This is a genomic window from Streptosporangium sandarakinum, assembly GCF_050942225.1.
Lineage (GTDB): Bacteria > Actinomycetota > Actinomycetes > Streptosporangiales > Streptosporangiaceae > Streptosporangium > Streptosporangium nondiastaticum.
Map to the genome: position 1 here is coordinate 6181851 of NZ_CP192034.1, position 56868 is coordinate 6238718.

The 56868-nt window shown below is 72.0% G+C and carries 49 protein-coding genes and 1 tRNA gene (1 of these 50 cut by a window edge); 18 read left to right on the forward strand and 32 right to left on the reverse strand.

Annotation, left to right across the window (positions count from 1 at the left end; translation table 11 throughout):
- Positions 1–277: 277 nt before the first annotated feature.
- Positions 278–652, forward strand: coding sequence for an FKBP-type peptidyl-prolyl cis-trans isomerase (locus ACQP10_RS28490; protein WP_179826583.1), 375 nt, complete (start codon positions 278–280; stop codon positions 650–652).
- Positions 653–847: 195 nt separating this feature from the next.
- Positions 848–2380 carry an ATP-dependent DNA ligase gene (locus ACQP10_RS28495; protein ID WP_433540052.1) on the forward strand — a complete coding sequence of 511 codons (1533 nt, stop codon included), beginning with the start codon at positions 848–850 and terminating at the stop codon, positions 2378–2380.
- Between the two features lie 626 nt (positions 2381–3006).
- On the opposite strand, the gene ACQP10_RS28500 is transcribed toward ACQP10_RS28495, so the two are convergent.
- Positions 3007–3450, reverse strand: a complete 444-nt coding sequence (locus tag ACQP10_RS28500) for a hypothetical protein (RefSeq protein ID WP_433540053.1) — start codon at positions 3448–3450, stop codon at positions 3007–3009.
- On the opposite strand from ACQP10_RS28500, the gene ACQP10_RS28505 reads away from it, so the two are divergent.
- The gene (locus tag ACQP10_RS28505; RefSeq protein ID WP_346023191.1) at positions 3434–3724 is read left to right on the forward strand and encodes a septal ring lytic transglycosylase RlpA family protein; all 291 of its coding nucleotides are present in this window, start codon (positions 3434–3436) and stop codon (positions 3722–3724) included. The genes ACQP10_RS28500 and ACQP10_RS28505 overlap by 17 nt on opposite strands.
- Positions 3725–3893: 169 nt before the next feature.
- Here the strand turns inward: ACQP10_RS28505 and ACQP10_RS28510 are convergent, their stop codons facing one another.
- Entirely contained in the window at positions 3894–4523 is a 630-nt protein-coding gene (locus tag ACQP10_RS28510; protein ID WP_390004638.1) for a DUF1707 and DUF4870 domain-containing protein, read from the reverse strand.
- 144 nt (positions 4524–4667) lie between these two features.
- On the opposite strand from ACQP10_RS28510, the gene ACQP10_RS28515 reads away from it, so the two are divergent.
- The gene (locus ACQP10_RS28515; RefSeq protein WP_179826577.1) at positions 4668–5006 is read left to right on the forward strand and encodes a hypothetical protein; all 339 of its coding nucleotides are present in this window, start codon (positions 4668–4670) and stop codon (positions 5004–5006) included.
- A gap of 24 nt (positions 5007–5030) precedes the next feature.
- Here ACQP10_RS28515 and ACQP10_RS28520 read toward each other — a convergent pair whose 3' ends face one another.
- The 5 genes from ACQP10_RS28520 to ACQP10_RS28540 form a co-directional block, all read right to left on the reverse strand.
- A complete protein-coding gene (locus tag ACQP10_RS28520; RefSeq protein ID WP_390004640.1) occupies positions 5031–6167 on the reverse strand; it encodes a DUF4192 domain-containing protein in 1137 nt (378 codons plus the stop codon).
- A 109-nt stretch (positions 6168–6276) separates the two neighbouring features.
- Positions 6277–7047 (reverse strand): EI24 domain-containing protein, encoded by a 771-nt coding sequence (locus tag ACQP10_RS28525; protein WP_390004643.1) that lies wholly within the window; start codon positions 7045–7047, stop codon positions 6277–6279.
- 75 nt (positions 7048–7122) lie between these two features.
- Positions 7123–7716 (reverse strand): Maf family protein, encoded by a 594-nt coding sequence (locus ACQP10_RS28530; RefSeq protein ID WP_346023195.1) that lies wholly within the window; start codon positions 7714–7716, stop codon positions 7123–7125.
- 126 nt (positions 7717–7842) lie between these two features.
- Positions 7843–8784 carry a hypothetical protein gene (locus ACQP10_RS28535; RefSeq protein WP_390004647.1) on the reverse strand — a complete coding sequence of 314 codons (942 nt, stop codon included), beginning with the start codon at positions 8782–8784 and terminating at the stop codon, positions 7843–7845.
- 223 nt (positions 8785–9007) lie between these two features.
- Positions 9008–9835, reverse strand: coding sequence for a peptidyl-tRNA hydrolase (locus tag ACQP10_RS28540; protein WP_433540054.1), 828 nt, complete (start codon positions 9833–9835; stop codon positions 9008–9010).
- Between the two features lie 801 nt (positions 9836–10636).
- Here ACQP10_RS28540 and ACQP10_RS28545 point away from each other — a divergent pair.
- The 5 genes from ACQP10_RS28545 (at position 10637) to ACQP10_RS28565 (ending at position 17180) form a co-directional block, all read left to right on the forward strand.
- Positions 10637–12349, forward strand: coding sequence for an ABC transporter family substrate-binding protein (locus tag ACQP10_RS28545; protein ID WP_312873557.1), 1713 nt, complete (start codon positions 10637–10639; stop codon positions 12347–12349).
- A 155-nt stretch (positions 12350–12504) separates the two neighbouring features.
- Entirely contained in the window at positions 12505–14013 is a 1509-nt protein-coding gene (locus ACQP10_RS28550; RefSeq protein ID WP_179826565.1) for an ABC transporter permease, read from the forward strand.
- 19 nt (positions 14014–14032) lie between these two features.
- Positions 14033–14992: an ABC transporter permease gene (locus tag ACQP10_RS28555; RefSeq protein ID WP_179826563.1), complete on the forward strand. Its 960-nt coding sequence runs from the start codon at positions 14033–14035 to the stop codon at positions 14990–14992.
- Positions 14992–16149: an ABC transporter ATP-binding protein gene (locus ACQP10_RS28560; RefSeq protein ID WP_433540055.1), complete on the forward strand. Its 1158-nt coding sequence runs from the start codon at positions 14992–14994 to the stop codon at positions 16147–16149. The genes ACQP10_RS28555 and ACQP10_RS28560 overlap by 1 nt, the downstream gene beginning before the upstream one ends.
- Positions 16146–17180: an ABC transporter ATP-binding protein gene (locus ACQP10_RS28565; protein ID WP_218912650.1), complete on the forward strand. Its 1035-nt coding sequence runs from the start codon at positions 16146–16148 to the stop codon at positions 17178–17180. The genes ACQP10_RS28560 and ACQP10_RS28565 overlap by 4 nt, the downstream gene beginning before the upstream one ends.
- Before the next feature lie 182 nt (positions 17181–17362).
- Here the strand turns inward: ACQP10_RS28565 and ACQP10_RS28570 are convergent, their stop codons facing one another.
- Positions 17363–17749 (reverse strand): HEPN domain-containing protein, encoded by a 387-nt coding sequence (locus ACQP10_RS28570; RefSeq protein WP_433541951.1) that lies wholly within the window; start codon positions 17747–17749, stop codon positions 17363–17365.
- Between the two features lie 62 nt (positions 17750–17811).
- Entirely contained in the window at positions 17812–18405 is a 594-nt protein-coding gene (locus tag ACQP10_RS28575) for a hypothetical protein (protein ID WP_433540056.1), read from the reverse strand.
- 319 nt (positions 18406–18724) lie between these two features.
- On the opposite strand from ACQP10_RS28575, the gene ACQP10_RS28580 reads away from it, so the two are divergent.
- A complete protein-coding gene (locus ACQP10_RS28580; RefSeq protein WP_390004660.1) occupies positions 18725–19114 on the forward strand; it encodes a DUF3224 domain-containing protein in 390 nt (129 codons plus the stop codon).
- A 96-nt stretch (positions 19115–19210) separates the two neighbouring features.
- Here the strand turns inward: ACQP10_RS28580 and ACQP10_RS28585 are convergent, their stop codons facing one another.
- From ACQP10_RS28585 to ACQP10_RS28610, 6 genes are all read right to left on the reverse strand, one after another.
- Complete coding sequence (locus ACQP10_RS28585; protein WP_433540057.1) at positions 19211–22114, reverse strand: DUF5682 family protein; 2904 nt, start codon at positions 22112–22114, stop codon at positions 19211–19213.
- On the reverse strand, positions 22111–23226 hold the full coding sequence (locus ACQP10_RS28590) for an ATP-binding protein (protein WP_179826557.1): 1116 nt from the start codon (positions 23224–23226) through the stop codon (positions 22111–22113). The genes ACQP10_RS28585 and ACQP10_RS28590 overlap by 4 nt, the downstream gene beginning before the upstream one ends.
- A gap of 29 nt (positions 23227–23255) precedes the next feature.
- Complete coding sequence (locus ACQP10_RS28595) at positions 23256–24728, reverse strand: vWA domain-containing protein (protein WP_346023201.1); 1473 nt, start codon at positions 24726–24728, stop codon at positions 23256–23258.
- Entirely contained in the window at positions 24725–26125 is a 1401-nt protein-coding gene (locus ACQP10_RS28600) for a hypothetical protein (protein WP_390004663.1), read from the reverse strand. The genes ACQP10_RS28595 and ACQP10_RS28600 overlap by 4 nt, the downstream gene beginning before the upstream one ends.
- The gene (locus tag ACQP10_RS28605) at positions 26125–26628 is read right to left on the reverse strand and encodes a hypothetical protein (RefSeq protein WP_390004666.1); all 504 of its coding nucleotides are present in this window, start codon (positions 26626–26628) and stop codon (positions 26125–26127) included. Before ACQP10_RS28605 ends, ACQP10_RS28600 begins: the two co-directional genes overlap by 1 nt.
- A 118-nt stretch (positions 26629–26746) precedes the next feature.
- A complete protein-coding gene (locus tag ACQP10_RS28610) occupies positions 26747–27505 on the reverse strand; it encodes a TetR/AcrR family transcriptional regulator (RefSeq protein WP_433540058.1) in 759 nt (252 codons plus the stop codon).
- Positions 27506–27593: 88 nt separating this feature from the next.
- Between ACQP10_RS28610 and ACQP10_RS28615 the strand changes: the two genes are divergently transcribed.
- Together ACQP10_RS28615 and ACQP10_RS28620 are read left to right on the forward strand one after the other, a co-directional pair.
- Entirely contained in the window at positions 27594–29222 is a 1629-nt protein-coding gene (locus tag ACQP10_RS28615) for an ATP-binding cassette domain-containing protein (RefSeq protein ID WP_390004673.1), read from the forward strand.
- A 190-nt stretch (positions 29223–29412) separates the two neighbouring features.
- A complete protein-coding gene (locus ACQP10_RS28620) occupies positions 29413–29850 on the forward strand; it encodes a winged helix-turn-helix transcriptional regulator (protein ID WP_390004675.1) in 438 nt (145 codons plus the stop codon).
- 33 nt (positions 29851–29883) lie between these two features.
- On the opposite strand, the gene ACQP10_RS28625 is transcribed toward ACQP10_RS28620, so the two are convergent.
- The 3 genes from ACQP10_RS28625 to ACQP10_RS28635 form a co-directional block, all read right to left on the reverse strand.
- Complete coding sequence (locus tag ACQP10_RS28625) at positions 29884–30756, reverse strand: aldo/keto reductase family oxidoreductase (RefSeq protein WP_433540059.1); 873 nt, start codon at positions 30754–30756, stop codon at positions 29884–29886.
- 538 nt (positions 30757–31294) lie between these two features.
- Positions 31295–31367, reverse strand: a tRNA-Ala gene (locus tag ACQP10_RS28630).
- A gap of 248 nt (positions 31368–31615) precedes the next feature.
- A complete protein-coding gene (locus ACQP10_RS28635; RefSeq protein WP_346019664.1) occupies positions 31616–33082 on the reverse strand; it encodes a vWA domain-containing protein in 1467 nt (488 codons plus the stop codon).
- Positions 33083–33270: 188 nt separating this feature from the next.
- Here ACQP10_RS28635 and ACQP10_RS28640 point away from each other — a divergent pair, with 188 nt between their 5' ends.
- The 3 genes from ACQP10_RS28640 to ACQP10_RS28650 all read left to right on the forward strand — a co-directional run bounded on the left by ACQP10_RS28640 (position 33271) and on the right by ACQP10_RS28650 (position 37280).
- A complete protein-coding gene (locus ACQP10_RS28640) occupies positions 33271–35043 on the forward strand; it encodes an asparagine synthase-related protein (protein WP_346019663.1) in 1773 nt (590 codons plus the stop codon).
- Between the two features lie 148 nt (positions 35044–35191).
- On the forward strand, positions 35192–36577 hold the full coding sequence (locus tag ACQP10_RS28645; protein ID WP_433540060.1) for a selenium-binding protein SBP56-related protein: 1386 nt from the start codon (positions 35192–35194) through the stop codon (positions 36575–36577).
- A gap of 103 nt (positions 36578–36680) precedes the next feature.
- The gene (locus ACQP10_RS28650) at positions 36681–37280 is read left to right on the forward strand and encodes a hypothetical protein (RefSeq protein WP_346019661.1); all 600 of its coding nucleotides are present in this window, start codon (positions 36681–36683) and stop codon (positions 37278–37280) included.
- Between the two features lie 70 nt (positions 37281–37350).
- On the opposite strand, the gene ACQP10_RS28655 is transcribed toward ACQP10_RS28650, so the two are convergent.
- Positions 37351–38316, reverse strand: coding sequence for a diacylglycerol/lipid kinase family protein (locus tag ACQP10_RS28655; protein WP_346019660.1), 966 nt, complete (start codon positions 38314–38316; stop codon positions 37351–37353).
- A 130-nt stretch (positions 38317–38446) separates the two neighbouring features.
- Positions 38447–38887 (reverse strand): winged helix-turn-helix transcriptional regulator, encoded by a 441-nt coding sequence (locus tag ACQP10_RS28660; protein WP_346019659.1) that lies wholly within the window; start codon positions 38885–38887, stop codon positions 38447–38449.
- A 76-nt stretch (positions 38888–38963) separates the two neighbouring features.
- Here ACQP10_RS28660 and ACQP10_RS28665 point away from each other — a divergent pair, with 76 nt between their 5' ends.
- Both ACQP10_RS28665 and ACQP10_RS28670 read left to right on the forward strand, forming a co-directional pair.
- Positions 38964–40349 (forward strand): MFS transporter, encoded by a 1386-nt coding sequence (locus ACQP10_RS28665; RefSeq protein ID WP_346019658.1) that lies wholly within the window; start codon positions 38964–38966, stop codon positions 40347–40349.
- A complete protein-coding gene (locus tag ACQP10_RS28670) occupies positions 40346–40825 on the forward strand; it encodes a pyridoxamine 5'-phosphate oxidase family protein (protein WP_346019657.1) in 480 nt (159 codons plus the stop codon). The genes ACQP10_RS28665 and ACQP10_RS28670 overlap by 4 nt, the downstream gene beginning before the upstream one ends.
- An 83-nt stretch (positions 40826–40908) precedes the next feature.
- Here ACQP10_RS28670 and ACQP10_RS28675 read toward each other — a convergent pair whose 3' ends face one another.
- The 6 genes from ACQP10_RS28675 to ACQP10_RS28700 all read right to left on the reverse strand — a co-directional run bounded on the left by ACQP10_RS28675 (position 40909) and on the right by ACQP10_RS28700 (position 47185).
- Positions 40909–41757: a formylglycine-generating enzyme family protein gene (locus ACQP10_RS28675; protein ID WP_433540061.1), complete on the reverse strand. Its 849-nt coding sequence runs from the start codon at positions 41755–41757 to the stop codon at positions 40909–40911.
- Positions 41758–41876: 119 nt separating this feature from the next.
- A complete protein-coding gene (locus ACQP10_RS28680; protein WP_399499502.1) occupies positions 41877–42866 on the reverse strand; it encodes an aliphatic sulfonate ABC transporter substrate-binding protein in 990 nt (329 codons plus the stop codon).
- Positions 42866–43648, reverse strand: a complete 783-nt coding sequence (locus tag ACQP10_RS28685; protein ID WP_386149436.1) for an ABC transporter ATP-binding protein — start codon at positions 43646–43648, stop codon at positions 42866–42868. Before ACQP10_RS28685 ends, ACQP10_RS28680 begins: the two co-directional genes overlap by 1 nt.
- Positions 43649–43653: 5 nt before the next feature.
- Positions 43654–44424: an ABC transporter permease gene (locus ACQP10_RS28690; RefSeq protein WP_346019653.1), complete on the reverse strand. Its 771-nt coding sequence runs from the start codon at positions 44422–44424 to the stop codon at positions 43654–43656.
- Positions 44421–45911, reverse strand: a complete 1491-nt coding sequence (locus ACQP10_RS28695) for a sulfatase-like hydrolase/transferase (protein WP_433540062.1) — start codon at positions 45909–45911, stop codon at positions 44421–44423. The genes ACQP10_RS28690 and ACQP10_RS28695 overlap by 4 nt, the downstream gene beginning before the upstream one ends.
- An 86-nt stretch (positions 45912–45997) precedes the next feature.
- Positions 45998–47185 (reverse strand): ROK family transcriptional regulator, encoded by a 1188-nt coding sequence (locus ACQP10_RS28700; protein WP_433540063.1) that lies wholly within the window; start codon positions 47183–47185, stop codon positions 45998–46000.
- A 172-nt stretch (positions 47186–47357) separates the two neighbouring features.
- Here ACQP10_RS28700 and ACQP10_RS28705 point away from each other — a divergent pair, with 172 nt between their 5' ends.
- Positions 47358–49742, forward strand: a complete 2385-nt coding sequence (locus ACQP10_RS28705) for a family 20 glycosylhydrolase (protein ID WP_433540064.1) — start codon at positions 47358–47360, stop codon at positions 49740–49742.
- A gap of 77 nt (positions 49743–49819) precedes the next feature.
- Here the strand turns inward: ACQP10_RS28705 and ACQP10_RS28710 are convergent, their stop codons facing one another.
- From ACQP10_RS28710 to ACQP10_RS28735, 6 genes are all read right to left on the reverse strand, one after another.
- The gene (locus tag ACQP10_RS28710) at positions 49820–50947 is read right to left on the reverse strand and encodes an alcohol dehydrogenase catalytic domain-containing protein (RefSeq protein ID WP_433540065.1); all 1128 of its coding nucleotides are present in this window, start codon (positions 50945–50947) and stop codon (positions 49820–49822) included.
- Positions 50947–51903, reverse strand: a complete 957-nt coding sequence (locus ACQP10_RS28715; RefSeq protein WP_433540066.1) for a DMT family transporter — start codon at positions 51901–51903, stop codon at positions 50947–50949. Before ACQP10_RS28715 ends, ACQP10_RS28710 begins: the two co-directional genes overlap by 1 nt.
- Positions 51904–52171: 268 nt before the next feature.
- On the reverse strand, positions 52172–52783 hold the full coding sequence (locus tag ACQP10_RS28720; RefSeq protein WP_346019647.1) for a glycerol-3-phosphate responsive antiterminator: 612 nt from the start codon (positions 52781–52783) through the stop codon (positions 52172–52174).
- Positions 52784–52799: 16 nt separating this feature from the next.
- Positions 52800–54362: an FAD-binding oxidoreductase gene (locus ACQP10_RS28725; RefSeq protein WP_346019646.1), complete on the reverse strand. Its 1563-nt coding sequence runs from the start codon at positions 54360–54362 to the stop codon at positions 52800–52802.
- Positions 54359–56032: a glycerol-3-phosphate dehydrogenase/oxidase gene (locus ACQP10_RS28730; protein ID WP_346019645.1), complete on the reverse strand. Its 1674-nt coding sequence runs from the start codon at positions 56030–56032 to the stop codon at positions 54359–54361. Before ACQP10_RS28730 ends, ACQP10_RS28725 begins: the two co-directional genes overlap by 4 nt.
- Positions 56029–56868 carry the 3' portion of an FGGY family carbohydrate kinase gene (locus ACQP10_RS28735; protein WP_433540067.1) on the reverse strand. Its footprint extends 714 nt past the window's final position, so only the last 840 of its 1554 coding nucleotides appear in the window; its start codon lies off the right edge, out of view; it ends in the stop codon at positions 56029–56031. Before ACQP10_RS28735 ends, ACQP10_RS28730 begins: the two co-directional genes overlap by 4 nt.

Below are 56868 nucleotides of genomic sequence, written 5' to 3' on the forward strand. Positions count from 1 at the left end.
CCATTCCGAAGAGATCTCCAAAGGCTTGTGGGAGCGCTCCCCCCGAGACGTCCGCACACACCGGAATCTTGTTCTGTCTCCGGCCCGGAAACCGGAGGAAGCCCGGCCGGGCCCCGATGGGAAATCGCTCTCTCACGTTCATCGGGCGATCCGCCCGCCCGCGGCGCCACGCCCGGACCCGGAGGGGGTGCCTCCGTCCCTCGCGTGCCCGCCGGACCCCGTAGAGTCGTCCGGTCGGCCGGAAACCGGCCGGCGCGCAACCGATAAGGAGAACCACGTGGCACTGGAGAAGCCGGAGATCGACTTCCCCGAGGGTGCGGCCCCCTCGGAGCTGCAGATCACCGACATCGTCGAGGGAAGCGGCCAGGAGGCCAAGCCGGGTGACATGGTCACCGTGCACTACGTCGGCGTCGCCTTCTCCACCGGCGAGGAGTTCGACGCCTCGTGGAACCGCGGCGACACCTTCCAGTTCCCGCTGGGGGCCGGCCGGGTGATCGCGGGATGGGACCAGGGCGTCGCGGGCATGAAGATCGGCGGCCGCCGCCGGCTCGTCATCCCGCCCCACCTCGGCTACGGCAACCGCGGCGCGGGGCCCCTCATCAAGCCGGGTGAGACGCTCATCTTCGTCGTCGACCTGCTCGGCGTGAACTGACGTCACCGCGGGCGGCCGTCCGTCCCCGGGCGGCCGGCCCCGATCGGTCACCCGCTTCCGGACGGCCGCCCGTTCCTGGACCGCCACGCGTTCCCGGGCAGGGCCTCGTTCCCGGGCAGGCTCCCGTTCCCGGGCAGGGTCCCCGGAAAAGCGGCGGCCCTCGTCGCCGGAACACCGGCCGCGACTCGTAGGGTGATGGCTGTGTTGCTGATCGAGCTCGCACGCACCTCGGCCGCCGTGGCGGCCACCCCGGCACGCCTGGCGAAGATCGCCCAGCTCGCGGAGCTGCTCGGCAGGACCGAGCCCGGCGAGGCCGAGATCGCCATCTCCTACCTCTCCGGAGAGCTGCCCCAGCGCAACGTCGGCGTGGGCTGGGCCGCACTGCAGGACCCGCCCGAGCCCCGCCTGGTCGCGACCGCCACCCTGCGCGAGGTGAACGGCCTCCTCGACCGCATCAAGGCCCAGGCCGGCCCCGGCTCCCAGCTCGCACGCAAGGCCCTGCTCGACGAGCTGTTCGGCGCGGTCACCCGCCAGGAGCAGGTCTTCCTGTCCCGGCTGCTCCGCAGCGAGCTGCGCCAGGGCGCGCTGCACGGGGTGATGACGGAGGCCGTCGCCAAGGCCGCGGGGGTCCCGGTGGCGGAGGTCCGGCGGGCGCTGACCCTGCGCGGCTGGCTTCCCGCCGTGGGCGCCGCCGCGCTGGCGGGCGGGGTCGAGGCCCTGCGCGCCTTCCACCTGGAGGTCGGCCATCCGGTCGCCCCGATGCTCGCCCAGAGCTCCGCCTCGATGGCCGCCGCGCTGGACAAGCTGAGCGGGCCGGTCGCGCTCGAATGGAAGCTCGACGGCGTCCGGGTGCAGGCGCACCGCTCCGGCGACGAGGTGACCGTCTTCACCCGCACGCTCGACGACATCACCGCCCAGGTGCCCGAGCTGGTCGAGGCGGTCCGCGCGCTGCCCGCCGCGGACCTGGTCCTGGACGGCGAGGTCATCGCTCTGCGTCCCGACGGCCGCCCCCAGCCCTTCCAGGTCACCTCCGGCCGCGTGTCGAGCCGCCTCGACGTGCCTGGGATGCGCGCGAAGACCCCGCTGAGCGTGTTCTTCTTCGATGCGCTGCGGGTGGACGGCGCCGACCTGCTCGACCTGCCCGGCGAGGCCCGCCACGCCGCCCTCGCGGCGGCCGTCCCCGCGGAGCTGGTGACCCCCCGGCTGGTGACCGACGACCTCGCGAGCGCCGAGGCGTTCTTCAAGGACGTGCTCCGGAGCGGCCACGAGGGCGTGGTGGTCAAGTCCCTGCGAGCGCCCTACGCCGCCGGGAGGCGCGGCGCCGGATGGGTCAAGGTGAAGCCCCGGCACACCCTCGACCTGGTCGTCCTCGCCGCCGAATGGGGTCACGGCCGGCGTCAGGGCAGGCTCTCCAACCTTCACCTGGGGGCGCTCGATCCGCGCACCGGCGGTTTCGTCATGCTCGGCAAGACCTTCAAGGGGCTGACCGACGAGCTGCTGGCGTGGCAGACCGGCCGCCTGCTGGAGATCGCCGATGGTCCCACCGACGGCTGGGCGGTCGCCGTCCATCCCGAGCTCGTGGTCGAGATCGCGTTCGACGGGGTCCAGCAGTCGAGCCGCTACCCCGGTGGCATGGCGCTGCGTTTCGCCAGGGTGATCCGCTATCGCCCCGACAAGAGCGCCGACGAGGCCGACACCGTCGAGACGGTGCGCTCCCTCATGCTCTGACCGCCGCCAGAGCCCCGAACCGGGGAAACGATCCGGAGGCATGAGCGGCCACAGCGCCTCCCCGGGGGTTCGCCGCCCCACCCCGGCACGCCGCCGGACGGATCATCGCGTTCGACGCGTGCGGCAGGCCACCTGCGCGCCAGACGGGAATCCGCATTTCGCCGGTATTTCCAAGATTCACCGCGTACGCTCGCAACCCTGCGGGCCAATCCGGAGATCGCGGATCCGGACGTCGGCATGATCCCTCGTGACCTGCGCACGATCATTTCTTGGCGCATTCATCAAGATTCATTGGCACAGTGAGATGAATCACTTGTAGCGCTTTAAGTTTCCTTTGCCAGTTCTTTGTCGCATATGTTCGACCACATTACGTGGGCGACATTCCGTCTCCCCGCCTACGAGAACGGCCTGCATCCCCCTGGTCCCCCGTGCCCCATGGCCGTCTCGCGTCCTGTCCCCGATCTTGGACCGTGGTTACCCTTGGGCCTGCATTCCGCTCCCCCGTCCGACAAGACACTCCCCTTCCGGAAGCCGGAGGCGAACCGGCGCCGCCTGGCGGTCATGGCCGCCGGCGCCGCCGCGGTGGTCGCGGTGTCGAGCACCGCCTGGGCGCTCTCGGCCGACGATCACGCCTCCCGGGCGTCCGCTTCGGCCGTCTTCACTCCCCGGCAGGCCGGCGGCCCCGACGACGCCGCGCCGGGCGTCCTCGCCTCCCCCTCGGCGTCTCCCTCGGAGAAGTCCTCCTCGGGGACGCCCCGTCCGAACGCCTCCGCGGCCGCCGACGAGGTGAGCCCCCGTGTCTCCCCCTCACCCGCGGCCTCCCCTGGGACCCCCGCCACGACGGGAACGTCCTCCGTAACGCGCCCCATCGCCAAGGCCGCCCCGCGTCCGCGGTCCGGGGGTGGGCGGGACACCGCCTCCACGTCGAAGGACACCGGGAGGACCGCCAGGCACACGACCGAGAGCACCGCGCGGAACACGCCGAAGGGCGAGGCGGCGAGCAGATCGAAGACGCGGCGGTCCGGCACCCGCGACACGTCGCGCGCGGGACGCGTGATCTCCAGCGGCACCTGCGGCGCCTCCTACTACGACGAGCCGCAGATGACCGCCAGCGGCGAGCGCTTCGACCCGGACGCGATGACCGCCGCCCACAGGACCCTCCCCCTGGGCAGCAAGGTCCGCGTGACCAACCCGGCCAACGGCGAGTCGGTGACGGTCCGGATCAACGACCGCGGCCCCTACACGGGCGGACGCTGCCTGGACCTGTCCAGGGCGGCCTTCTCCGCCATCGGCGACACCGGCGCGGGCGTCATGCGGGTCGAGTACGAGGTCCTCGCCACCTGACCGGTCCCCCGACCTGCCGGTGAACTCCCCGCGACCGCCCGCCCCCCACCGCCCGTCGGTGGTGCCTGCCGGTGAGATCCCGCCCCCGGCCCCCTCCCGCCCGCCCGGGTCCCTCCCGTGCGGTGAAGCCCTCATGTCCGGCCGGCCCCCTCCCGGCCGGCGGGGAGGTTCACTTCACCGGGCGCATCGTCAGCGGGTACCGGAAGTCGTCGTCGGCCAGCGCCCTGACTCCGCCGACCACCGACAGCACCACGGCGCCGATCCAGGCCACCGGGATCAGCACGGCGCCCACGACGGTGATGGCCAGGAGGACGGTCGCCCCCAGCAGCGTCAACTGGAAGTTGAGCGCCTCGACCGCGTGCCTGCGGATGTAGGGCGAGGTCCTGCCGGCGGCGAGCAACATGATCAGCGGGCCGATCGCGAGCAGGCCGGTCAGCGGCAGCAGGTGCGCCGCCGCCGCGCCCACGCGGTCGCCCCCGTCCTTCGCCCGCGCGGCGGGATGTGGGAGGGACCGCCCGCCCACCGGCGGGTGGAACGCGGGTACGGCGGGGCGGGAGCCGTACAGCTCGTACATGATCGGCATGAGGTCACCGTGGACGCGGGCCGTCATGGCCCGCTCCAGCCGGTCGTCGAACTCGAACTTGTCGAGCCGTCCCTCGGCATAGGCGGCCTTGACGTGCTCGACGACCTGCTCCCGGTCCTGGTTGCTGACCCGCAGACCGGCGTAGCCCGGCCCCGGAGCGGGGGACACCCCGGTTTCGCGCCACGGGTTCGCCCCCGGTGTCGCTGTGCGTTGCATGAGACCGACATACCTTTCGTCGCTGGCTTACCTCCATGATTGTGGCGAGCTTTCGGTCGGTCCATCCGGATAAACCCTTGGATATCCCCTAGAGATCACCCTGGCATCACACCGCCGGACCCCTGGGAGATGTATATAAGAGGCATGAGATGGCGGGATCGCTACGGATTGAGGCGGCGAGGCGGCCCTAAGATCGCCAAGTTCGATCGTGAGGCCACCGACGCCGACATCGAGGCGCTCATCGCCTTCGCCAAGTCACGCCGGGGTGTCGAGTTCTACGTCGAGCCGGAGACCTTCGCGACGGACACCACGGCGATGGCCATCGCGGACGACGGTGAGTGGACGAGGCGCCGGGTCGGCTCCCCCGCGGTGATCCGCAAGGTGGCCCGTGACCTGTCGCTTCCGGTCTACGACGTGCAGCTGACCGGTTACCCGCCGCGGATGCGGGCCTACAACGAGCGCCGCAAGCTCGCCGAAGACTGACGGTGGTGACGCCGGACCGGCCGGTCATCCGGCCGGCGTCCCGGTTTCCTCCAGCAGAGAGATCATGGGCAGCAGCCACGCGGCCCGGGGGCTGCCCATCTCCTGGTCCAGCTCCTCGGGGCTGGGCATCCTGTCCTTCAGCGCCTGCGGCGGGACCAGGTGCCGCAGCGCGTGCATGAGCAGGTTGGCCATGGAGTAGCCGGGGTCGGCCTCGTGCGCGCGGGTCAGGGCGATCCCGGCCAGCGCGGAGTCGCCCTCCCGCCAGGCGACCACACCGAGCAGGGAGGCGGCCGGCGGGACGAACCGTGGCTCCAGCCGCAGGGTGAGATCCTGCCAGAGCCGGCGGTGGACGTCGCAGGAGTCGTCGGTGACGAGCGCCCACGCCTCGTCGCGGACGCGGACCACCGCCAGGTCGAGCCCCAGTCTGGCCACCTGCTCGTCGTCGAGCCGTCCGCCCGCGGCGTAGGCGCCGATGGCCGCGCGGACCCGGGCCACGCCGTCGGCCACGAACTCCGCCGCGAACCCGTCGACGTCGCCGCAGACGGCGAGCCTTTCCCCGATCTCCCTCGTGACCCGGGCCGTGGCCTGCCGCATGGCCTCCCGCGCGGCGCCGCCGACGGGGTCGAGCGACCTGGCCAGGGACTCGCGATCGGGGAAGGCGACCAGCCCCCGCACGGTCGCCCGGGCCGCGATCTCCCCGGCCCGGGGATCGTACGGCGTGCCGTCCGGAGGGCAGCATCCGGACCGGGAGCAGAGGTAGGACCAGTAGCGGCCGTCCTCCACCCGCAGGGCGTCGACGACGACGAGGCCGCCCCGGCGGAAGGCCGCGACGGCCTCGTCCATGGAGGGGGTCACCAGGGGGCCGGTGCCGTATCCGGCCAGGATGACCTGGGTGACCCCCTCCCGGCGGAACACCGCGGCGACCTGGGCGGCGTCCGGGTCGACCGGCGGCAGGTCCCAGCGGACGGTGAGATGCAGCCGTCCCCGAGGAGGACGGCCCCGCAGGCCGATCACCACGAGGCTGTCGGCGGGGTGGAACCCCAGGAGGTACGGCACGGCGCCGAGGATGTCCTCGGTGGACCTGAGCAGGAGGCCGGGCCGGTCGGCGAGGGAGACGGGCTGGACGGACGGGGCGGGCGAGGCCGGGAGGTCGGTTGTCATGGCCCAGAGCCTCGCGCGTTCCGGGTCTCCCCCGTCGGGTCGAATCCCGTTCTGTGGACGGCTGGCCGGGATCGGGCCGGCCTGTGGAGAACCCTCCGCCGCCCCGGCGTCAGTCCTGCCGGTGGAGAGGCTCCGCGGGCACCAGGCGCTTCCGCACCATGACCGTCGCTCCCGCCACGGCGGCCGGCATCGCGACCACCGCTGCCAGCGGGATCAGGAAGATGAGGAAGAGCAGCACCCCGAACCCGAACACGGCCGCCTTGTCCGATCTGAGCAGGGCGAAGCGTGTCCCGCGCCGCATGCCCCTGCGTTCCATGGCCAGCGTGGTGAGCTCGGCGGTGAGGAAGAAGCCGGAGACGAGCGCGCCCAGGACCGGCACCACCGTCTGACCGACCACCGGCACGAAACCGAGGAAGAACAGCGGGATCGTGAACAGCAGCGTGTAGCCCAGGATGACCAGACTGTCCCTGATGGAGCGGGGGATCGACTTCCAGAGCGGGACGTCGGGCCCTTCCGGCAGCTCCCCGTCGCTCTCCTCGACCTTCTCGGAGAGCTTCTCGTAGAAGGGCCCGCCCAGGATCAGGGTCACCGCGGTGAAGGTCACCACGGCCAGGACCACTCCGGCGCCGAAGAGGACCACGCCGAGCAGGGTGTACAGCGCGGTGCGCGCCGCCTCCCCCCATCCGGCGGCGAACGGCGTCATCCATTCGGCGATGTCCCGCGCGTTGGATCCGAGGAAGTAGAGCGCGACGGCGTAGAGCACGAACGCGATCAGCGCCGGCACCAGACCGAACAGCCACCACCGGGGGTTGCGCGCGACCCAGCGCAGTCCCTGGAGGAAGAAACCGGCGCCCTTCGCGAAGGAGCGGAAATGACCCATGGCCGGAAGATTAGCGGGAGCGGCCGATCACCGTACGACGCCGTCGTCTCCGGCCGGAGCATCCCCGGCCGAAGGTCAGGCCTGCCGCCACAGGCCCGGCACGGAGACCCCCAGCGTGGTGAGGAGGCGGCGCAGGAGGGGCAGGGAGATGCCCAGGACGTTGCCGTGGTCGCCCTCGATGCCCTCGACGAACCAGCCGCCGGGGCCGTCCAGGGTGAAGGCGCCCGCGACCCGGCAGGGCTCGCCGGTGGCGACGTAGGCGGTGATCTCCTCGTCGGAGGGCGCTCCGAAGCGCACCACCGTGGCCCCCACCTCCGACACCTGCGCGCCGCTCGTGGTGTCGATCACGCAGTGGCCGGTGAGCAGGCGGCCCTCGCGACCGCGCATGGACCGCCAGCGGGCGACGGCCTCCTCGGGCGAGGACGGCTTGCCGTAGGCCCGGCCGTCGAGTTCCAGCATCGAGTCGCAGCCGATGACCAGGCCGTCGGTCACGTCACGCGCCACGGCCGCCGCCTTGGCGCGCGCCAGGGTGAGGCAGAGCTCGCCCGGGGTGTCGGCGGTGACGGCCTCCTCGTCGACGCCGCTGACGATGACTTCGGGGTCGAGCCCCGCGCTGCGCAGGAGGGCGAGACGGGCGGGTGAGGCTGAGGCGAGAACGATCCTGGTCACGTCTGCCGAGCCTAGCGTCCGCCGTGACGGGCGAGGGACGGTCCCTCCCGCGGGCGGGCACGGCGCCGGCGGAAGGCGCCGGATCCGGAGCGGACGGCCGCTCCCGCGCGGACGACGCGGCCGGTCCTACTCCGGCTTGAGCGTGGAGATCGAGGAGATCGCGGTGTTGATGTCGCGCCAGCGGGAGCGCTGGGCGTCGGGGATGGTCACGAAGACGAGGGCCGGCTTGGCGGCGCCGGGGATCTCCTTCACCGCGACCGCGGCCATGGAACGGCGGGACTTGCCCTTGACCTTGTATCTCACCTGGTAGGCCAGCATCCAGCCGTCCTTGATCGGCTGGGATGCCGTCCAGGTGATCTTCCCGCCGCGGGGGTGGTGGTTGAGCGTCCAGCGTGCGGCCAGCAGCGCGGTGTCCTTGACGGTCTCCTGCACGTTGATCGGCACCGGGCAGCTCACGAGCATCGCGCGGGTGGCCGCGCCCCTGGCCTTCGGCAGGACCTGCTTGGTGGCGAACGGCGCGGTGCCGTAGCCCTTCCACGGCTTGCCGAAGCGGACCAGCGACACCCCGGAGCGGGTGTCCCGGATCCGGCGCTTGGTGGCGTGCGGCTTGCCGGGCAGCCGGCCGAGCCGTTTGTCGTCCGGCAGCTCGGGGACGCGGGGGTCGGCCAGGGCGGCGAGCACCGCGGCGCTCCGGGGCGGCGTGGCGGGGGTCGCGCTCGCGGTCGGCGCGGCGGACGGGGAGGCCGACGCCGAGGAGGACGCCGACGGCGGCTCGGGCGATGAACTGGGACCGGGCGGGGGCGTCGCGGCAGATGGCGCGGCGATCGGCCCCGGCGCCTCTCCGCCCGGTCGGTCTGAGGAGCCGGACGACATGAAGCCGATCACCGCCGCCACGGCGGCCACGACCACGGCGACGGTCACGGCCAGGAACCGGTAGATCACCCGCATCGGCAGGTCGCCGATGCGGGACCGCTTCACCGGTGAGACCGGAGGGTGCTTGGGCCCGGGCTCGACGACGATCTTCGGCAACTCGGAGGTCTCCGCCTCGGCCACCACGTATGTCGGCACGGAACCCGTCCCACGGGTCCCTCCGGTCCCACCCACCCCATCGAGCACGATCGGGAGCGTACGACAAATCGGCTTATCCCGTGCGGGATACCCATCACACTTAGAAAACGAGTGGTTTTTTCACGTTTGGTACGGCACCTGCCCAAAGGCGGGCCACCGCACGGACCCGCTCCGGGCCCCCGCTCCGCCTCCCGGTTCCCGGGATCTCCGGGCGGGTCGCACATCAGGACCGTCCGGACGGCCTCGCACCCGCGGGGTACGGCTCGCCTCGGCGCAGCCACGGGACGTCCGCGACGACCGTGCGGGAGCCGGGCTCGATCTCGGTGAACCCGGCGTCCCTGACCACGGGCAGGCCGGAACCGGCCAGTGCCTCCCAGGCGCCGGGCGCGGCGGTCCGCACGGCCACCGCCAGGCCGCGCTCCCGCCAGGCGTGGCGCGCGGCCTCGTCGCCGGCCCACCAGGCGAGCTGGGCGGCGTGCCCGGCCTGGGCCATCGCCTTGCCCGCCGACATCGAAAGGCCCGGGTTCACCCACAGGACCGGCTCCCCCGGCTCGGGCGGTGCCGGTTCGGCGGAGTCGGACAGGTCGGTGCCGGAGACCTGGAGACGCGACAGGTCCCTGGGCCAGGCGTCGAGCGGGACCGGCGGGTGGACCCGGACCTCGGCGGTGCCGTGGGTGGCGGTGAGGCCGGGCAGGGCGAGCACCCGGCGCCACTCGGCTCCGCGTGCCCGCCGTACGACCTTCCTGATCCGGCCGTCCTCCCAGGCGCGGACCGCCTCGGCCCACTCGCCGCCGGGGGCCGCCTGCGGGGCGTCGAGCAGCGTCAGCACGGCCAGGGCGGCCGCCTCCAGGGCGTCGGTGCGCTCGGGCGGGGTCGCCCGTTCGATCCGGACCACGAGCGGGAGCACCCGCTGCCCGGCCGCGTCCTCGTCCCGCCGTGGCCGCCCGGCCGCCGCGGCCGTCTCCCCGCCGTCCGCGGCCCCCGTGGTCCCCGCGACCTCGATGTCCTCCGCGGCGCCGTACCCGCCCCGCTGTCCGTTCGACTCGTTCACGCCTTCCAGGGTGCCCGCCCGGCGAGGGTGCCGGGACCGGGGGTCCGCCCGGCACGGCGGGATGCCCGGGCGCCGGACCGCGAAATCCGGACGAAAGAGTCATAAGACACAAAGGATATTAACGGCGCTTAATAGCAGAAAGGGCCGAAGGAAAGCGGCGATCACGGATCAGGCGCGGACCGGAAAGAAGAAATCCTTCCACAGACCGGTTCGACCGCTTGTCATCCCCCGAAAAGGTCGGACGGAAGGAAATCCTGCACCTTCCGGCCGCGCGCGCCGGACTCCACCCGGAAGCCCTCCCCCCACCACACCCGAACTCCACCGACGACCCCTCCCGCGCCCGAAGCGAGTCCTTCCGCGCGTTCCGCCGGGGATCACCCCGACCCCGTCGGGTCCACACCGGCGGAACGGAGACCCGACACCCGCCCGGTCACGGAAAGTGAGCGAGATCGACCTCACCGACACCCCGACAGACCGTCCACCTGGGACTCCTCCACCACCACCCTCCCGCCGCACCACAGTCGAACACCATGCGTTAGGGGATATAACGGACTTTTCAGACAAAGGGAACTTTCCGCCCTATTTTCGCAATTGTGTAGTTTCCCGATTACCGGCCTGCTTTGTTACAAGATGGGACGTCGCCGGTATCAGGTCTGCAACACCCAAGTCGCCCCACTTGTCCAGGGGAGACTCCCGGTGCTCAGCTTTGTTCGACCATTGCTGGCGGCTGACCCCAGACCGGACAATTAAAGGAGTGCTGCCGTGTTCCATGCGCGGACATCTGGCAAGTTTCTAGTAGCAGTGGCAGGAGGTGCACTCCTGCTGAGCGCCTGCGCGGGCACCGACTCGGCGAGCAAGCCCACCACGTCGGGCTCGGCCGCAGCCTCGTCGTCCTCCGGCGCGGGGAAGACGATCACCTTCGCCTTCGACCAGGAGTTCAGCTCCTACAACGGCAACACCGGCGCGGAGAACTCCTCCCGCAACAACCTGCCGCTGCAGCGCGTGCTGACCGGCTTCTGGTACTACGGCGGCGACGGCACGGTCACCCCGGACAAGGACTTCGGCACCTTCGAGAAGATCTCCGACGACCCGCTGAAGGTCAAGTACACGATCAACCCCGCGGCCGTCTGGTCCGACGGCACGCCGATCGACTGCGACGACCTGATGCTGGCCTGGGCCGCCAACTCCGGCAAGATCAAGGGCTTCTCCACCGCCGGCACCACCGGCTACGAGCTCACCGACGTGCCGAACTGTGAAAAGGGCGGCAAGGAGATCACCCACACCTACTCCGAGCCGTTCGGTGACTGGGCCGGCGCGCTGTACTCCGTGGGCCAGATCATGCCGGCCCAGGTGGTGGAGAAGAAGGGCGGTCTGTCGGAGGACGAGTTCATCGAGGCCGTCAAGAAGAAGGACGCCAAGAAGCTCGCCGACGCGATCAAGTTCTACAACGACGGCTGGGTCATGAAGGGCCAGCTGCTCAGCGAGGACCTGATCCCCTCCTCCGGCCCGTACAAGCTCTCCAAGTTCGACGCCGGCCAGTCGCTGACCTTCGTGGCCAACGACAAGTACTGGGGCCCCAAGCCGCAGGTGCAGACCGTCGTCGAGCGTTTCATCGCGCTCGACCAGCAGGCCCAGGCGCTGCAGAACGGCGAGGTCAACATCGCCGTGCCGCAGCCCGGCCCGGACGTGCTCAACCAGCTGAACGCCCTTGAGGGCGTCACCGTCAAGACCGGTCCGCAGTACTTCTACGACCACCTTGACTTCAACATGGACTCCAGCCCGTTCAAGGACCGCACCCTGCGTGAGGCCTTCGCCAAGTGCGTCCCGCGGCAGCTGATCGTCGACAACCTGATCAAGCCGCTGAACCCGAACGCCGCCATCCTCCAGACCCGCCTGGTCGCCAGCGTCCAGCCGAACTACGCCGACGTCGTCAACGGCATCGGCGGCGAGGACAAGAAGTACGACCAGGTCGACATCGAGGGCGCCAAGGCCCTGCTGAAGAAGGCCGGCAAGGAGGGCCTCGAGGTCAAGATCGGTTACCAGTCGCCGAACCCCCGCCGCACCTCGGTCGCCCAGCTGATCAGTGACTCCTGCAACAAGGCCGGTTTCAAGATCAAGGACAACGGCGACGAGAACTTCTTCGGTAACGGCCTGACCAACAACACCTACGACGTGGCCCTGTTCGGCTGGATCGGCTCCGACCTGATCAGCGGCAGCACCTCGACGTACACCTCGCCCAGCAAGTGCGACAGCGAGCACAAGGGCAACAACAACGGCTGCTACTCGAACAAGAAGGTCGACGAGCTGCTGAAGAAGGTCAACGCGACCACCGACAAGGCCGCGCAGACCCCGCTCGTCGCCGAGGCCGAGAAGATCATGTGGCAGGACCTCGCCACGATCCCGCTGTACGAGAACCCGAACCTGACCGCGTGGTCCGAGGGCGTCAACAACGTCGTCCCGAACCCGACCCAGGCCGGCATCAGCTGGAACATGGACAAGTGGACGATCGAGTAGTTCCACCCGCTCTGACCGCGGGCCACGGCCACGGCCACGACCGCGGTTGACGGAAAACAGCAGTCCCCACGGGGCCGGGACCGGGAAGGCCACAAGCCCTCCCGGTCCCGGCCCTGATCCACGCAGTCCCTCTTCCATGAACGGGAGGTGACGAAGTGATCGTCTTCATCGCGCGGAGACTGGTCATCTCGTTCTTCGTCCTCCTGGCGGCGACCTTCATCATCTACGTCCTCACCGCGTTCGCGGGCGACCCCCTTGAGGACCTCCGCCAGGACAACAGCCCCCAGAAGCTCACCAAGATCGCCGAGCGGTCCGAGCGGATGCAGCTCGACGTCCCCGTCGTGCTCCGCTACCTGGGCTGGCTGGGCCGGATCGTCCGCGGCGACCTCGGCGTGAACCGCGACGGCCAGGCCCTCGCCCCCATCCTGAGCGACGCGCTCTCGGCGACCCTGCAGCTCGTGCTCGCCGCGACCGTGCTGGCCATCACGGTCGGCATCGTCATCGGCATCATCTCCGCGCTCCGGCAGTACAGCGGTTTCGACTACACCGTCACCTTCGCCGCCTTCATCTGCTTCTCCCTGCCGCTCTTCTGGGTGGCGGTCATGCTCAAGCAGTACGTCGCCATCGAGTTCAACAACTGGCTGAAGGACCCGGTCATCCCGCCCGTGGTGATCGGCGCCCTCGCCCTCCTCGGCGGCCTGATCTTCGGCGCGCTCACCGTCGGTGACCGCAGGCGCCGGCTCGTCGCCTTCGCCGTCGGCCTCGTGGTCAGCGGCGCGCTGTTCACCATCCTGTCGGTGACCCGCTGGTTCGCCGATCCCGGTCTGGGCACCCCGCTGATCCTGGCCTTCGGCCTGGCCACCGCGGTCGGCTTCACCGCCCTGGCCGCCGGCCTGCAGTACCGCGGCCCGCTGTACGCCGCCCTCGCCGCCGCCGTGATCGGCGCGATCTGCTCGCAGGTCCTCGGCCCCGTACTGGCCGACCCGACCTGGCTGGAGATCGGCGGCCTGCTGCTGCTGACCATCGCCGTCTGCCTCGGCCTCGGCTACGCCCTCGGCGGCCTGCAGCGCCGCCAGGCGATGACCGCCGCCACGCTGACCGGCGTGTTCACCGGCGCCATGGTCTTCCTTGACCGGATGCTCCAGGCGTTCGCCGGCTTCAGCGCCTCCGTGCGTCACCGCCCCGTCTCGACGATCGGCGCCCGCACCCCCAACTACCAGGGCGACTTCTGGCAGACCGGCCTCGACAGCGCCGGCCACCTGCTGCTGCCCACCCTGGCCCTCATCCTGATCTCGCTGGCCACCTACACCCGGTTCAGCCGGGCCAGCATGCTGGAGGTCATGAACCAGGACTACGTGCGCACCGCCCGGGCCAAGGGCCTCCCCGAGCGCACCGTCGTCCTCAAGCACGCCTTCCGCAACGGCCTGATCCCGGTCACCACCATGATGGCCTTCGACCTCGCCGGCGTGATCGGCGGCGCGGTGGTCACCGAGAACGTCTTCGGCTGGCGCGGCATGGGCTTCATGTTCACCAAGGGCCTCCAGGAGGTGGACCCGGGGCCGGTCATGGCGTTCTTCATCGTCACCGGGACCGCGGTGGTCGTGTTCAACATGATCGCCGACATCCTCTACGCCTACCTCGACCCGCGCATCCGGCTGTCGTGAAAGCATCGGAGACCCACTCATGACACTCAGCGCAGACACGCAGGCACCGGACGGCGCCGTCGAGCAGGGCATGACGATCGTCGCCCGCACCCAGGCCCAGATGGTGCGCCGGCGGTTCTTCCGGCACCGGGCCGCGCTGGCCGGAATGATCGTCTTCGGCCTGGTCCTCGTGCTGGCGTTCAGCTCCATCGGCTTCGCCGGCATCCCCGGCTGGTGGGACCAGAGCTACATCACCACAGGGGCGCTGGTGAACCAGGGCAAGCCGACGCTCAGCCTGTCCCCGTTCAGCATCGGCGACCACCCCTTCGGCCAGGACGACATCGGCGTCGACTACTTCGCCAAGACCATGCGCGGCGTCCAGCAGTCGATCATCGTGGCCTTCCTGGTCGGCATCGTGGCCACCCTGGTCGGCGCCATCGTCGGCGCGGTGGCCGGCTACTACCGCGGGCGCGTCGAGGCCGTCCTGATGCGCGTCACCGACGTGATGATCACCATTCCGGTCCTGGTCATCGCCGCCGTCCTCGGCCGCAGGTTCGGTGACGCCGGCGTGGTGCCGCTCGGCATCGTCCTCGGCCTGACGATCTGGCCCACCATGGCCCGTCTGCTGCGCGGCGAGTTCCTCTCGCTGCGGGAGAAGGAGTTCGTGGAGGCGGCCCGCGCCGTCGGCACCCCGGCCCGCCGGATCATCTTCCGGCACATCCTGCCCAACACCATCGGCGTGATCGTGGTCAGCGCGACGCTGGCCACCGCGAACGCGGTGCTGCTGGAGTCGGCGCTGTCGTTCCTCGGCCTGGGCGTGCAGGCCCCCGACACCTCTCTCGGCCAGCTGATCAACGAGTACCGCACCGCGTTCAGCACCCGCCCGTGGCTGTTCTGGTGGCCGGGCATCTTCATCATCGCGATCGCGCTGTCGATCAACTTCATCGGCGACGGCCTGCGCGACGCCTTCGATCCACGACAGACCCGGGTGCGTGCCTGATGACGACTCCTCCCAACGTGCCGATCGAACCCCGCAAGGGCGACGTTCACACCTACGACATCCCCAGCACCATCCTCGACTCCGCGGGCGACGTGCACGTCGGCCTGCAGCGGGACGCCGTACGGCCCCCGTCGGAGGACGAGATCCTCCGGGTGCAGGACCTGACCGTGGAGTTCCCCACCGAGGACGGCGTCGTGCACGCGGTCCGCGGCGTCTCCTACAGCCTGCGCGAGCGCGAGGTGCTGGGCATCGTCGGCGAGTCGGGCTCCGGCAAGTCGGTCTCCTCCATGGCGGTCATGGGCCTGCTGCCCAAGAGCGCCCGGATCAAGGGCCAGATCCTGTTCCGCGGCGACGACATGCTCAAGATGTCGCCCCGCAAGCAGCGGAGCCTGCGCGGCCGCAAGATCGCGATGATCTTCCAGGACCCGATGACCGCGCTCAACCCGGTGCACACGGTCGGCGACCAGCTCGCCGAGGCGGTGCTCGCGCACGAGCTGATGTCGCGCAAGACGGCGCTGGCCCGTGCCAAGGAGATGCTCGACCTCGTCGGCATCCCGCAGGCCGAGGCGCGGCTGCGCAGCTACCCGCACGAGTTCTCCGGCGGCATGCGCCAGCGCGCGATGATCGCCATGGCGGTCATCAACAACCCGGACGTCATCATCGCCGACGAACCGACCACGGCCCTCGACGTGACCGTCCAGGCGCAGATCCTGGAGAAGCTCCTGGAGGTCAAGGACGCGGTCAACGCGGCGATCGTGCTCATCACCCACGACCTGGGCGTCATCGCGGGCATGGCCCACCGGGTGCTGGTGATGTACGCCGGGCGGCCGGTCGAGATCGGTGAGACCGACCCGGTCTTCGAGGAGCCCCGCATGCCGTACACGGCGGGCCTGCTGGGGTCGATCCCGTCGCTGGAGAACTCCGGTAGCCGGCTCCGGCCGATCAAGGGCACTCCCCCGTCGCTGATCAACCTGCCGACCGGCTGTCCCTTCTCGCCGCGCTGCCCGCTGGCCGACGAGGTGTGCCGGACCGCCGAACCGGAGCTGGCCGAGACCGACGGCGGCGGGCACTTCGCGGCCTGCCATCACTGGGACCGGCTGGCCGCGGTCGAGGATCCGACCGTGTTCTTCCGCACCGAGAGCGAGACCAAGGCATGAGTGTGACGACCGAGGAGACGCCCGCCCCGCAGCGGGAGCCGGACAGCGGTGACCACCTGCTCAAGGTCGAGGACCTGGTGATGAACTTCCCGGTCCGCGGCGGCGGCTTCCTGCGCCGGGTGGTGGCGCAGGTCCAGGCGGTCAGCGGCGTGTCCATGCACGTGGACGAGGGCGAGACCCTCGGCGTGGTGGGCGAGTCGGGCTGCGGCAAGTCCACGACGGGCCGGGCGATCCTGCAGCTGCACAAGCCCACCTCGGGCTCGGTGCGTTTCCAGGGCCAAGAGCTGACCACCATGTCGGTCAAGGAGCTCCAGCCCGTGCGGCGCGACATGCAGATCGTCTTCCAGGACCCCTACGCCTCGCTCAATCCGAAGATGCCGGTCAACGACATCATCGCCGAGCCGCTGAAGGTCCACGACCGCTGGAAGGACGGCGGCCCCGACCGGGTCGCCGAGCTGCTGCGGCTGGTCGGCCTGAGCCCCGAGCACGGCAACCGCTACCCGCACGAGTTCTCCGGCGGCCAGCGCCAGCGGGTCGGCATCGCCAGGGCCCTGGCCCTGGAGCCGAAGCTGCTGGTGCTCGACGAGCCGGTGTCCGCGCTCGACGTGTCGGTCCAGGCGGGCGTGGTGAACCTGCTGGAGGACCTGCAGGACGCGATGGGGCTGGCCTACATCTTCATCGCCCACGACCTGTCGGTGGTGCGGCACATCTCCGACCGGGTCGCGGTGATGTATCTCGGCAAGGTCGTGGAGACCGGCCAGCGGGACGACCTGTACGACCGTCCCGCCCACCCCTACACCCAGGCGCTGCTGTCGGCTGCCCCCATGGCCAACCCGAAGGAGGAGCGCGCCCGCGAGCGCGTCATCCTCACCGGTGACGTGCCGAGCCCGCTGAACCCGCCGAGCGGCTGCCGCTTCCGGACCCGCTGCTGGAAGGCGCAGGACATCTGCGCCACCGAGGAGCCCGCGCTCGTCGACCGCGGCAACGGCCACCCCGTGGCCTGCCACTTCGCCGAGGTCACCGGGTCCTGACAGAGCCCCCCGGGAGATCTCCCGGCACCCCCCACAGACGCGCGAGCCGTACGGGACGCCCCCCACCCGTACGGCTCGCGCCATGTCCGGGCCCCACGCGAGTCATCACCTTTCCAGGGGCGGCTGAGCAGGTGGAACCCGCTCTCCGAAGGCGGTTCCAGGCAGGGCGTCGAAGATCCGGATCAGAACGGGGAAAGGCTGGGCATGAGTTCCCCCGCCGCGTCGATCAGCAGCCCGGCCGCCGCGATCGCCGCCGAGGCCTCACCTTGTTCGACGTCGTCACCCGGCCGCATCGGGTACTCGATCTCATTGCGGCGGCGGCGCAGTGCTCCGAACTGCCTGAAGGCGTCACCGAACTGGGCACGCAGCACCTCCTCCACGACATAGTGACCACCTGCCGTGGTGGGACGGAGGCCCTGATGGGCCAGCAGTGCCGTACAGGCGTGCCGGGCGGCGTCATAGGCGAGGATGAACGCGCTGTCCGGATCATCGGCTATCGCCTGGGCGGTGCGCAGCGTCCGCCTGGCCCGTTCCAGCCACTCGGTGCCGTCGGCGGCCGAACCGCTGATCTTCTGGAGTCGCCCCTACGCGAGCAGGTGCTCCACCTCGGCCCGCCCTTTGGACCAGCGCATCATGTGCTCTCCCCGGACGGTTCTCCCACCCAGACCAGCGGTGACGACCGAATCTGCTCGACGAGCGGGTCCGCGGCCTCCTCCCAGCGCTCACGGGGCAGGATGACGGGATTCACGGGAACCCCCAACCGCCGTTCCACCCGATCGGCGGCCTCGTAGACATCCGCCCGGGAGGGGCGCCCTATGACCATGATGTCGATGTCATTGGGAGGCGGACCCGGCTCCCCGCGGTAACGGCTCGCCCAGGAACCGAAGATGCCCACCGCCTCCACCTCGCGGACGGCGGCGAACTCCTGCTCGACGAGGGTATGGGGTCCGAAGGTCAACGTCAGCAGCTCGGTGAGCGGCCGGGTATAGCGACCGGATGTCTTGGCGCGGATCAGGTGTGCCCTGCCGACCCTGCGGCCGGCAAGAAGATCAGCCTGCAGCAGGCGGCCGACCTCGCGTTGCAGCGTCGTCAGCGGCACGCCGATTCGCTTGGCGAGATCGGTCAGGGTGAACTCCTGTTCCGGACGTAGATAGAGAAGCGCGAGCAGCTCCGCCTGATGCCTCGATCGGAAGATCGGCAGCAGCGGTGGCGGCTCACTACGCATAGATGAAACTTATCACCCACCTATGCGTAGCAACTTGAATTCCGGTACCGGCGTCACAGCTTGTCACTTCGCCGGGATCACCGCCCACCACTTCGCCGAGGTCACCGGGGCCTGACAGAGCCCCCCGGGAGACCTCCCGGCACCCCCCACAGACGCGCGAGCCGTACGGGACGCCCCCCACCCGTACGGCTCGCGCCATGTCCGGGCCCCGCGCGGGCCGTACCTGACAGGGATTGGCAGGTACGGGCGGCAGGATGGGTGCCGTTCCACGGGCGCGGAAGGCCGGGCCCGTGCCGTACGACGACCGAGGAGCCCATCCATGCCCCGCGCCACCGGCACCTTCTCCATCGACAGCTGGGAGCCCGACCCCTACGACGAGGCGGAGGGGGCCGCGCTCTCCCGGGTCCACATCGTCAAGACCTTCGACGGCGGCCTGAAGGGCACCAGCACCACCGACATCATCACCGGCGTCGTCAGTGAGGACTCCGCGGCCTACGCCGGCTTCGAGCGGTTCACCGGCACCCTCGACGGCCGCGAGGGCACCTTCGTGCTGCACCACAACGCCACCTCCCACGCCGGGGAGTCGGACCTGAGCTGGACCGTCCTCCCCGGCTCGGGCACCGGCGGGCTGGCCGGCCTCCGCGGCGGAGGGCGGATCGTCAACGACGACGGCGCCCACTCCTACCACCTGGACTACGAGCTCGGCTGAGCCGCGCGGGCCGCACCGTCGTGAGACCCGCGCCCGCCGCGATCACCCGGGCGGTCCCCGCCGCCTGAGATCCCGGGGACGACCGGATCCGGGAGCTCAGCCGCCGAGCAGCGCCGCGACCGCGCCGGCCGTCTCCGGATACCGGCCGAGCAGCGCCCGCACCCGCTCCTCCCCCGCGTCCGGCACTCCGCCCGCGGGCCACTCCGGCCAGTCGGCCGGGCAGCCGAGCAACCCAGCCACGGCGTCGCACGCCGCCGGATGCCGGGCCAGCAGACCGGTCACCGGCCCGCTCGGCGCCGGCGCCGGCGCCGCCCGGACGGACAGGGCGGGCGCGGCCGGCCGCTCCCACGGCGGGGTCCACCCGTCCAGCTCGGCCAGCCCGCCGGGGAAGGTACGGCCCGCCTCCCGGACGAGCACCGGCACCAGCTCCGGCACGTTCCGGCGCAGCGTCGTGATCAGCGTCGGCAGCCACGGCAGCAGGACGGGGTCGGGCAACCGCGCGAACGCCTTGGACAGCGCCTCCACCACGAACGGCGCCAGGCCCGGAACGGGGTCGAGCGCCTGGACGAACCCGCTCAGGTAGAGCGGGAAGGCCGGGACGACCAGCGGGTTGTCCAGCAGCCCGTCGCACCGGGCGCGCAGCTCGTCCCGCGGCAGCAGGCCCAGCTGCGTCTCGGCCGCCCACAGCAGCGCCACCTTGGCCGGGGCCTCCGGGTGCGACTGCCGTACGGCCAGCTCCAGCTGGGTCCGGTCGCAGCCCAGCGACAGCGCCAGGCCCTCCATGGAGAACAGGAAGCCCAGCATCGCGCCGACCTGGCGGACGCCGGTGTCGTCGGCGAAGGCGGACGGCAGCAGCGTGCAGTAGTGGGCGTACCCGGCCGTGACGAACGCCTCGCACCAGGCCGGCAGGCCCGGCCCGGTGGCGCGGTGGTGGGCCAGCAGCCGCCGGATCCGGCGCAGCACCTCGGGGGCGTCGTCGACGGTGCGCTCGGCGGCCAGCAGCTCCACCGCGCGAGCGCCCAGCTCGTCGGCGAAACGGCCGCCGCCCAGGTAGAGGATGGCGTCCTCCACCGCCTCCAGCGCGGTCCCCGCGGTGGCCCGCGGGTCCCGCACCTTGCGGCGCAGCCGCTGCTCCAGCACCTGCTCGATGGTGACGCCCTCGTAGCCCAGCTCGACGATCGACCGCTGGTGGCGGCCGATCGCCAGGTCCCAGCTCTCCTGGATCGGCCGCTCGCCGAGGCGCCGCGCCCCCATGATGGGCCGGACCGCGTCGTCGGGCAGCAGGTAGCGCAGCATCCACAGCAGGTCCGAGCACGGCCGGAGCTCCGGGTTCGCCGTCAGGTCCAGCAGCACCCGCTGCTGGGTGCGCCGCCCCAGGTCGATCCCGAGCGGCTCCAGCCGGTCGTACACGTCACGGGCCAGCGGGGGAAGCGCCTCGTAGCCGACCACGCCGACCCGGTCGCCGCCCAGCAGGATCTCGCACAGGCGGCGGACGTCGCGGCGGCCCGGCACCGCGTCCTTCTCGATGCAGGTCACCGCGGCGTCGGCGAAGTCGTACGGCGTCGGCCTGGCCCGGCCGCGCACCCCGGCGAGCAGGATCGACGTCTCGAACACCGCGATGGCGTCGGCCGTGCTGGCGAGGTAGCCGTTGCGGCGGGCCAGCCGCACGATGTCCACGCACCACCCACGCAGCTCGTCCTCGTCCAGGCCGTCCAGCGCGGGCGGGGCGGCCAGGAACCCCGACAGCCGGTCGGGGGCCGGCTCCGGCGTGACCGGGTTCCCGCTCTTACCGGCCTTCCCGGTCCTCCCGGATCTGGCGCGGCCGCCCTGCTGACCCGCCAGCCGGTACGGTGTGACGCCGCCGCGGGCCGTGGCCTTGGCCCAGGTCGCCGCGGCGATCGACACCGACCCCTGGGCCAGGCCGAACTGGGCCTCGATGGCCGAGTGGCTGGAGGGGATGAGCCCGTACAGCCACTGGGTGGCCGTGCGGGGGGTGACGGTGTAGGGAGGCGCGGCGGACTCCAGGCCGAACTCGGCGACCCGGCTGACGGCGTGGAAGGCACCGCACACGTACAGGCACTCCGCCGGGTCGGCGCCGGACGCGGCGAGGTGCTCGCGGATCCGGGCCCACATGTAGCGCTCGCGTTCCTCGTCGACGGCCAGGCGGTCGCCGGACGAGGGGCGCAGCCGCCGGAACAGGCTGCCGACCAGCGCCATGGCCTGGCGGTAGGTGTCGTGGTCCGCGCCGGCCAGCGGCTGCTCGACGTACTGGTCCCACCACTCCGACCAGTGGCGGACCTTGCCGTGGTGCAGCAGGTACGCCTCCAGCTCGGCGAAGCCGGGCCGCAGGTCGCCGATCTCCACGCCCACGGCGTCGCCGTGCAGGGCCGCCTCCTCTTCCTGCCCGTCGTCCGCCTCACCGACCAGGCCACCGGCCGGGGAGGCCGTAGCGCCCGAAGGAGCCGGGGATCCCGGGGAGGCCGGGGAAGTACGGCCGTCCGGAGCGGCCCCGGGCCCGGCTTCGGCCGGCTCCCGGGGCAGCCACTGGAAGACGTGGTCCACCGAGCGGTCCACCAGCACCAGCTCGACGCCGGGGGTGTCGAGCGCGTAGGCGATGGCCTGGTACTCCGCCGACGCCTCGGTCACCGGCGCCACCACGCTGAGCGGGCCGGAGCCGGCCGGGAAGCCGTCCAGCCGGGTGGCGAACGCCTGCAGCGCCACCGGCAGCCTGCAGTTGCGCAGCTCGGAGAGCAGCGGCTGCAGGTCCTCGCACAGCTCCAGGTAGACGACCTTGGGCCGCTTGTCGCGCAGCCGCCGCGTCATGGCCAGCGCGGAGGCCGGCGAGTGGTGACACACCGGGAAGATCTCAAGCTTCTCGCCCAGCATCCGGTCGACGTCGTCGACCATGCCGGACAGGATGCCGGACAGGGCGTCCCCGCCGCCGGAGAACGCCTCGGCGGCGTCGAGGAGCTGCTCGCGCAGCGCGTCGAAGGTGCTCATGACAGCGTCGAGATCGCCTGGCGGCCACCCTCGAGGAAGCCGGTCCACTCCCCGCCGTCCTTGCGGCTGCGCGGCTCGACGACGCCGTGCCAGTACTTGTTCAGGATGGCGAGGTCCTCGGGGGAACGCCTGGCCAGCGAACCCACCAGGGCGCCGCCCAGCGTCTCGGCGCGCAGCGCGCGGTCGCCGAAGAAGTGGCTGTGCAGGATGGCGTCCTCCAGCACGCCGATCTGCTCGGCGGTGGACAGCGCCGACTCCAGCTTCTCATCCTCGCTCGCGGCCGACGCGGCGGCGGCGCGCAGGTCGGCGAAGCTCTGCAGCAGGACGTCCAGCAGCGTGGGCGGCACGTCCAGTTCGATGCGGTGCCGGCGCAGCAGCTCCGTGGTGCGGAAGCGGACGATCTCCGCCTCGCTGGTCCTGTTCGTCACCACCGGGATCCGGACGAAGTTGAACCGCCGCTTCAGCGCCGAGGACAGGTCGTTGACGCCCCGGTCGCGGCTGTTGGCCGTGGCGATGATCGAGAAGCCGGGCCGGGCGAACACGGTGTTGTCGGTGTCGAGCTCGGGGATGGACACGTACTTCTCGGACAGGATCGAGATCAGCGCGTCCTGCACGTCGCTGGTCGAGCGGGTCAGCTCCTCGAAGCGGCCGATCATGCCCCGCTCCATCGCCGTCATGATCGGCGAGGGGATCATCGACTCGCGGGACTGCCCCTTGGCGATGACCATGGAGACGTTCCAGGAGTACTTGATGTGGTCCTCGGTGGTGCCCGCCGTACCCTGGACGACCAGGGTGGAGTTGCGGCAGATGGCGGCCGACAGCAGCTCGGCCAGCCAGCTCTTGCCGGTTCCCGGGTCGCCGATCAGCAGCAGGCCGCGGTCGGAGGCGAGCGTCACGATGCTGCGCTCGACGAAGCTGCGGTCACCGAACCACTTCTGCGGGATCTCCCGGTCCAGGCCGTCGGAACGCTCGGAGCCGAGGATGAAGAGCCGGACCATCTTGGGGCTGAGCCGCCAGGAGAACGGCTTGGGCCCGTCGTCCACGGACTCCAGCCAGTCGAGCTCCTCGGCGTACTTCACCTCGGCGGGCGCGCGCAGCATCTCGTTGTTCATCAGGGGGTTCTCCTAAACGGGAAAAGTTCTCAGGCGAGGAAGTTCTTCAGCTCGAGGACGAGCTTGCGGATGTGGCCGGAGATGACCGGCGTGCCGAGGTTCTTGAGCTTCTGCCGGAACCACGGGTTGACGCTCTGCTGGCCGCCGCTGTTCACCGAGCCCACGGGGATGATCCGGACGCCGGAGCGGTGCAGCGCCTCCATCCCGGCGAAGACGGCGTCGCAGTTCCACTCGTAGAAGTCCGAGATCCACACGACCACGGTGTTGCGCGGGTCGGCGACCTTCGGCTGGGCGAGGGCCAGGGCGGCCGTGCCGTCGGTGCCGCCGCCGAGCTGGGTGCGCAGCAGCACCTCGAACGGGTCGTGCACCCAGGGGGTGAGGTCGAGCGCGCGGGTGTCGTAGGCGATGAGGTGCACGTCCACCTTGGGCAGCCCGGCGAAGATCGAGGCCAGGATGGTGCAGTTCACCATGGCGTCGACCATCGAGCCCGACTGGTCGACGACCACGATCATCCGGGCCGGGGTGGTGCGCTTGGCGGTGCGCCGGTAGTACAGCCGGTCGACGTAGAGCCGCTGGTCCTCGGGGTTGTAGTTGACGAGGTTCTTCCAGATGGTGCGCTCGACGTCGAGGTTGCGGAACACCCGCTTGGGCGGGATCGACCGGTCGATGACGCCCGCGCTGGCCTTGGCGACCTGTGTGCGCAGCACCTCGGCGACCTCGTCGACGAACCTGCGGATCAGCGCCTTGGCGTTGGCCAGCGCCACCCCCGACAGGTTGGCCTTGTCGCGCAGCAGCTGCTCGACGAGCGACATGCTCGGGGTGAGCCGCCTCGCCAGGGCGGGGTCGGCCAGGACCTCGCGCAGCCGCATGCGGCGGACCAGGTCGGCCTCCAGGTCGGCCAGCACCCCGGACAGCTCGCGGCCGCTCTCGCCGTACCCCGTGCCGGGGCCGTGTCCCGCGCCGTAGCCCGCACCGGGGCCGCCGCCGGGACCGGACCCGGAACCCGCGCCGGAGCCGGTGTCCGAGCCGGTGCCGGGCCCGCCGGAACCCGCCGCGGCACCCGGAGCACCGCCCGGAGCACCGCCCTGGGCGCCGCACGCCCCGAGGGCCTGCGTCAGCCAGCCGGCGTCCTGCTGCCAGGCCGCCAGCTGCGTCGCGGTGACGTCGCCCGTCCCGGTGCCGAAGACGTTGAGCAGCAGCTTCGACACCAGGGCGGCCCTGCGCACCTCGTCGCCGGGCACGTCCTCCCCCGCCGCGAGCAGGTTCCGGAACTCGTCGGCCAGCTCGGGGAAGCGCTGCACCAGCGTGTCGACCGACACCGAGGGGTCGAGCAGCGCCGCGGGCAGGCCGAGGTCGCCGACGACCGCCATGCTCGCGTTCTCCAGCGCGGGCTGCTCGTCGTGGTCGAAGAGGCGGGCGAGGAGCCGCCAGTAGAGCACCTGCCGCCGGTTCCGCGCGGCGCCCGCGGGGAGGCCGTCGTCCGTGAGGATGTCGTCGCTCATTTCCGCAGCAACCGCCCGGCTCGCTCGCGCAGCACCGCGACCGGGTCCCCGGCCCTGGCCTCGGCCTTGACCGCCTTGGGATCGGTGGGGCCGAGCGCCCAGTCGCCGGTGGCGACCTCGACCGTCTCCTTCTTCACCTTCGCCTGTACGGCGAGCGGCTGCAGCAGCCAGCGGCCGCCGTCCCAGCGGATGAGCCCGACGCACGCCGTGGAGCCCGCCACCAGCTTCGGGGTGAGCGGGCCGCAGGCGGGCAGCCGCTCGGTGTCCACGGCGAGCACGCCGCCGCCCAGGTCGAACGAGCCGTCCTTGGTGACCCGGTAGTCCTCCACCAGCACGGGTTCGGCGACGCGCACCGGGACGCGGTCCAGGGGCGGCACCGCCGGGGCGAGCGCGCCGGCGAGGTGCAGCCGGGCGGTGGTGAAGGGGTCGGCCGGCTTGCCCGGCAGGGCCCGGTCGTCGTCCCAGAGCAGGTCGCCGCTGTCGAGCAGTGGCAGGTCCGTGACGTCCAGGCAGCGGCGGTCCGCCAGCGCGGCCAGCAGCGCGCCGTGGCGGTGCGGCAGCTTCCACACCGCGGGACCGGTGATGGTGTCCACCTTCGCGACGGTGACGCCGGTCCGCACCAGCCTGGGCCGGCCGCCGCCGGTGGGTTCCAGGACGGCGTGGACCTGGAACTGGACGGCGGTGCCGTGCTCGTGCACGTCGACGCCGAGGATCAGCAGCCGCCCCGACACCGTCTCCGCGGGCCGGGGGGCGCCGGACGGGACGGCGTCGTGCGACAGCAGCACGGCCCGGGTCCACAGGTCGGCCCAGCGGCGGACCGGCAGGTGCTCCATCGTGCCGACCGGGCAGGAGGCGCGCAGCTCGGCGGCGAGGCCGTCCAGCAGCACCGCGAGCCTGCGCCGCCCCGGTACGGCCAGCAGCGCCTCGACGACCTGGTCCGCGGCGGAGACGAGGTCGTGGTCGACGCCCCGCCATCCGGTGATGGCCAGTTCGCGCAGCCAGGAACGGGCCCCGCCGAGCGGACTCCCCTCGTCGCCGTCCTCGGGTTCCGGCCCGGCGCTCCAGGAGGCGCGCTCGCGGCCCAGCGCCGCGTCCAGGTCCGCGAGCAGGGCGTCGTGCACGGCGCCGAGCAGCGCGGCCCGGCCGCCGGCCAGGGCCGTCAGGTGGTCCTCGGTGATCGAGCCGGAGGTGACCCCGGCGGCGGCCTCGGCCAGCCGTCCGCCGATCGGGGTGGCCGTGAACGCGCCGGCCAGCGCGGCCAGCGCCTCGGCGCGTTCCTCGGCGAGCCGGGCCAGGCCGTGCACGAGGGCGTCGTCGAAGCCGGTCACCAGGTCGAGCGCCTCCCCGGTGCCCTCGGGGTCGCCGTCGAGCAGTGCGGCCAGCTGTACGGCGAGCATCAGGCCACCGTCCCCGAGGCCGGGAACCAGTGCAGTTCGGGGATCGGCACGCCGGTGTCGGGGACCTCCAGGTAGGCCAGGTGGCGCAGGAAGCGGCTGAACACCATGGCGGCCGGGGCCGGCTCGTGGGTGCCGTTCAGGCATTCGATCAGGTCGGCGCCCTCCGGGACGTCGGCCCGCAGGTACCGGGCCACCCGGCCGGGGCCGTACTGCAGCACCGCCTCGGCGGCGAGGGCGCGCAGGTGTTTGCACGGCGCGCCGTACAGGCCGCCGCACGGGCGGTTGTTGTTGGTGCTGCAGTTGTAGGCGTGGGTGCCGGCGGCGATGGAGGAGACGTAGACCCGGCTGATGTCCGAGCCGCTCGACACCACGCCCTGCAGCCGGCCGTCCGCCAGCTCGACGAAGGGCACCTTCGCCAGCTTCCGGGGCTGGACGGGCGGCACCACCCGCACCCTGCTCAGATGTTCCCGCACGGCTCCGCCGCCGGGTGAACGTTCGATCATGGTCAGGGAACGTAGTAGGTCGCTCCGACAGAAATCCGCGAAAAGGGCGTCCCGCCGCCGCGAAGATGTCCCACCGAAACGCAGGCGCTCCGCCGGGAACGGACCGGCGGGCCCGCCCTCACGCTCGTGCCGCGCCGTCCGCGCCGTCCGCGCCGTCGCCGGTGGTGGCCAGGCCGGCCTCGATGCCGTCGAGGAGCCAGGTCAGGCCGATGGCGAAGCCGGTGTCCCAGTCGCCGTCCGTGGCGAGGGGGCCGTGGGCGGCGAGGGCGGGGTAGCGTTCCCGGTCGGCGCGCAGGCGCTCCCGGGCGGCCCGCCGTACCTCCTCGTCCGCGTCGGCCAGCCAGGTGGACTGCATCAGCGCCGAGCCGATGACGTAGTTGGACAGCCCGTACGCGGCGGCGGTGAGACGGGGCTCGACGACACCGGCGTCCAGAAGGGTGGCGTACAGGAACTCGCTGCGGGCCAGCACGTTGGGGCCCAGCATCGGACGGCCCAGCAGCGCCGCCGACCAGGGGTGCCTCAGCAGGACCGCGCGCCATCCGTTGATCAGAGCGGTGACGCCGGCGCGCCATCCCCGGCCGTCTCCCGGAGGGATCTCGACCTCGGCGAAGATCATGTCGAGGGCGAGGTCGAGGACGTCGTCCTTGGTCTTGACGTGCCAGTACAGCGTGGTGGAACCGGTGCCGAGCCGCTCCGCCAGGCGCCGCATGGTCAGCCGGTCGGCGCCCTCGGCGTCCAGAAGGGCCACGGCCTCCTCGACGATCCGGTCCCGGCTGAGCGGCAGGGCCTCGCGGCCCGTCCGCCCCGATGACCGCAGCCACACGTCCCCCGCCGAGCCCGGGCGGTGTGTCGCGGGTCCCCTCTTGCTCGTGCTCACGGGGACGAGTCTAGTATGGCGATCGGGCACCGGATCATTGATCCGGTACCTGGAACACTGATCCTGAGCCGAGCGTGAAGGAGCCGCCGTGGCTGGCCATGTCGAGGTCGACCGGCTGACCTACGTGCTGCCGGACGGGCGGCTGCTCCTGCACGAGGTGTCGTTCCGCGTCGGCGACGGGGCCAAGGCCGGGCTGGTGGGGCCGAACGGCGCGGGCAAGACCACCCTGCTGCGGCTGATCGCCGGGGATCTGCGGCCCGACGACGGCCGCGTGGTCTCCTCCGGCGGCCTCGGTGTGATGCGGCAGTTCGTCGGCGGCGTCCGCGACGACCGGAGCGTCCACGACCTGCTGCTGTCGGTGGCGCCGGAGCGGGTCCGCGCCGCCGCCGCGGCCCTGACGCGGGCGGAGGCGGCGCTCTCGGCCCGCGACGACGAGGAGACGCAGCTGGCCTACGCGCAGGCCGTCGCCGACCACGCCGACGCCGGCGGCTACGACATGGAGGTCGTCTGGGACGTCTGCGCCACCGAGTCCATGGGACTGCCCTACGACGCGGTGCGGGACCGCCCGGTGGCCACGCTGTCGGGCGGCGAGCAGAAACGCCTCGTCCTGGAGGCCCTGCTGCGCGGCCCGGACGAGGTCCTGCTGCTGGACGAGCCGGACAACTATCTGGACGTGCCCGGCAAGCAGTGGCTGGAGGCCCGGCTGCGGGCCACGGACAAGACCGTGCTGCTGGTCTCCCATGACCGCCGGCTCCTGGCGGAGACCGCCGACCGCATCGTGACCGTGGAGGACCGGGGCGCCTGGATCCACGGCGGGGGCTTCGCCACCTACGCCAGGGCACGCGAGGAGCGCATCAACCGCCTGGAGGAGCGGCGCCGTCGCTGGAACGAGGAACACGCGAGGCTCAGACGGCTGGTGAGCACCCTGCGGCAGACGGCGGCCGGCAACGACGCGGTCGCCTCGTCGTACCGGGCCGCGCGCACCCGGCTGAGCCGCTTCGAGGAGGCCGGTCCTCCGGAGCGCCCGCCCAGGGCGCAGAACGTGCGGATCCGGCTGCGCGGCGGCCGCACCGGCAAACGCGCCGTCATCTGCGAGGACCTTGAGCTCACCGGCCTGATGCGGCCGTTCGACACCGAGATCTGGTACGGCGAGCGCGTCGGGGTGCTCGGCTCCAACGGCTCGGGCAAGTCCGCCTTCCTGCAACTGCTGGAACAGGCCGCGGACGGCGCGGTGCCCGCGGTGCCGCACCGCGGCTCGGTACGGCTCGGGGCGCGGGTGGCGCCCGGCCGGTTCGTGCAGACCCACACCCGGCCCGACCTGCACGGGCGCACCCCGGCCGAGCTGGTCATGAGCGGTCACGCGCTCACCCTGAACGAGGCGATGGCCGCCCTGGCCCGCTACGAGCTGGCCCCCGCCGCCGGCCAGCGGTTCGAGACCCTGTCGGGCGGCCAGCAGGCCCGGCTGCAGATCCTGCTGCTGGAGCTGTCCGGCGCCACACTGCTGCTGCTCGACGAGCCCACCGACAACCTGGACCTGGCCAGTGCCGAGGCGCTGCAGCAGGGCCTGGCCTCCTTCTCCGGCACCGTGCTGGCCGTCACCCACGACCGCTGGTTCGCCGCCGATCTCGACCGCTTCCTGATCTTCGGCGCCGACGGGACCGTGTACGAGAGCACCGAGCCGGTGTGGCACGAGGGCCGGGTCGAGCGCCCGCGCTGAGGCCGTGACGCCGCGGACGCCCGGACGCGTCCGCCGATGGCCACGCCGACCGGGAAAACGACGAGATCCCGCCCGATCGAGCGGATGGTGGTGCCTGACAGCGCCTTGCACCATAGTGGGTGGGTAGCTTCCTAATGGGAAGTAGTCACTTCAGAGTGCGTGGGGCACTCACCGGTGAGAGGAGCGGCGGATGGCGACGATGTCGGCGGCCCAGCGCAGGGCACAGGCCAAGGCGGAGTACAACGCCTTCGTGGCGGCCTGCCCCAGTCGCAAGCTGCTCGACCGGATCTCCAACAAATGGGTCACGCTGATCATGGCCGCGCTCGGCGGCGCACATCGGCCGGGCGCCGACTGCGCCGGCGAGCCCGGGGCAATGCGCTACTCGGAGTTGGCCCGGCTGCTGGCCGGCGTCAGCCAGAAGATGCTCACTCAGACGCTGCGCTCCCTGGAGCGCGACGGCCTGGTGGCCCGCACCGTGGTGCCGACCGTGCCCGTCACGGTCTCCTACGAGCTGACCGAACTCGGCCTGTCGCTGCATGAGACGATGCGCGGCGTCAAGGCCTGGGCCGAGGTGCACATGGACGATGTGCTCGCCAACCGCGAGACCTATGACACCCGCGTCACCTGAGAGGGCACCACGCCACGTGATGCCCTCTCGCCGTCAACGGCCGATCTCGTCCAGTTCGGCGAGATCCTCGTCGGAGAGCGGGAGTCCCGCGCCCGCGACGTTCTCACGCAGGTGCGCCACCGACGAGGTGCCGGGGATCAGCAGGATGTTCGGCGACCGCCGCAGCAGCCAGGCCAGGGCGACCGACATCGGCGTCGCCTCCAGCCGGGAGGCCACGGCCGTGAGCGCCGAGGACTGCAGCGGGGTGAAGCCGCCGAGCGGGAAGAAGGGCACGTAGGCGATGCCCTGCTCGGCGAGCTCGTCGATCAGTTCGTCGTCCTGGCGATGGGCGAGGTTGTACATGTTCTGCACGCACACGATCGGCGCGATCGAGCGTGCCTCGGCGACCTGTTCCGCCGTGGCGTTGCTCACGCCGAGGTGCCGGATCAGGCCCTGCCGCTGGAGTTCGACGAGGGTCTCGAACGCCTCGGCGAGTGAGCCGGACCGGGGGCCCTGAGCGTCGCCGAGGCGGAGGTTGACCACGTCCAGCGTCTCCAGGCCGAGGTCCCGGAGGTTCTCGTGGACGGCGCGGCGCAGGTCTTCGGGCCGCCGGGCCGGAGGCCAGCCTCCCTCCTGGTCCCGGACCGCACCGACCTTGGTCACGATGCGCAGCGAGCCGGAGTACGGGTGCAGCGCTTCGCGGATCAGCTGGTTGGTGATGTGCGGTCCGTAGGCGCCGGAGGTGTCGATGTGGGTGATGCCGAGGTCGGCGGCCTCGCGCAGGACGGCGAGTGCGCCGTCGCGGTCGGCGGGCGGCCCCATGACCCAGGGGCCGGCGAGCTGCATGGCGCCGTAGCCGAAGCGGGTGACGGTCAGGTCGCCCAGGGCCCAGGTGCCGCCGGGAAGGGAGATGGAGAGCGTGCTCATTGCCTTGCCTTTCGTACCGGGCGGAAGGATGGTTCCTAAAAGCGCCTTGCGCCATCATGGGCACGTAGCTCCCCAATGGGAAGTGGGAACTTCAGAGTGCGTAGGGCACCCGCAGGCGAGAGGGGAGGCGGCGACGATCATGCTGCCGTTCCTCCATCGGGCCCGCACCGCCGGCGTGCACCGCGCGGTGCTGCTGAGCTCCTCGGCCGTCCCCGAAGGCGGCCCGGCGGTGGGAACGGTGCACCGGGCCCTGCCCGACCTGTTCGAACAGTGGGCGGTACTGCGGCCCTCGTGGTTCATGCGGAACTTCACCGGCACGCACGCGCACGCCCGCGGCATCCGCGACGAGGGCATCTGGACCGCCGCCGAAAGCGGCCGGGTCGGCTTCGTCGACGCCGAGGACGACGTTCCAGGACGATCAGCGGTTCTCCCCCGCTGCGACACCACCGGTCGGGAAACGGCGAGATCCCGCCCGATCGAGCCGATCGGACGGGATCTCGTCAACCACCTTCGGGCCATCTCAGGAACGGCCCTTCTGTGGAGCTATGGGGATTCGAACCCCAGACCTCCTCCATGCCATGGAGGCGCGCTACCAGCTGCGCCATAGCCCCTCGGTGCTCCGCCCGGCCTTCACCCGGCGGCACCAAGCCAGTGTATAGGACATCGGACCGTGAGCCGTACTCGATTCGGCGCCCCCGGAACGGCGCGGCGTGGTACGGCGCGGCGCGACACGATGCCCGACCGGCTCGATGCCACCGGGAGGAATGGCGCGGCGTGGCCCGGTACGGCCCCCGGTGCCCGGCGGAGTGGCACCGCCCGGCCGATCAGGTCGCACGGCCCGGTACGGCCCGCCCGGCGCTCAGCCGAGGGACGTGGCCCGGCCGATCAGGTCGGCGAGCTCGCGCACGGCGGCGTCCTCGGTGAGGGCCGCCAGGCGGGCGGCCTGCCGGGCGAGCTCCCCGGAGTCCACCCCGGCGATCGGCTCGCGGGCGCGGAGATACTCGGCGAACGCGGCCGCCACCACGTCCACCTGGAACCTCGGCGACGGCCCCTCCCACGGTGAGCCCGCCAGGTCGCCGATCTCCACCGAGCGGCTGGTCTCGCCCGGCGCCCGGGTGTCGGGGTCCTGCCAGCGGACGGCGGCGGTGAGGAGCTGGCCGCCCGCCCCCTCACGCAGCCGCACGTCGTACAGGGCCGTCACCGCGTGGCCCGGGCCGACCTCCCCGCCGTCCGCGGCGTCGTCGCGGAAGTCCTCAGCGGTGAGCCGGCGGTTCTCGTAGCCGACCAGCCGGTAGGACTCCACCGTCGAGGGGTTGAACACGACCTGCGCCTTGGCGTCGCGGGCCCGCAGGTCGAGGTTGGCGGCGAGCTGCTCGGCGAAGACCCGGCGGGCGTCGTCGGCCGTGCTGACGTAGACGGCGGCGCCGTCGCCGTTGTCGGCGAGCTGCTCCATGAGCTCGTCGCCGTACTCGCGGCCGACGCCGACGCACAGCAGGGTGATCCGCCGCCCGGCGTTGTCGGCCACCCGGTCCAGGATGCCCCGCCAGCTCGTCTCGCCGGTGTTGGCCAGGCCGTCGGAGAGCAGGATGACCCGGTTGGTGGCCGCCGGGCTGAAGCTCCGGGCCGCCTCGGCGTAGCCGGCGGTCAGCCCGGCCTCCAGGTTGGTGGTCCCCCGTACGGCCAGCCGGTCGACGGCGGCGTGCAGCCGGTCGCGGCCGCTCGCCGAGGTCATGGGGATGATCGGCTCGGCCTCCTCGCTGAAGGCGACGAGCGAGACCCGGTCCCCCGCCCCGAGCTGGTCGACGAGCGTGTGCAGGGCCTCGCGGACCAGGTCGAGCCTGCCGGGCTCGGCCATCGACCCGGAGACGTCGACCACGAAGGTCAGGTTCGCCGGACGCCGCGCGCCGGACGCCGCGCCGCGGGTCCGCAGGCCGACTCGGACCAGCGCGGAGCCGTCGCCCGGCACGCGGGCGCCGTCCACCTGGACGGTGAAGCCGTTGTCGGAGGGTTCCGGGTAGTCCTGCCGGAAGGAGTTGACGAACTCCTCGGGCCGGATCCGGGCCGGTTCCGGCCGCTGCCCCTCCTTCAGCAGCCGCCTGGCGTAGTCGTAGGACGCGGTGTCCACGTCGAGGGCGAAGGTGGAGATCTGCTCGGCGGTGGCGTCCCGCCGGCCGGAGGAGTCGCGCTCCTGGGAGACGCCCGGGGGCGCCTGCCCGGAGTCGCTCTCCGGACGGGCGGGCGCGGGAGAGTTCGAACCGCTTCCGCAGGCGGCGGCGAGCATCAGGAGGATCACGGTGAGGGCGATGGCGAGCGGGCGCGGGTTCATGTCGCCTCCGTAGGGGGTACGCGTCACCCGTTACGACGGCCCCTGCCGCGTCCGCGCCGGACGCTTGACCCAAGCGAGCGTCAACCGTGCCCGGCGCGTGACCGGCGCGCCCGTTCGGCGGATGCGGTGTCCAGGCTTACGGCAGATACCTATATGTCTGGAAAAAACACGCCATAAGATTTCTCACCATGCGCGTGTATCTCGGCCTGGCGGCCAGACACCCGGGGGCGGTGATCCCGGAGGAGACGCTGCACACCGTGCGGAACGCGATCGACACCGCGTTCCCCGTCCCTCCCGAGGTCATCAGGTCCCGGGAATGGCACCGTCCCGGCGTCTCGATGTTCGCCTGGACCAACGAGCCCGACGACTCCCGCAAGCCGCCCCTGCTGGTGACCGGGCCGGACCGGGTGACCGGGGTGAACGGCTACCTCGCCGCGCCCGGCGAGGTGGACCGGCTGGCGGGCGCGGCGCACCTGGACACCCAGGCGGTGAGCGGCTGCTTCGCGGTGTTCCGGGCGACCACGGCGGAGCTGTCGGCCGCCACGGCGATCCACCGTGCCAGCCCCGTCTACTACGCGGAGACCCCCGACCTGCACATCGTCGGCAGCCGGGCGCTGCTGGTCCACCTCGCCGCCGCGGGCGAGCGGATCGAGTGGGACGTCCTCGCGCTGCAGTCGATGGTGCGCCAGGGCTACTTCCTGTCCGACGAGACCCCCTACCGGGGGGTGAGCGCGCTGCCCCCGGCCTCGGTCGTCACCGTCGCGGGCGGGCGCCGTACGATCACCGAGAACCCGCTGCCCACCGCCGGGCCCGCGCCCACCTCGCGCAGGCAGAAGAAGGCGCTGGTGGAGGAGCTGGCCGACGCCCTGCTCGCGACCGTGGAGCCGCTGCGCGCGGCCGGTGAGCCGGTGAACCTGGCCCTGACCGGCGGCCGCGACAGCCGCCTGGTCGCGGCGGTGCTGCACGCGGCCGGCATCCCGCTGCGCGCCACCACCAACGGCCTGGACACCCACCCCGACGTGGTCATCGCCGGGCGGATCGCCCAGGCGCTCGGCATCGATCACACGGTGATCCCCCCGGTCCGCGCGGAGAAGAAGGACGCCATCGTCGTCGAGCACCCGCTGGCGCGGACGTACGAGACGCTGCGGGCGTGCGAGGGCATGACCTCGGCCTACGAGTCGATCGTCGGCTACCTGCCCTACAACGCCAAACCCACCATGTCGGGGCAGAGCGGGGAGATCCTGCGGGCGGGCGGGTTCCTGCTGCTGCAGTCCGACCTGAGCGCCGAGGCGCTCCGCCGCCGGATCGACACGACGTTCCTGCGGGAGAAGGCGCTGTTCCGCGGGGAGGCCAACGAGCACGCCCGCGAGCTGGCCCGCCCCTGGCAGGAGCGGCCGGCCCTGGAGGCGCTCGACCACATGTACATCGCCTACAAGGTCGGCCGCTGGCAGGCCGGGGCCCGCGCCGGGGCCCACCGCCGGGGCGACCCCGTCTGGCCGTTCCTCGACAACCGGGTGGTGCGGGCGGCGCTGGGCCTGGACCAGCTCTGGCGGCTGTCGGAGGAGGTCATCTACGAGCTCATCGGCCGGCTCGCGCCGCCGCTCAGGCACGTCCCGATCGAGGGCAAGCCGTGGCGGTTCACCGCCGGGAGGCGCTACTACCCCTGGCAGCGCAGGCCGCAGACGCTGTCGGCGCCGAAGACCGGCGGCGGCGGGTGGAACTGGCGGACGAGCCCCGGGGAGGAGCTGACCGGCCTGCTGCGCGACCACGTGCTCGGCCACCTCGACCTGCTGGCGCCGATCGTGAGCCCCGACGCGGTCCGCGCGCTGTTCGACGGGCCGGCGCTGAAGAAGCCCACCCAGGTCTGGCATCTCTACACCGTGGCCACGATGCTGTCCGGCGTCTACCCCGGCAAGGCCCCGGAGGGTCTGGAGCCGGTCACCATCCCGATTCCGTCCTGAGTCCCCGCCGGGGCGCGTCCGGCCGACCGCGACGCCCCCGGCGCGCCACCCGCGGTCCCGCCGGAGCGGTTACCTAAAATCACCTCTGGACAGCGAAGAGTTTTCCCACTTTATTGGTAGGGTATCTATCTCGGCTCAGGAGTCCGCCATGGCACTCATCCAGCCCGATCCCACCTTCTATCCGTCCGCCCGCGAGGCCATGCGCGCGCCCCGGGAGGAACTCGCCTACGTCGCCCTGCTCGACGCCGCGGGCGGCGGGCGCCCCGACGCGATCGCCACCGTCGACCTGTCCGACGGGTCGATCGCCGCCACACTCGACATGCCGGTCCCCGGCGACGAACTCCACCACTTCGGCTGGAACGTGTGCAGCGCGGCCCTGTGCCCGTACGCGCCGCATCCGCACGTCGAGCGGCGCTACCTCGTCGTGCCGGGGCTGCGTTCCAGCAGGATCCACATCCTCGACGTCAAGGACGACCCGAGGCGCCCCCGGATCGTCAAGACGATCGAGCCGGAGACGCTCTTCGCCAGAACGGGCTACAGCCGCCCGCACACCGTCCACTGCGGCACCGACGCGATCTACGTCAGCGCCCTCGGCGACGTGAACGGCGACGCCCCCGGAGGGATCTTCACCCTCGACCACGACACCTTCGAGCCCCAGGGCCGCTGGGAGGTCGACCGCGGGCCGCAGGAGCTGCACTACGACTTCTGGTGGCACCTGGGCCACGACACGATGATCACCAGCGAGTGGGCGACGCCCAACCAGATCGAGCCCGGACCGTCGCTGGAGATGCTGGCCGGCCGTCGGTACGGTCACCGGCTGCACGTCTGGGACCTGGTCAAGCGCCGGCACCTGCAGGAGATCGACCTGGGCGACGAGCACCAGATGGCCCTGGAGCTGCGTCCCTCCCACGACCCGACGAAGACCCATGGCTTCGTCAACACGGTGATCAACGTCGAGGACCTGTCGGCGGCCGTCTTCACCTGGTACCTGGAGGACGGCGTCTGGAAGGCCCGCAAGACCATCACGATCCCGGCCGAACCGGCGCCCGCCGAGGCGCTCCCGGCGCCGCTCCGGCAGTTCGGCGCGGTCCCGCCGCTGGCCACCGACATCTCGCTGTCCCTCGACGACCGGTTCCTGCTGGTCTCCTGCTGGGGCACGGGCGAACTGCGGGCCTACGACGTCTCCGACCCGTTCGCGCCACGCCAGACCGGCTCGGTACGGCTCGGCGGCATCGCCCGGCGTGCCGCCCACCCCGCCGCCCCCGGCCGGTCGCTGAACGGCGGCCCGCAGATGGTCGAGACCAGCAGGGACGGCCGGCGGGTGTACTTCACCAACTCCCTCTACCGCTCCTGGGACGACGTCTTCTACCCCGACGGCGTCTCCAGCTGGATGGTCAGGGTGGACGTCGGCGAGGACGGCTCGCTCTCCCTCGACGAGTCGTTCTTCGTCGACTTCGCCGCCGACGGCCGGCGCGCCCACCAGGTCCGGCTGCAGGGCGGTGACTCCTCCTCCGACTCCTACTGCTTCCCCTGAGAGGAGCCGCGGTCACCGAAGGAGACGGAGCGGGCATGGCCGACGCCGCGGACGCCGAGCCGGACCCGCGGACCACGGTCGTCGAAGGGGGTGGGACGGGCCCATGGACCTGACGTCCCTGTTCATCCTGGCCGGGCTCGGCGCCTTCCACGGCCTGAACCCGGCGATGGGCTGGCTGTTCGCGGTCGCCCTCGGCCTGCAGGAACGCTCGCGGGCGGCGGTGCTGCGGGCGCTGCCGCCCATCGTGCTCGGCCACGCCGGCTCGGTGCTGGCCACGCTGGCGCTGGTGTCGGCGGCCCGGCTGGCGGCCCCGCCCCGGATCGTCACGTACGGCGTCGCGGCGCTGGTGGCCGGGTTCGGCGTCTGGCGGCTGCTGCGGCGCCACCGTCACCGGCGGACGGGCATGCGGGTCAACGCCTGGCAGCTCGCCGGGTGGTCGTTCCTGATGTCCACCGCCCACGGCGCGGGCCTGATGGTCGTCCCCGTCACCCTGCACGAGGGCGACGGGGCCGCCGCGCTGGCCTCGCAGAGCCTGGTCGCCACGGCGACCCACGCGCTGGCCATGCTGGCCACGACCACCGTCGTGGCGCTGGTCGTCTACGACCGGCTGGGGGTGGCGGTGCTGCGCAGGGCGTGGTTCAACCTCGACCTCGCCTGGGCCGTCGCCCTCATCGGCGCCGGCGCCTTCGTGGCGCTGTCCTGAGCGAACGTCCTCACCGCCGGAGCCCACCGGAGCCCACCGAAGCCCGCCGGAGCCCGCCGCGGGGCGGCCGTCAGCTCCGGCCGTCCGGGTGCTCGCGGTCGCCGGGGTGCTCCACGGTCCGGTCGTCCTTCCCGGTCGCGGCGACGGGGACGCGGACGGTGATGCCGCCGGGCACGACCTTGGCCTTCAGCTCGGTGACGGTGCCCTTGGCGCCCCCGTCCAGCTCGTACGACATCGGCGCGGCGAGCTTGACCTTGATCTTGCGCGCCCGGGTCATCCGGACGAAGGGGGACTCGTCGGACCGCCCGGCACTCATCCGGCCGAGTACCCGCGCCCACTGGATGGGGCCGCTGGCCGTGGTGATGCCGATCTCCAGCCATCCGTCGTCGGGCTGCGCGTCGTCGAACGCCTCGATGCCCCCGGTGATGGTGCCGACGTTGCCCAGCAGCAGGCAGCTCGCCTCCCCCTCGAACCAGGTGGTCTTGTCGAGCTTGACCTCCATGTGCACGAGCTCGCCGCGGACGTGCCGCAGGCCGGTCCAGAAGTAGGCCGCCCGGCCCAGCCGGTCCTTCAGCCCCCGGTCGGCGTCTTTGATCATCTCGGCGTCGAAACCGAGGCCGGCCATGACGGCGAAGTGCTCCCCGTTGACCTTGCCCAGGTCCAGCTTGCGGCTCTCCCCGTGGAAGGCGATCCGCACCGCCTCGGGGAGGTCCTCGGGGATGCCGAGGTTGCGCGCGAAGAGGTTGGCCGTACCCGCCGGGATGATCGCCATGGTGACGCCGGAGCCGGCGAGCACGTCCACGCAGCGCTGCACCATGCCGTCACCGCCCCACACGACCACCAGGTCCGCGCCCTCCTTGAGGGCCTTGCGCACCTGCTTGGGCGCCTTCTTGCTCTTGGGCACCTCGTGCCAGAGCAGGTCCTCGACGCCCTCCTCCGCGAGGAGCCTGCGCAGCTCGTCCAGCCCGCCGCCGATCGTCTTCCGCTGGTGGGCGATCACCGCGACCGTGCCGACCTTCCGCTCCTGCCGCAGCATGGGAACCTCCGTAACACCGCGTCGATCCCGCCGATCGACCCAGCGGACGGCTTCCCTCCCCGGCAACCGGCAAACGCCGCCGGCCTCCCCGCCCCCGTCCGGCGGCGGGGAGGCCGGCGGCACGAGCGGTCTAGGGGGCGCCGAGCAGCCCTTCCTCGGCGGCGATCCTGGCGTCGTAGGCGGAGCGCGCCGCGGCGATGTGGTTCTGGTGCTCCTCGGTCCAGACGACCAGCGTCTTGATCACCTCGTGCAGCGTCGCGCCGAGCGGGGTGAGCGCGTAGTCGACGCGCGGCGGCACCACGGGATGGACGGTGCGCTCCACGAGGCCGTCGCGCTCCAGATGGCGCAGCGTCACCGTCAGCATGCGCTGGCTCACACCGTCGATCTCGCGGCGGAGCTCGGTGAAGCGCATGGTCCTGCGGTCCAGGAGGGCGATGACGAGCAGCGACCACTTGTCGGCGACCCTGTCGAGGATGTGCCGGACATCGCAGTCCGCCCGCGTGTCCCATTGCCACACGTCGTCCATGGTTCCGCAGAGGTAACCCGGTGCCTTTGAAGTGCCGTCTTCCATGCTTCCCCATGGTCACGGATGATGCTCTCGGTTACAAGAAGGAACCGACTCACTTTTCCTTACCCAGGGATTCGCCATGTCTGCCATCGTCCAATCACCCCCGCTCGGCCGGATGACGCCGCGCGCGTGGGGCATGCTCCTCGTCCTGTGCGGCGCGATCTTCCTTGAAGGCGTCAACGTCGCCATGCTCAACGTCGCCCTGCCCGCGATCAGGGCCGACCTCGGCCTGTCCACCGGCGAGCTGCAGTGGGTGATGAGCGCCTACGTGCTCGGCTACGGAGGGTTCATGCTGCTGGGCGGCAGGGCCGCGGACCTGTTCGGGCGACGCTCCATGTTCCTGTCCTGGCTCGCGGTCTTCATGGTGGTGTCCGCGCTCGGCGGCCTGGCGAGCGAGGGATGGATGCTCATCGCGGCGCGGTTCCTCGCGGGCGTCGCGGCGGCGGTCATGACCCCCGCCGGCCTGTCGATCATCACGACCGGCTTCGAGGAGGGCAGGCAGCGCAACCAGGCGCTTCTGATCTACTCGGGCACCGCGGCCGGCGGGTTCTCGCTCGGGCTGGTGCTCGGCGGCCTGCTCGCCGAGGCCGACTGGCGGTGGGTGCTGTTCGCGCCCGCCCTCCTCTCGCTGCTCATCCTGGTGGCGGCGGTGCCGCTGATCCCGAGGCCGGAGCGGCAGCGGCCCGCGGGGCGGCGGGTGGACCTGGCGGGCGCGGTCACGGTCACCGGTGCCATCATGCTGCTGGTCGGCGGCATCGAGCGCGCCACCCACGTGGGTCCCGGCATGACGGCGGCGACGATCGCCGCGGCGCTGGCGCTGTTCGCCGCCTTCGTGATGATCGAGCGCAGGTCACCCCACCCTCTGGTACGGCTCGGCATCCTCCGCTCGGGGCCGCTGCTGCGCGCCAACGTGATGGGCCTGCTCTTCTCCGCCGGGTTCTTCGGCTTCCAGTTCGTCGCGGTGCTCTACCTGCAGGAAATGCGCGGCTGGACCTCGCTGGAGACGAGCCTGGCCATGCTCGCGATCGGCGCCGACGCGATCCTCGCGCCGACCCTGACCCCCAGGCTGGTCAACCGCTTCGGCAACGCCAAGGTCATCCTGTACGGCCTGCTGCTGGCCACCCTGTCGTACGCGCTGTTCCTGCCCGTCGGCATGGACTGGACCTACGCCGCCATGTTCCCCACGATGATCATCCTCGGGGTGGCGTTCGCCCTCGCCTACGGCCCGCTGACGATCGTCGCCACCGACGGCATCGACGAGAGCGAGCAGGGACTCGCGGGCGGGCTCCTCTACACCTCCTTCCAGTTCGGCGCCGCGCTCGGCCTGGCCGCCACCACCGCCGTCATCTCCACCTCGCAGAACCTCGCCGGCGGCTACCGGCCCGCCCTCGTCGTGCCGCTCGTCGCGGCGGTCCTGGCCGCGGCGGTCAGCGCCTTCGGGCTCGTGAAGGGACGCACCCGATGACCACCGTCTTCGCCGACATCGAGCAGGAGTTCAACGCCTTCGTCGGCTCGATCGTCTACTCCACCATGGTCACCGTCGACGCCGCCAACCGGCCGCGCACCCGCGTGCTCATCCCCGTCTGGGAGAACGCCGACGGTGAGCCCCTGGGCTGGCTGGCCACCTACAGGACGCCCGTCAAGGCCGCCCATCTGGCGGGGAACCCGAACACGAGCTTCTCCTACTGGTCGCCCGGCAACGACTCCGTCGCCGTCGACGCGGTCGCCGGCTGGGTAGACGACCTGGAGGCCAGGCGGCACGTGTGGGACCTGTACCGCAGGACCAGCCCGAGGGGGGCCGGGTACGACCTCGGGAACTTCTGGCGCTCGCCGTCCGACCCGAAGCTGCACGTCCTGCGGCTGGAGCCGTACCGGATCCAGGTCATCCGCGGGATGGACCTGCGCAGCAGGATCTGGCGGAAGTCCCCCGCGCTCACCTGAGGGGGCACCGCCCCCCGGAGGCCACGGGGCCGGCGGCCGCACCGGCCCCGGCCCCGGCGCCCGGTGAGGGGCCGCGGGGCGGGTCAGCGGGAGAGCGCGCAGCGGAAGCCGCTGTGCCCGGTGGAGGAGTCGGGCGTGTTGCCGGTCCGCGCGGCCACCCGGTAGCGGTTGCAATAGGACTCGTGGCACATGTAGGAGCCGCCGCGGATCACCCGTGCCTCGCCGGTCGGCGGGCCCTGCGGGTCCACCCGGGTGAGCGCGGACTCCGCGGCGTGCCAGTCGGTGCTCCACCGGTCCTGGCACCACTCCCAGACGTTGCCCGAGGTGTTGTGGAGGCCGTACCCGTTCGGCGCGAAGGACTTGACCGGCGCGGTGCCGACGTACCCGTCGGCTCCGGTGTTCGAGTGCGGGAACGTGCCCTGCCAGATGTTGCACCGGTGCCGCCCTCGCGGCGTCAGCTCGTCACCCCAGGGGTAACGGGCCTGGACGAGCCCGCCGCGCGACGCCATCTCCCACTCGGCCTCGGTGGGCAGCCGTTTGCCCGCCCAGGCCGCGTAGGCGGTCGCGTCGTTCCAGGAGACATGGACGACCGGGTGGTTCTGCCGCGACCTGACGTCCGATCCGGGGCCTTCCGGGTGACGCCAGTCGGCGCCCGCCACCGCCACCCACCAGGGGGCGCCCGGGACGGTGCCGTCGATGACGTGGCGCGGGTCGGCGAAGTGCCGGAAGACGAACGACCAGCCGTACCGTTCGGCGTCGGTCCGGTGACCGGTGGCCTTGACGAAGGTGGCGAACTTGGCGTTGGTCACGCACACAGGGTCGACGAGGAACGGCGACAGCGTCACCTCCCGCACCGGTCCCTCGCCGTCCGCCGCCCAGCCGTCGGGGTCCTCGCCGCCCATGAGGAAGGCGCCGCCCGGGATGGCCACCATGCCGCCACCGGCGTTCGCGCGTCGCGCGGAAGCGGAAGCGGAAGCGAAAGCGGGGGCGGGGGCGGCGATGGAGCGTTCCCGGACGGGACCCCGGCCCGGCGCGCAGCAGGCGTCCGTCATCAGCCGCTTGCCGCGTTCCGGTAGAGGTCGGCGGTGAAGTAGGTGCCGGGGTCGGGCGACTCCGTGATCTTGCCCATTCCGACGAAGACGTCGGCCAGGTTCTTGTACCAGCCGCCCACCGTTCCGTCACCCGCGAGCTTGGTCAGCTCGGAGGTCGGAAGGATCCTGGTGACCGCGGACGCGCCCTTGAACCGCTCGGCCGGCGCCTTCAGGAAGGTCGCGGTGAGCTGTTCGGCCTCGGCGGTGTGCGCGGCGATCCAGTCGTCGGCCTCCTGGATCACCTTGATGACCTTGGTGGTCGTCGCGGGGTCGTCCTTGACGATCTCGTTGCGGGCGACGAACGAGCTGGGGAAGCTGACCTGGGGGTAGAAGTCCTCGCTCTTGGTCAGCTCGACCAGGTCGGGGACGTTCTTCTTGATGTTGTCGATCAGCGGGTACCAGATGGCCGCCGCGTCGACCTGCTTGGCGGAGAACGCCGTGACCACGGTGCTCGGGTCCATGTTGACCTTCTGCACGTCCTTGATGGTCAACCCGGCCTGCTTCAGGGCCAGCTGCAGGATCATGTCGCCGGAGGTGCCCTCGGGGACCCCGATCTTCTTGCCCTTCAGGTCGGCGATCCCCTTGATGCCCGAACCGGCGTGAGTGATCACCCTGTCGGCTATGCCGAGCATGTTCGGGGCGATGATCTTCGCCTTGCCGCTGGCCGGCAGCCAGGCCGCGCCGGAGCCGATGTAACCGAAGTCGAGGTCGCCCGCGCCGAGCGCCTGGACCTGCAGCGGGCCGTTGGTGAACACCTTCAGGTCCGGCTTGAGGCCGTGCTTGGCCCACAGGTCCTGTTCGTCGGCGACGGCCAGGACGGCCGCGCCGGAGAAGTCGGCGATGTAGCCGAACCGCACGGCCTTGGAGCCGTCGTCGTCGCCGGAGGAGCAGCCGGTCAGGGGCAGCAGGAGGACCAGAGCGGCGGCGGCCACCCGGAGGGGGGACTTCATCAGGGGGATCCTTCGAGCGTGGTGGGCTGGTGGTAGACGGCGTGCCAGACCTGCCGGCGCAGTTCGGCGAACTCGGGTGACAGCCTGATCTCCTCCGAGCGGGGGTAGGGCAGGCCGACGTCGATGACCTGGTGGACGCGGCCCGGCCGGGCGGCCATGACGATCACCCGGTTGGCCAGGTAGACCGCCTCGTCCACGTCGTGGGTGATGAACATGACCGTCCGCCGCTCCCGGCTCCAGGTGTCCAGGAGCCGGTCCTGGAGCTGGACCCTGGTCAGCGCGTCGAGGGCGCCGAAGGGTTCGTCCATCAGCAGGACGGTGGGGTCGACGGCGTAGGCGCGGGCGATGGCGCAGCGCTGCTTCATCCCACCGGACAGCGTCCTGGGCAGCGCGTCGGCGAAGTCGGTGAGTCCGACCAGGTCGATGAAGTGCTGGGCCTTCGCCCGCCGCTCGGCCTGTCCGACCCCGGCGATCTTCAAGCCGAACTCGACGTTCTTGCGGACGCTCATCCAGGGGAAGAGCGCGTACTGCTGGAAGATCACCCCGCGCTGCGGGCTGGGGCCGTGCACGGCGGCGCCGTCCACCAGGACCTCGCCCCCGGTCGGGGTCAGCAGGCCGGCGGCCGCGTTCATCAGCGTGCTCTTGCCGCATCCCGACGGGCCGACCACGGTGACGAACTCGCCCTCGGCGATCGACAGGTCGACGTCGTCGAGCGCGGCGAACTCGCCGGCGCCGAGCTCGAAGCGATGCGAGAGCCCGCGAAACTCGATCTTGGGAGTCACCGTGCTCACCTCCGTTCCTGCCAGCCGGTCAGGCGTCGCTCGGCCAGCAGCAGGGCGCGGTCCATGAGCAGGCCGACGAGGCCGATGACGATCAGTTGGACGAAGATCGTGGAAAGGTCGTAGTACAGCTGCGCCTGCTGCATCCGGTAGCCGAGCCCTTCCTGGGCGGCGATGAGCTCGGCGGCGACGACCGTGGCCCACGAGGCGCCGAGGCCGATCCGCATGCCGACCAGGATGAAGGGGGTGGAGGCCGGGATGACCACGCCGGTGAAGACGGTGCGGTCCTTCGCGCCGAGCACCCGGGCCGCGTTGATCAGCGTGTTGTCGACCGAGACCACGCCCTGGAAGGTCGAGACGACCGAGGACAGGAACGAGGCCAGGAAGATGACGAAGATCTTCGGCGTCTCGCCGATGCCCAGCAGGACGATGGCCAGCGGGATGATCGCCAGCGGCGGGACCATGCGGAAGAACTGCAGCCACGGCTCGATCAGGCCGCGGATCGCCGGATACCACCCCATGAGGAAACCGACGGGTACGGCGAGCAGCACGCCGAGCGCGAAGCCGATCAGCACCCTGCGGAGGCTGGCGAGCAGGTCGAGGGGAAGCGTCCCGTCGCCGACCAGCGTGCCGAAGCGCTCGACGACCGACAGCGGACCGGGGAAACCCTGGATGCCGCTGTTGGCGAGCAGCGTCCAGACCAGCAGGCCGAGCACGCCCGAGCCGGCGGTGAGCAGCAGGGCCGGCCTCTTCGCGGACCCCTTCGCGGACCGGCTCACGGCGCGACCTCGTCCGCGACGCCGTCCACGTCGGCGGCGCGGTCGCCGCCGATGTCGGCCATGTAGCTCATCCAGGTGTAGGCGGGGTCGCCCCGGCGCTGGAGCTCCCGGTAGAGCCGGAGGGTGAGGTCCCGGCGCACTTCCGCGTAGGCCGGGACGGTGTAGACGTTGTTGAGCTCGTGCGGGTCGCTGTGCAGGTCGTAGAGCTCGTGCACGCTCTCGGGGTTGAAGACGAACTTGTGCCGCCGGTCCCTGATCATGCGCTGGGAGTAGGGGAAGTGGTGGCCGTGGAACTCGGTGACGACCTGGTCGCGGCCGTCGGCCGCCTCACCTCTGATCAGCGGCAGCAGGCTCTCGCCGTCGCACGGTGACCGCGGCGGGAGCCCGGCCAGTTCGAGGATCGTCGGGTTGAGGTCGATGAGCGTGACGAAATCGTCGACGACGCGGGGGGCCGCGCCGGGCACGCGCACGATGCCGGGGATGCGGTAGATGTCCTCGTACATCGCCGGCCCCTTGTCGTTGAGGCGGTGGGAGCCGGTGAACTCGCCGTGGTCGGCGGTGAACACCACCGTGGTCTCGTCCCACAGGCCCAGCTCGCGCAGGCGGGCCAGCAGCCGGCCGATCTGGTCGTCGATCATCGTGACGTAGCCCCAGTACACCGCGATGAGTTTGCGCCAGGCGTCGGCGTCGAAGTGGTCGGCCGACCAGTACTCGGCGTAACGGCGCTGCACCTCGGGCTTGCCGTGGAAGGTCTCGGCCATCGAGGCGGGCAGCGGGACCAGCGACGGGTCGTACATGTCGTAGTAGTGGTCGGGGATCAGGTAGGGCAGGTGCGGGCCGTACCAGTGGCAGGAGAGCATGAACGGCTTCCCGCCGTCGCGGAAGTCGCGGGCGTAGCGTTCCAGGAGCTCGATGGTCCGGTCGGTGAGGAAGGTCTCGACGGTGGCCTCGACCGGCTGCTGGAGCCGGCCGGCGATCAGGTGGCCGCGGCCGGAGTCGTTGGGGGCCTTGCCGAAGACCGCCTCGCGCACCGCGAAGGGCGGGTGGCCGTTCTCCTTCAGCCACCGCTCGTAGGACGGGTGGTGGAAGGGGTTCAGCGCGCCCGGCAGGTGCTCGCCGTCCATGGCGTAGAACTCCGGGCCGCGGTTCCTCCCGATGTGCCACTTGCCCACGTGGCCCATGTTGTATCCGGCGTCCAGCAGCGGCCCCGGCAGGACCGGGTGGTCGTCGGCCACCTCGTCGCGGGCGCCGCCGTTGCGCTCGGGGTTGACCAGCAGGCCGTGTCTGAACGGGTGCAGGCCGGTGAACAGGGACGCCCGTGCGGGGGTGCAGATCGCGGTCGGAGTGTAGAAGCGGTCGAACCGAGCACCCTCCGCGGCCAGGCCGTCCAGCGCCGGGGTGTGCACCGACGGGTTGCCGTAGCAGCCCAGGGTGTCGGTCCGGTGCTGGTCGGTCATGAGGAACAGGACGTTGCGTGGGGTACTCAAACTCACCCTCCGGTCAAATTTTTCCTGAGGCTTGACGTTAATTGGCGGAAGGATGAACCACAAGAGGTGAGAGTGAGATCTTTTTGTCAGCCGACCGTCGGACGCAGGTGCTCGGCGATGACCGGCTCCTCGTGCAGCATCAGCGCGATCGCGCCCAGGGCCGAGGCGCTCGACCCCAGGTCGCCCGGGACCACGTCGATCCTGCGCGGCGAGTTCGGCAGCGACAGGGACGCGACGGTGCCGCGGACCGGGTCCAGCACCAGGCTGCCGAGGGCGGACAGCTCGCCGCCCAGGACCACCCGCTCCGGGTCGAGCTGCACCACCGTGTCGGCCAGGACCCTCCCGAGGTCGCCCGCGGCGGCGGAGATCACCTGGCAGACCTCGGGCACGCGGTCCTGGGCCGCGGTGACCAGCTCGGCGAGGCCGGGTAACGCCACGCCGCGGGCGGCGCAGGCGTCCAGGAGCGCCGGGCCGCCGATACGGCCCTCAAGGCAGCCGCGGCCTCCGCAGTGGCAGGGCGGTCCGTCCGGGTCCAGGGAGACGTGGCCGAGCTCCCCGGCCGCGCCGTGCGCGCCGCGCACCAGCCGGCCGCCGAGGATGTAGCCCCCGCCGACGCCGACCGACCACCGCACGTAGACCACGTTGTCGACGGACCTCGCCGCACCCCAGGTGCGTTCCGCCAGCGCCGCCAGCCTCGCGTTGTTGTCGACCGCCACCCGGACCCCGAACTCCCGCTCCAGGCGCGCGGTGATGGGGGAGTATCGGGCCGGCACCAGGCCCAGGGGCACGTCCGGATCGTCCACGACGCCGACGATCCCCAGCCCGATCGCCTCCAGCGCGCTCAGGCGCACGCCGCGCTCCCGCACCACCCGCCTGACCAGGGAGACGGCGATCTCGGCCTGCGCGTCGAGGTCGCCGTCCCGCGGCAGGTCCATCGCGTCGGTGGCGACGATCTGGTGGGAGACGTTGGCCACGGCGACGCGGACCTGCTGCCGGGCGAGCTCCAGCCCGATGAGCTGGCCGGCCTCGGGGTTGAGCCTGACCTGCGCCGCCGGGCGGCCCCGGCCACGCGGGCCGGCCTCCGGGCCGCGGGTCTCGACGATCGCCCCCTGCTCGATCATGTCTGAGATGATCGCGAACAGGGTGGTCCGGGACAGGCCGGTGCGCGCCATCAGCTCGGCCCGGCTCAGCGCGCCACTCGTCCGGAGGTTGTCGAGCACCGCCTCCTCGTGAACTCGTCGGAGGCGCTGCAGCGCGTCGGCGGGCCTGCTCATGCCCGCATGGTGACAGTCAGGTCAATTTTTGTCAACTCTTCGGAATAAAGGCAACGCTCCTCGGAGGATTATATTCCGAACTATTGACTAAATAGGAGCCTAGGCGAAGACTCTGGCGTTACCGACCGGGCCCCCGGCACCACCGGCCCCGTCATCGTTCCTGAGGAGACTCATGCCCGACGCCCCCCGTCGCTTGATCCCCCCGATCAAACGGCTCTCCCTCGCCGCCCTCCTGGCCGCCGCCCTCCCTCTCGCCGCACCGGCGCCGTCCACGGCGACGGCCGCACCCACCCCCGTCAACCTGGCGCCGTCCGGCACCGCCGAAGCCTCCAGCGTGGAGCTGGACCGGCCGGACTTCGCGGCCGCCCACGTGATCGACGGAGACTCCGCCACCCGCTGGTCGTCCAAGTACGCCGACGACAACTGGGTGCAGGTCAAGCTCGACGAGCCGTCGAAGGTCGATCACGTCACGCTCAGGTGGCCCAACGCCTGCGCCCGCGACTTCGTGCTGCAGACCTCGGCCGACGGTCTCACCTGGACCGACATCGCCTCCCTCCAGCGCGACACCTGCCCGCGCGTCGACGTCATCGACGTCGGCGCGGACCGGCCGGTCTCCTACGTCCGCATGCAGGGACGCAAGCGGTGGGCCGGCTACGGCTACTCGATCTCGGAGTTCGAGATCTGGAACCTGCCCCGGTCGCCCAAGCCGACGCTCGGCCTGCTGCCCAAACCCGTCTCCCTGACCGAGGACGGCGGGCAGCCGTTCGTCCTGCACGGCAACACGCGCATCGTGACCTCGGGCGCCGGCGCGCAGGCCCCGGCCGACTACCTGGCCCGGCTGCTGCGCACCGCGACCGGGTACCGGGTCCGCGTCGCCGCCCACGGCGACGGCCCCTCGCCGATCTTCGTCTCCGTCGGGCCGGGCAAGGGACCCGCCGGGCACGAGGCGGAGGGCTACACCCTCAAGGTGACCTCCGGCGCCGTTACCATCGAGGCCGCCACCGCCAACGGCGCGCTCAACGCGGTGCAGACGCTGCGCCAGCTCCTGCCGCAGTGGGTACCGGCCGGCGGGACACGGTCGGTGCCCGCCGTGACGATCACCGACTACCCCCGCTTCGCCTACCGGGGCGTCATGCTCGACGTGGCGCGCAGCTTCTACCCCGTCGCCGACGTCAAGCGCTACATCGACACGGCCGCGCAGTACAAGATCAACCGGCTGCACCTGCACCTGACCGACGACCAGGGCTGGCGCATCGCCATGGACACCCCCGCCGACAACCCCGCGGGCATCGACTACGGGCTGCTCACCCGGGTCAGCGGCGCCACCGCGATGACCCGGGACGCCAACGGCAACCTGATGGGCACCGAGCTGGGCCACACCGGCTTCTACACCAAGGCCGACTACACCGAGATCGTCCGGTACGCGGGCGAGAACGGCATGGTCGTCGTGCCCGAGATCGACCTGCCCGGCCACACCAACGCGGCGTTGCACGCCATCCCGCAGCTGAACACCGCGGGGGCGCTCCCCCGCCCCGCGCCCGGCCAGACCACCGTGCCGGCCAACGGCACCGGCGCGGTCGGCTACTCCTCGCTGGACTCCGCCTCGCCCGCCACCTACGAGTTCGCCGAGCAGGTGCTGACGCAGCTCGCCCGGCTCACCCCGGGACCGTACCTGCACATCGGCGGCGACGAGGCCCACTCCACCGGCCACGGCGACTACACCAAGATGGTCGACGCCTTCACCCAGGACGTCGCCGGCCTCGGCAAGACCGTGATGGGCTGGAACGAGTACTCCTCCACCGCGCTCCCCAAGGACAAGGCGATCGTCCAGTACTGGAGCGGCGACAAGGCGCAGGTGTCCAGGGCCGTCGCCGAGCACGGCGCCGAGGTGGTCCTCTCCCCCGCCTCCAACGCCTACGTGCCCCAGAGGCAGGACCCGCGCCAGCCGCAGGGCGGCACCTGGGCCTGCGGCGGGGTGTGCGGGCTCGACCGGCACTACGGCTGGGACCCCGGCGCGTTCCTGCCCGGCGTGGCCGAGTCCAGCGTGCACGGCGTGGAGTCGGCGCTGTGGGGTGAGTGGATCCGCGGCATCCGCCAGGCCGAGTACTGGAACTACCCCCGGGTGATCGCCACCGCGGAGGTCGGCTGGACCCCCCAGGCCCAGCGCGACTACCAGGACTTCAAGGAGCGGCTGTCGGTCGCGGGCGGTCGGATGACGGTCGCGAAGGTCAACTTCTTCCCCACGGCCGACGTCCCCTGGCGGATCGCGGTCCTGGGCGCCTCGGGCGCACCCGGCCAGGCGCGGTGGACCGTCACCGCGCCCGGGTACGCCGCGGGCGACCTGCCCGCCACGATCTCCTGGAGCGACGGCGTCCAGGAGACGGTCACCCTGACCACCGACCGGCCGGGCAGCATCCCCGAGATGTGGAACAACGGCGCCTTCACCGCGGTCTCCACCCGCGCCTTCCCCGGCGCGGGACGCTACACCGGCACACTCCGGATCAAGAGACCCGGCTGGGCCGCGGTCGAGGGAACGCTCACCGTGACGGTGGGCTGACCCCGGCCGGGTGGGCTCCGATCCTCATGATCGGAGCCCACCCGGTCCCGCGGGGAGAGACGCCCGGGACCCGCGGATCAGACGCGCCGTCCGGAGGGGTCGTCGAACACGATGACCTGGCGGATGGCGGTCCCGTCGGCGAGCTGGTCCATCGCCTCGTTCACCTCCGAGAGCCGGATCCTCGCCGACACCAGCGCCTCGACCGGGAGCCTGCCCTCGCGCCACATCCGCGCGAAGACGGGGATGTCACGGGCGGGGACCGCCGAGCCGAGATAGCTCCCGATGATGGTCCGGCCCTCCGCCACGAGCCCGAGCGGCGAGATCGACGACCGGGCGTCGGGCGCCGGGAGGCCGACGGTGACGGTGCGGCCGCCCGGAGCGGTCGCGGCGACCGCGGCCTCGAAGGCCCGGGCGTTCCCGGCCGCCTCGATGACGACCGGCGCCCTGATCCCGAGCTCGGCGACCTCGGCGGGGCCGTACGTCGCGTGGGCGCCCAGCTCCCGAGCGGTGGTGAGCTTGTCCGGATTGCCGTCGACGCCGATGACCGTGACGCCGTCCAGGGCGAGGGCGGTGATCAGCGCGGCCATGCCGACGCCGCCGAGTCCGACGACCATCACCGTCTGGCCGGGGGACGGCCTGCCAGCGTTGACGACCGCGCCGCCGCCGGTGAGGACGGCGCAGCCGAGGATCGCGGCGACCTCGGGGGGCACGTCCTCGCCCACCGGGACGACCGAGTGCCGGTCGACGACGGCGTGGGTGGCGAAGGCGGACACCCCGAGGTGGTGCAGGACCTCGGTGCCGTCCCGGCGCAGGCGGACACCGCCGCCCAGCAGCGTCCCCGCGTTGTTCGCCGCGCTTCCGGCGACGCAGGGCGTCACCCCGTCGGTGGCGCAGCCCTCGCACGCGCCGCAGCGGGGCAGGAAGGTCATGACGACCCGCTGCCCGACCTCGACGTCGTCGACGCCTGCGCCGACCCGCTCCACCAGGCCGGCCGCCTCGTGCCCCAGGAGCATGGGGACGGGGCGCACCCGGTTGCCGTCGACGACCGACAGGTCGGAGTGGCACACGCCCGCCGCCTCGATCCTGACGAGGAGCTCGCCGTCGCCGGGCGGGTCCAGTTCGAGCTCGGAGACGGACAGCGGCCGGGACGCGGCGTACGGGCGGGACCGGCCGATCTCCTCCAGGACCGCTCCGCGGATTCTCATCACAGCACCTTTCCGGACGATTCCAGGTTCTCTTCGGTGTCGGTTTCTCCGGCGGACGGACGCGCGGTGGGAGCCGCCGGAGACGAGTCCGGGCCGCCGCCGTCCGCCGCCTGTTCCGGGGCGTCCCGGCGGTTGGCGAGCAGGACGCCGGCGCCGCCGAGGACGAGCCCCGCGACGGCGAGCGGATGCAGCGACTGGCCGACGAGCAGCCAGGCCAGCACCGCCGTCACCGACGGGGTCAGGAAGAACAACGTGCTCACCCGGCCGGCGGACCAGCGGAGCAGCATCGTGTTGAGCAGGATGAACGCCGCGATGGAGTTGACCAGCACCATCCAGGTCACGGACGCGCCGAACGCCGTCCAGTCCGACACCCGCGGCGTCTCGACGGCCAGGCAGGCCAGCCCGACCGCCGGGGCGCTGACGAGGAGCTGCACGGCGGTCCCGGTGCGGACGTCCATCCGGGGGACGAAACGCTTCTGGTAGAGGGTGCCGGCGCTCAGCCCGAGCAGCCCGAGCAGGCACAGCAGCACACCCCAGATCGAGAGGCTCACCCGGTCGGCGACGGCGAGGACCACACCGGCGGCGCCGAGGGCGAAGCCGAGCGCCTGCCGCCGGGTGACCGTCTCGCCGAGGAACCGGCCGGCCAGCACGACGACGACGGGGCTGAGCCCCTGGACGAGGGAGACGACGGCGGCCGGGAAGCCCATGCCGAGCGCGGTGTAGAAGGCGCCGAACTGGACGGCCTGGATCAGCAGACCGGTGACGGCGATGTGCGCCACGGCCCGGCCGCGCGGCCAGGGGGCGCGTGTGACCAGGGCGTACCCGGTGAGCAGCACCCCGGCCAGGGCGAAGCGCGCGAACATCAGGAGCAACGCCGGAGCGGCCTGAAGCCCGGGGATGCCCGCGATGAACGCGCTGCTCCAGAGCACGACGAACGCGGGGGGCGCGAACGCCATCAGGCGCGGGCCGCCCCTCCGCGGGGCCGATCCGGGCGCCGTCCCGTCCGCTCCGTCCGTCCCGCCCGGCGGCGGCCCGGGGGGCGGTCCGGACGGGTCCGGCGTTGTCGGCGTCAACGAGTCGTCCTTCCGTGCGGAGACCGTTCAGCGGGGACCGCTCAGCGGGAGTGGCCGCCGGCGATCGGGATCACGCGGCGGCCGGGGACACGCGGGCCCGCCCCGCGCACGCGTCAGGACGGGCGGGCGGACCGGTGCGCGGGCAGGTGCCTCAGGAGACGCGCAGGGCGGACCGGCGCAGCTCCCACAGGCCCTCGTCCGAGGTGCAGACTCCGGCGGCGCCGTGGTGGAGCGCCTCGGCCACGTCCTGCGTGCCCTGGACGAACCCGGCGGCCAGATACGGCACCCCGAGGTCCCTGGCCTGCCGCTCCATGTAGCGCAGCACGATCGCCGGCATGAGCTGGACCAGGTCCGGCTGGGAGCGGGCGACGGACTGGAGGCTGCGGCGCAGGTTGGACCGGTCGGTCACGAACACCTTCTGCATGGCCAGCAGGCCCAGGCCGTTCGCCCGCTCGATGATCGCCGCGCGGGTGGAGCAGATCCCGATCGCCCCGATCCCCTTGAGGTAGGTCAGGGCGCCGGGGTCGTGGCCCAGCCCGGGGGTCGAGTCCATGTTGACGAACACGATCTTCCCGGCGGCGACGGTCCGCTGGACCGTCGCCGCCAGGTCACCGAGCGGGACCGAGGCGAGGATGCCGAGCGGGGTCGAGGTGGTGGTGAACCGGTCGGCCATCTCCGCACCGACCAGCGAGGCCATGACGGGGTGTTCCGCCAGGGCGGCCAGCAGACGCCGGTCGATGGGGCGCTTCGGACGAGGGTTCACCGGTCCACCTTATGCGCTAGTCCTGGTCGGACGCGCCGGCCCCGAAACGGCTGGGCAGTCCGAGCTTCCCGGGGTTCATGATCCCCGTCGGGTCGAGGGCCTGCTTGACCGCCACCAGGGTGGCGAAGCCGCTGCCCAGCGAACGCTCGACGTACGGCGAGCGCAGCAGCCCGACACCGTGGTGGTGGCTGATCGCGGCGCCGTGCCGGATGAGCACCTCGTTGGCGGCGTCCCAGGCGGCCCGGTACCACTCGCGGCGGCGCTCCCGCTCCACGTCACCGCGGAGCGAGAAGTACAGGCAGGCCCCGTCGGTGTAGGCGTGCGACTGGTGCGCGGAGGCGCGCAGCGTCCCCGGCACCGCCTCGATGGCCGCCACCACCTCGTCGTAGATCGCCGACAGCGACGACCACGACCCGGCGATCTCGCAGGTGTCGGCGACGAAGCCGGGCCCCTTGGCGAAGCCGTCGCCGGACTTGCCGACGAGCATCCGCTCGTCCAGCCAGCGGGCGAGGACCGCTTCGCCGTCGAGCGTCACCGACGCCCGCTCGCCGCAGACCTCCTCGGTCACGGCCATGGTCGCGTCCACCAGCTCCGGGTCGCCCTCGTCGGCGATGAGCAGCAGGTTGGTGCCCGGCTCACCGAAGTGGGTGCCGCTCTCGTGCGCGTCGTACAGGCGCAGCACCGCGGGGGTCGCGCCCCGCTGGAGGATCTCCCGGCAGGCGTCCAGGCCCGCGGCGAACGTGTCGAACCCGTAGGCGAGGCCCGTCGCGTAGGAGGGCAGCCGGTGGGTCCGCAGCCGCAGCCGGGTGATCACACCCAGGGTGCCCTCGGAGCCGATGAACAGCTGACGCAGGTCCGGGCCGACGGCGGCCCGGGGGTAGGTGCCGTAGCTGGCGGTGCTCCCGTCGGGGAGGACCACGTCCAGCCCGACGACCATGTCCTCGATCTTCCCGTACCGGGTGGACAGCTGGCCGGCGCCGCGGCAGGCCGCCCAGCCGCCGACCGTGGAGATGGCGAAGGCGGACGGCCAGTGCCCGGTGGTGACGCCGTGCTCCTCCTGCAGCTCCTTCTCGAACAGGTCGCCGAACATGCCCGCCTGCACCTCGACGATCATCGACTCGGCGTCGAAGGAGATGATCCGGTTGAGCCGGCAGACGTCCAGCACGACCCCGCCGAACACCGGCAGGGCGGCGCCGAGGACGTTGCTGCGGCCGGCCGAGACCGTCAGGGGGATGCCGTGCGCGTGGCAGACGCGGACCACGGCGGCCACCTGCTCCTCGTCGGCCGCCTCGACGATCACGGCGTCCGGGGTGGCGGGGGCGCCGTCGGTCTCCCCGATGGAGGTGCCCGCCCACCAGTCGCGGGTGCGCAGGATCACCTCGTCCCGGTCGGTGTGCACGGCGGCTGCGACCGCGCGCAGCTCGGCGACGACCGCTTCGGGAACCTCGACCACGGCGGTCTGCAGGCTGGCCTTCCCCGTGCCGGGCGGGCAGTCGGCGGCCCAGCGCGGCGGGGTGGGCGCGCCGACGACGTAGTCGCCCCGGTTGAACGGGTGCGTGATGGTCTGCCTGCTGATCATGAATGTGCCTCCATCAGTACGGTTTTCTCGCGGTCGATGCCGGAGATGTAGTCGTCGATCTGCCGGGCGACCTCGTCGTCGGACAACCCGAGTTCCCGCTGGAGCAGCCGGCCGACCTCCGGGGCGGCCTTCACCGACAGGTCCCGGGCGAACACCCGCATCCGGGTACGGCGGGACAGCACGTCGTCGACGTTCCGCGCCAGCTCGCAGCGGACCGCGTAGACCACCTCGGCCCGCAGGTGGGCGGTGCCCTCGATGATCGGTTCGGCGAGGGAGGGGTCCTCGCCGAAGAGGTCGGTGACGAAGCGGGCCTCGGTGCCGTACCGCCCGCCCAGGTGGGCGCCGAGCCCCCCGGTGGCGGAGGTGGCCTCCGCGTCGTAGCCGGCGCCGCCCAGCAGGGGAAGGCTCGCCGTACGGCAGCGGAGCCGGCGGCCGAGCACCTTCAGCGCCTCGTCGACCACGAGCTCGCCCATGTGGCGGCTGGTGGTGAGCTTCCCGCCGGTGACGGTGACGAGCCCGTGGGCGTCCGTCGTGATGCGGTGGTCGCGGCTCATGTCGAGGGTGGCCCCCTCCTTGCCGCCGACCAGGGGGCGGAGCCCGGCGATCGAGCCGACCACGTCCTCGGGGGTGAGGCCGGCGTCGAAGGCGGTGTTGGCCCCGTCGAGGAGGTACTGCATCTCCTCCCGGGTGCACAGCACCTCGTCCAGGGAGCCCTCGTAGTCGGTGTCGGTCGTCCCGACCACGACCACGTCCCCCCACCGAGTGCAGGTCGCCCGGCGGGCCCGGCCCGGGATGGGCACGGTCACGGTGCCGTCGATGGGCAGCCGGGTCCACGGCACCACGATGTGCACACCCTTGGCGGGCCGGATCCGGGGCTGGTGGCCCGGGTCCGACAGGGCGTCGAGCGTGTCCGACCAGACCCCGGTGGCGTTGATCACGACGCCCGCCCGCACGTCGATGTCGCGGCCGTCTACCTCGACGGTCGCGCCGCGCACCCTGCCGCCCTCGCGGATGAGGCCGCGGCAGACGGCGCCGTTGAGCACGGTCGCCCCGAAGTGCGCGGCGGTCCGCGCGATGGTCAGGGTCAGGCGCGCGTCGTCGGTGCGGCTGTCGTAGTAGAGCAGCCCGCTCTTGAGCCGGTCGGCGCGCAGCCGCGGGGCGCGGGCGAGGACCTCGGGCACGGTGAGCCGCTGGTGCAGCCTGCCGATGCGCCATCCCCCGGCGAGGTCGTAGGTCCACAGCAGGCCCTCGAACGCCTTGGCGATGCGCGCGTCGAAGACGCCGTCCTGGGCGAGCACGGGGAAGACGAACGGCAGCCGCTGCACCAGGTGCGGCGCGTTGCGGCGGAACCGCTGCCGCTCCAGCAGCGAGCGCCGGACCAGCGGCAGGTTGCCCTGCTCGATGTAGCGCAGGCCGCCGTGCACCATCTTCGACGACTTGGAGGACGTGCCCGACGCGAAGTCGTCCCGTTCCACGAGCGCCACGGTCAGGCCGCGGGCGGCGGCGTCCAGCGCGGTGTAGCAGCCGGTCACGCCGCCGCCGACGACGAGCACGTCCACGGGCCGGGAGGCGAGCCGTTCGATCTGCCCCTGGCGGTCTATCTTCAGCGGGGTACGGCGGATGACGTTTCTCGTCTCCGACCTCGCCTTGCGTTCAGGAAGCCTGATCACAACGCTGATTCCTCCTGTGAATCGGGTTCGGGGCCGCCGTGGCCGGCGGCGGTGATGTGGCGGGCCAGCAGGTCGCGCCACTCGGCGCGGGCTTCCTGGCGTTCGGCGTCCGACAGGGTGGGTTCGAAGACGGGGGCCGTCCGGAGCTCGGCGGTGGCCGCCGAGAGGCTCGGCCACAGCCCGGCCCGCACGCCGCCGAGGTAGGCGGTGCCGCGGAGGCTGGCGGTCTCGTTGCCGCGGGCGCGTCGTACGGGCCGGCCGATCAGGTCGGCCTGCCTGGACATCAGCACGTCGCTGGTGGCGAGCCCGCCGCCGCAGAACAGGTCGGTGACCGGCAGGCCCATGACATCCTCGACGCCTTCCAGCAGGTCGCACACCGAGTGCGCGAAGCCGTCGAGGATGCCGCGCGCCAGCTCCGCCCGGGTCGTCGACAGGCTGAGCCCGGTGAGGACGCCCGTGGCCTCCGGCGACCAGACGGGGGTCCGCAGTCCCGCCAGCGCGGGCAGGAACTTCACCCGGGTCGGCCCGGTGTGCTCGCGGGCGAGTTCGGCCAGCCGGGCCGGTGACTCGAACAGGCCGATCTCCTCACACAGCCAGCGCATCGCGGAGCCGGTCGTCGAGGCGTACCCCTCCAGGCTGAACAGGGACGAGCCCTGGGAGCGCCAGCCGACCAGCGTGAGCACACCCGGGACACGGCGACGGTGGGTGGGTGGCTGATCACCCGCGACGGCGTCGAGGAACGTGCCGGTCCCGTGGACGCACATGGCCTGGCCGGGCCGGTGGGCGCCGAGCGCGATCATCGCCGCGTGCTGGTCGCCCATGACGGACAGGATGGG

Excerpts from the sequence above, each read along its gene's own strand:
- ACQP10_RS28495 (WP_433540052.1), top strand. The coding sequence starts at position 848 with ATGGCTGTGTTGCTGATCGAGCTCGCACGCACCTCGGCCGCCGTGGCG.
- ACQP10_RS28510 (WP_390004638.1), bottom strand. The coding sequence starts at position 4,523 with ATGCAACGCACAGCGACACCGGGGGCGAACCCGTGGCGCGAAACCGGG.
- ACQP10_RS28515 (WP_179826577.1), top strand. The coding sequence starts at position 4,668 with ATGAGATGGCGGGATCGCTACGGATTGAGGCGGCGAGGCGGCCCTAAG.
- ACQP10_RS28520 (WP_390004640.1), bottom strand. The coding sequence starts at position 6,167 with ATGACAACCGACCTCCCGGCCTCGCCCGCCCCGTCCGTCCAGCCCGTC.
- ACQP10_RS28525 (WP_390004643.1), bottom strand. The coding sequence starts at position 7,047 with ATGGGTCATTTCCGCTCCTTCGCGAAGGGCGCCGGTTTCTTCCTCCAG.
- ACQP10_RS28555 (WP_179826563.1), top strand. The coding sequence starts at position 14,033 with ATGACACTCAGCGCAGACACGCAGGCACCGGACGGCGCCGTCGAGCAG.
- ACQP10_RS28560 (WP_433540055.1), top strand. The coding sequence starts at position 14,992 with ATGACGACTCCTCCCAACGTGCCGATCGAACCCCGCAAGGGCGACGTT.
- ACQP10_RS28565 (WP_218912650.1), top strand. The coding sequence starts at position 16,146 with ATGAGTGTGACGACCGAGGAGACGCCCGCCCCGCAGCGGGAGCCGGAC.
- ACQP10_RS28575 (WP_433540056.1), bottom strand. The coding sequence starts at position 18,405 with ATGCGTAGTGAGCCGCCACCGCTGCTGCCGATCTTCCGATCGAGGCAT.
- ACQP10_RS28580 (WP_390004660.1), top strand. The coding sequence starts at position 18,725 with ATGCCCCGCGCCACCGGCACCTTCTCCATCGACAGCTGGGAGCCCGAC.
- ACQP10_RS28585 (WP_433540057.1), bottom strand. The coding sequence starts at position 22,114 with ATGAGCACCTTCGACGCGCTGCGCGAGCAGCTCCTCGACGCCGCCGAG.
- ACQP10_RS28590 (WP_179826557.1), bottom strand. The coding sequence starts at position 23,226 with ATGAACAACGAGATGCTGCGCGCGCCCGCCGAGGTGAAGTACGCCGAG.
- ACQP10_RS28595 (WP_346023201.1), bottom strand. The coding sequence starts at position 24,728 with ATGAGCGACGACATCCTCACGGACGACGGCCTCCCCGCGGGCGCCGCG.
- ACQP10_RS28600 (WP_390004663.1), bottom strand. The coding sequence starts at position 26,125 with ATGCTCGCCGTACAGCTGGCCGCACTGCTCGACGGCGACCCCGAGGGC.
- ACQP10_RS28605 (WP_390004666.1), bottom strand. The coding sequence starts at position 26,628 with ATGATCGAACGTTCACCCGGCGGCGGAGCCGTGCGGGAACATCTGAGC.
- ACQP10_RS28620 (WP_390004675.1), top strand. The coding sequence starts at position 29,413 with ATGGCGACGATGTCGGCGGCCCAGCGCAGGGCACAGGCCAAGGCGGAG.
- ACQP10_RS28625 (WP_433540059.1), bottom strand. The coding sequence starts at position 30,756 with ATGAGCACGCTCTCCATCTCCCTTCCCGGCGGCACCTGGGCCCTGGGC.
- ACQP10_RS28635 (WP_346019664.1), bottom strand. The coding sequence starts at position 33,082 with ATGAACCCGCGCCCGCTCGCCATCGCCCTCACCGTGATCCTCCTGATG.
- ACQP10_RS28640 (WP_346019663.1), top strand. The coding sequence starts at position 33,271 with ATGCGCGTGTATCTCGGCCTGGCGGCCAGACACCCGGGGGCGGTGATC.
- ACQP10_RS28645 (WP_433540060.1), top strand. The coding sequence starts at position 35,192 with ATGGCACTCATCCAGCCCGATCCCACCTTCTATCCGTCCGCCCGCGAG.
- ACQP10_RS28650 (WP_346019661.1), top strand. The coding sequence starts at position 36,681 with ATGGACCTGACGTCCCTGTTCATCCTGGCCGGGCTCGGCGCCTTCCAC.
- ACQP10_RS28655 (WP_346019660.1), bottom strand. The coding sequence starts at position 38,316 with ATGCTGCGGCAGGAGCGGAAGGTCGGCACGGTCGCGGTGATCGCCCAC.
- ACQP10_RS28660 (WP_346019659.1), bottom strand. The coding sequence starts at position 38,887 with ATGGAAGACGGCACTTCAAAGGCACCGGGTTACCTCTGCGGAACCATG.
- ACQP10_RS28665 (WP_346019658.1), top strand. The coding sequence starts at position 38,964 with ATGTCTGCCATCGTCCAATCACCCCCGCTCGGCCGGATGACGCCGCGC.
- ACQP10_RS28670 (WP_346019657.1), top strand. The coding sequence starts at position 40,346 with ATGACCACCGTCTTCGCCGACATCGAGCAGGAGTTCAACGCCTTCGTC.
- ACQP10_RS28675 (WP_433540061.1), bottom strand. The coding sequence starts at position 41,757 with ATGGTGGCCATCCCGGGCGGCGCCTTCCTCATGGGCGGCGAGGACCCC.
- ACQP10_RS28680 (WP_399499502.1), bottom strand. The coding sequence starts at position 42,866 with ATGAAGTCCCCCCTCCGGGTGGCCGCCGCCGCTCTGGTCCTCCTGCTG.
- ACQP10_RS28700 (WP_433540063.1), bottom strand. The coding sequence starts at position 47,185 with ATGAGCAGGCCCGCCGACGCGCTGCAGCGCCTCCGACGAGTTCACGAG.
- ACQP10_RS28705 (WP_433540064.1), top strand. The coding sequence starts at position 47,358 with ATGCCCGACGCCCCCCGTCGCTTGATCCCCCCGATCAAACGGCTCTCC.
- ACQP10_RS28710 (WP_433540065.1), bottom strand. The coding sequence starts at position 50,947 with ATGAGAATCCGCGGAGCGGTCCTGGAGGAGATCGGCCGGTCCCGCCCG.
- ACQP10_RS28715 (WP_433540066.1), bottom strand. The coding sequence starts at position 51,903 with ATGGCGTTCGCGCCCCCCGCGTTCGTCGTGCTCTGGAGCAGCGCGTTC.
- ACQP10_RS28725 (WP_346019646.1), bottom strand. The coding sequence starts at position 54,362 with ATGATCAGCAGGCAGACCATCACGCACCCGTTCAACCGGGGCGACTAC.